Source organism: Jejudonia soesokkakensis (assembly GCF_042664795.1).
GTDB classification, from domain to species: Bacteria; Bacteroidota; Bacteroidia; order Flavobacteriales; family Flavobacteriaceae; genus Jejudonia; species Jejudonia soesokkakensis.
In genome coordinates this window covers 58,658-116,328 of record NZ_JBHTBN010000003.1, presented here as the reverse complement: position 1 = coordinate 116,328, position 57,671 = coordinate 58,658, and the positions used below count along the sequence as shown (strand labels likewise).

Sequence of the window (57,671 nt, the reverse complement as noted above, 5' to 3'; positions counted from 1 at the left end):
TGAAGAAAGAAAGGGTGAAACGAGTATTGCCATTCGAGAACGGGTTACCAATGCAAGGAAAATTCAGACAGCACGTTTTGCAGATAGCGAACACGTCCATTATAATGCTCAAATGGGGGTAAAGCAAATTCGAAAGTATTGTCAGCTTGACACCGCTTCATTAGAGTTGTTGAAAACTGCGATGGAGCGATTACAGCTTTCAGCGAGAGCTTATGATAGAATTCTGAAAGTTTCCCGTACTATTGCCGATCTGGAATCTTCCGAACAGATTACACAAATTCATATCTCTGAAGCCATACAATATCGAAGTTTGGATCGGGATGGTTGGTTTGGATGATGTGTTAGATAGTGCTCCATTCATTTTGCTAAGATTCAGTCCTTTCTATCCTACTTTCCGAAGTAATTTAACAATACTTTAAGATTGTAAAAGTAACACCTTAGTACATTTGATGACTTACTTTTAAATTTAATCCAATAACAAAAAAATGATACACAAAAATTTAGTCAAAGCAGTTGTTCTTTCACTAGTAATTGCGTTTACAGTCGTTTCTTGCGACAAAAAAGAAGGAGATGCTACATCTTCAGAAGAATCTGCTAAACTTTCAGTAGATTTTGAAAAATACGAACTTGAAAATGGTCTAGATGTGATTTTGCATCAAGATAAAAGTGATCCAGTAGTTTCCGTAGCCATACAATACAATGTTGGTTCAAACAGAGAAAAAACGGGACGTACTGGATTTGCACACTTGTTTGAGCATATGCTGTTTCAGGAGTCTGAAAATGTGCCACAGGACCAATTCTTTAAAAATATTCAGGATGCTGGGGGAACCTTAAATGGATTTACACAAAAGGATAGAACAGTGTATTATGAGATTGTTCCAAATAATGCCTTAGAAAAAGTTTTATGGATGGAAAGTGATCGTATGGGGTTCTTAATCAATACGGTAACCGAATCTGCATTTTATAACCAACAGGAAGTCGTTCAAAATGAAAAGAGACAACGGGTAGATAATAACCCATACGGACATACGGGTTGGGTACTGGATAAAAATTTGTACCCAGAAGGGCACCCGTATAGCTGGCAGGTAATTGGTGAATTAGAAGATTTGCAAAACGCCACGGTTGAAGACGTTAAAGAATTTTATGACAAATTCTATGGTCCTAATAATGCAACTTTAGTTATTGCAGGAGATTTTGAAACTTCAAAGGCAAAAGAGTTAGTAGAGAAATATTTTGGTGAAATCAAAAGACGCCAAGAAGTAGAACCATTAGAGCCACAACCGGCAAACCTAACAGAAACAAAAAGATTTTACCATGAAGATAACTTTGCAAATGCACCACAATTAAATATGGTTTGGCCAACGGTTCCTCAATATACAGAAGAAGCCTATGCATTGGATGTGTTTGCTGAAGTATTCTCCAGCGGAAAGAAAGCACCCCTTTACAAAGTGTTGGTAAAAGAAAAAGAACTGGCTTCAAGACCTTTTGCGTATAATAACTCTCAAGTCATTGCAGGTGAATTCCATATTGGAGTAACTGCGAATGACGGTGTAGATCTTGATGAAGTTGAGGCTGGAATAAACGAAGCATTTGCAATGTTCGAAGAAAACGGTATTACAGATCGTGATATAGAACGCGTAAAAGCAGGGCTTGAAACAGGTTTTTATAATGGTATTAGCAGTGTGTTAGGGAAATCTTTTCAACTAGCAAGTTATAATGTTTCTAAAGGAGATCCAGGTTTTATTGAGCAAGATATCGAGAATATCAAAGCCGTTACAAAGGAGCAAGTTATGGACGTCTATAACAAGTATATTAAAGGACAGCCTTATGTAATGACAAGTTTTGTCCCTAAAGGGCAAGTTGAGTTGATTGCAGAAAATAGTACGAAAGCAGAGATTGTTGAAGAAGAAATTAAAGAGAATGTTGCGAAAGTGGTTGAGGATGCAGCAACTGAAGTTGTAAAAACTCCTTCAAGCTTTGATCGTTCTATCACACCAGAAGAAGGTGAAACTCCTGCATTAAACATTCCAACAAGCTGGAAGGCTGAGCTTTCAAATGGATTGGAAGTGTATGGTATTGAACAAAATGAAATTCCAACGGTTAACTTCAGTCTTGTGATTGAAGGAGGACATTTGTTGGATGATAAAAATAAAAATGGAGTTGCTAATTTAATGTCAGATATCCTGATGGAAGGAACTGCTAACAAAACACCTGAACAATTGGAGGAAGAAATCGAATTATTGGGAGCTTCTATCAATATGTATACAACCAACGAATCAATAGTCGTTCGTGGAAATACATTGACGCGTAATTTCGATAAAACGATGGAGTTGGTTAAAGAAATTTTACTAGAACCACGTTGGGATGAAGAAGAGTTAGCACGAATTAAAACAGCAACAATTAACGGTATTAAGCGAAGTGCTGCAAACCCTAATGTGGTAGCAAATCAAGTCTATGATAAGCTTTTGTATGGTGAAGATCATATTTTCAGTTACCCAACCAGTGGTACAGTTGAGTCGGTTGAAGCCATCAACATGCAGGATTTAAAAGATTTTTATGCTAAAAATTTCTCTCCTTCGGTAAGTAGAATGCATGTAGTTGGTAAAATAAGTAAAAATGCTACCTTAGAAACATTAGAAGGTATTGAAGAAGGTTGGGCAGCTAAAGAAGTAACCATACCAGAATATCCGGTTGCAAATACTCGAGATAAAGCTAGCTTATACTTTGTGGATATTCCTAATGCTAAACAATCTGTTATTAATATTGGATATATTGCACTACCTAGGACAGATGCAGATTTTTACCCAGCAGAAGTAATGAATTATAAATTAGGAGGTTCTTTTTCTGGAAACGTAAACTTAATTCTACGTGAAGAAAAAGGATATACGTATGGAGCACGTTCAGGGTTTAGCGGAAGTAAAATTCCAGGAGCTTTTACTGCATCGTCTAGTGTTAGGACAAATACAACTGGAGAATCTGTTCAGATATTTAGAGATCAAATTTCAAAGTATAAAGAAGGAATTTCTCAAGAAGACCTTGAGTTTACTAAGAATGCTTTAATTAAATCGAACGCTCGTCGTTTCGAAACTCAAGGAGCCCTTTTAGGAATGCTTCAGGAGATGAGTAGCTATGACCTACCGGCAGATTATATCGAAAATGAAGAGGCTACTGTTAAGAACATGACTCTAGAGCAACATAAGCAATTAGCGAATAAATACCTTGACGAGTCTAAAATGGCGTATTTGGTCGTTGGGGACGCAGCTACACAATTCGCGCAGTTCAAAAATATGGGCTTTGACGAAGTGAAGCTGATTGATAAAGATGCGAACGAAGTAACTCTTACAGAGGTAAAGCAATAAGCTGAACTATTTCAGAAATAGATTTTATAGAAAGGGGCGCTGTGTTAGCGTCCCTTTTTTTATACCTTTAACTGAAAGTACAAGAGTAGGTTAATGAGAGAACAAAACGGAAGTGAATAATCCATTTAAAAATATAGGCCCTGGAACTTTAATTGCAGCAGCGTTTATAGGGCCTGGCACAGTAACTACTTGTACCCTTGCAGGAGTGCAGTATGGATTTACATTGTTGTGGGCAATGGTACTATCTATTGTAGCAACGATCGTTTTACAGGAAATGGCTGCTCGCTTAGGTATCGTCTACGGGGAAGGACTTGCTGAAACTGTAAAAAAACAAATTAAAAGCTCATTTATTCGAGCCATAGCGATCATCCTAATCTTATCTGCCATTCTTGTTGGAAATGCAGCCTATGAAGCAGGAAATATTAGTGGTGGTGTGCTTGGCTTACAAACTATTTTTTCTGAAAGTACAATCGCTATTGGAAGTTTTCAGCTTAGTCCCTTAAGCATACTTGTAGGAATTATTGCATTTGTCCTCCTTTTTATTGGTAATTATAAACTCATTGAGCGATTTTTAGTTGGCTTGGTCCTGCTTATGAGTGTTTCGTTTATAATTACCGCCATAGGGACACAGCCGAATATGGTTTCAGTTCTAAAAGGAATTTTTACACCTGTCATTCCAAAAGAAGGAATATTGACCATCATTGCGCTTGTAGGAACTACTGTTGTGCCTTACAACCTTTTCCTTCATGCGACTTTAGTGAAAGAAAAGTGGAAAGGGGAATCAATTTCTGCAAACCTGAAAGCGGCTAGAAAAGACCTGTATGTTTCTATTATCCTCGGCGGACTCGTTTCTATGGCGATCATTATTTCGGCTGCAGCGATCGAATCACAGCAAGTTGCTAATGCTTCAGATCTGGCATTAAGTTTAGCCCCTTTATATGGCTCATTTGCCACGTATTTCCTAAGTCTAGGGTTGTTTGCAGCGGGAATCACTTCAGCAATTACAGCGCCTTTAGCGGCTGCTTATGTAGCGAGAGGATGCTTTGGGTGGAAGAAAGATCTAAAATCAATTAAATTTAGAGCTGTTTGGATAGTGGTGTTGTTATTGGGTGTTGTTTTGTCTTCCGTAGGTGTGAACCCTATTGAGATTATTCAATTTGCACAGATTGCCAACGGACTGCTTTTACCAATCATTGCAGGTTTCTTACTATGGGTAGTAAATAAAAAGGAAGTGTTAGGGAGGTATAAAAATTCTGTAACACAAAATATCTTCGGAATCTTAATTCTTATCACAGCCTGTATTTTGGGAGCAAGAACACTTTTAAAAGTTTTTGGCTATATATAGATGGCATATACAATTGATATTAACGCAGATTTGGGTGAAGGCACTGGAAAGGATGTGGCAATCATGCCGCTCATTTCTTCCTGTAGTATTGCCTGTGGTGGCCATTATGGTACCGAGAAAACAATGCGAAAGGCTATTTTATTGGCTAAAAAACACAATGTAAAAGTAGGGGCACATCCTTCGTTTCCAGACACCAATAACTTCGGAAGGAAAATCGTTACCATGACAAAATCCGAACTAATCGAATCGATATTAAATCAGCTAACCGCCTTCTTTGACATCTGTACTTCGGAAAGTATTTCGGTACATCATGTAAAATGCCACGGAGCATTATACAACTACTCTGCTATTGATGCGCTTACCGCAGATGCTGTGGTGGAGGCAATACTTGCAACCAAACAACGTCCTAAGTTGTATGTTCAGCATGGAAGCATTCTACATAAAAAAGCAGAAAATTTATTACCCTTACAATTTGAAGCTTTTATTGATAGACGCTATACCCAACAGGGAACACTCGTACCGCGATCGCATGCTAAAGCAATTATTCATGCTCCTAAAAAGGCCTGGAAGCAATTATTACAAATGATTACAAACAATAAAGTAAAGACAATAGATAAGCAGATTATTTCAATAATCGCTACAACCTATTGTATTCATAGTGATCATAAAGACTCGGTTGCTATTTTAAACTACCTGCATTCTCAGTTTCAATCTCATAAAATTGACCTGATATGACGGGGAGTGTAAGGATTCAACCTTTTGGTGAGCATGCTGTTATAGTGCAATGGGAAGCTATTATTTCTGAACATATTCATGCTGAAGTTTTACAGTTTCAGAAATGGGTCGAACTACAGTTTGCTTCAGAGGTCCTTGAAACTGTTACTTCCTATCATGAATTAGCCATCTATCTCAAATCTGGAGTGAACCTTTCAGAATTTATACAACTACTGAAAACAAAAAAAAGCACTCCTTATTCTGAAGTTTCTGAATTAAAAAAGAGGATGCTAACAATACCTGTATGCTATGATGCCAGTTTTGCAGAGGATTTGTCTCGGGTTGCAACCATAAACAATCTAACCGAAGCTGAGGTCATTAATATCCATTCAGAAAAACTTTATACGGTTTATTTTATAGGCTTTCTCCCTGGTTTTCCCTACTTAGGCGGAATGGATAGTAGGTTGGCTACGCCCAGACTAGAAATACCGCGAGCAAAAGTAGCAAAAGGTGCTGTAGCTATAGGAGGGAGCCAGACGGGCATTTATCCACAAAGCTCCCCCGGGGGGTGGAATGTAATAGGAAGAACCCCAATTGAATTATTTTCGATGAAAAATGAATCCTCCGGAATCCTCAAAGCAGGAGATCTTGTAAGGTTTAAAGCTATTTCAATAGAAAAATTTCAACTTATTGAGACTGAAATTGCGAATACCACGTACCAACTTAAAGTGAACTTCCATGATTGAAGTGCTTTCGGCAGGCTTGGTAACGACCCTTCAGGATCGAGGACGCTTTGGATCAAGAAGCATGGGAGTCCCTGTAAGTGGTACTATGGATGGACATTCGGCAATGCTCGCAAATGCACTTGTTAGAAATGCTTCGGAAGCAGCAGTTCTCGAATGTGTCCTTATGGGACCTAAATTATTTTTTGACGAAAATGCTCTGATTGCAGTAACAGGAGCACACTTTCAGCCTACAATCGATGGAAAGCCTATCGCACTGAATAAAAGTATAAAAGTCTCACGAGGATCAACCTTAAATGTAGGTTCAGCTGTGAAGGGAATGTATGGCTATATTTCAATACAAGGAGGTTTTGTTTCTGAAATTGTTTTAGGGAGTCAGAGTTTTTACAAGGGAATTACCAAAAAAGCAGCACTTGAAAAAGGCGATGTATTAAAATTTAACTCATCCTCAATCTTTTCTGAAGCTTTAAAAACCAATTTGCAACCTCTCGATTTCAATCAGCATATTGTTGAAGTTATAGCGGGACCGGAATTTAATAAGCTATCAAAATTTCAACAACATTTAGTATTAAAAAGTGCTTATAAAATAGCTCCACAGAGTAACCGAATGGCGATTGTTTTTGAAGATAAAAGGGGAGTAGGGGTCAGCGAAATTTTAACAGCTCCAGTACAACCTGGAACAGTTCAAATTACACCTTCAGGAAAACTTATTATTTTAATGAGAGATGCTCAAACTACAGGAGGATATGGGAGAATTTTTCAGCTAACGGAAGCTGCAATACATTTACTTTCGCAGCAACGACCTGGATTTCTAATTTCATTGAAATTAATATAAAAATAGCTTTATTCTACTTTTTAGTCTTGTCTAAAATAATAAGTTATTTAGTTTTAAATCAATTTGTTATATTTTGTTATCTAAAGTGATAATTTTATAATTAAAATTTATATGCAAGCATCCCAAATAGCATCTTTTGGTGGGGGTGCAAGGATATGAATTAGCTCTTTTTTTACAGGATGTGAAAATTTTAATTCTCGTGCATGCAGGTGAATGCTTGCATCTTTATTGCTTCGGTCAAAGCCGTATTTTAGGTCTCCTTTTATGGGACAATTGATTGCCGATAACTGACTTCTAATTTGGTGGTGTCTACCGGTTTCAAGATCAATTTTCAGTAGATAATAATTATTTAATTCTTTGATAAGTTCGTAGCTTAAGATTGCTTTTTTGCTATCTGGAACTTCCTTGCTATTTGCATAGGATTTATTCTGTTTTGGATTGCGTTTCAGAAAGTGTACCAATCGGTCATTCTGTTTTGGAGGTACGTTTTTCACTACTGCCCAATATGTTTTTTCTGTAGTTCTTTCGGCAAACATTTTATTGAGTCGGGTAAGTGCTTTAGACGTTCGTGCAAAAAGTACGATCCCACTTGTAGGTCTGTCGAGTCGATGCACCACTCCCAGATAAACTGCACCTGGCTTATTATATTTTTCAGCGATATATGACTTTACAACTTCAGAAAGTGGTTTGTCACCCGTTTTGTCACCTTGAACAATATCGCCTGGACGTTTATTGACTATAATAAGGTGATTGTCCTCGTAGAGCACCTGAAGGTTGTCTTTGTTGCTATGTGGATATATATTTTGGATGGTTAGTGTATTCGTATTTTAGATGTTTAGTATTTTAGTTTGTTGGATTATGCTTTTAGAGTTGATTTCAACTTTGAGAGCATTTTGATTATTGTTATTATATCTACTGCAAGTGCCTTAGATTCTTCTTTAGAAATGAATTTTAAATCCTCGCAAATAAGTAATTGTGTTTCAATCTCATAAGCAGAACCTATCGCAATTTCAAGAAACCTTGAAAAATCTTTATTAGAATTTCTGGAAGCGCCTTCTGCAATATTGGATGGAATAGAAATTGTCGCCCTTCTCAGTTGTGATATTAGTCCAAATTTCTCTGAAGTAGGAAATGATCCAGTAATCATATAGATTTTTGAACAGAATTCTCTACTAAGTTGCCATACTTTTAAATCTTTATATCGATGCATACTAATAAATTCTTCTAAAATACTAAGAATCTAAAATACCAACCTACTAATATTGTTCCTCGTCCGTTGGGAAGTTGCCCTTCTTTACATCCATACTATATTGTTCAAACGCATTGGTCATTTCGGTATAAAGATCAAGGTAACGTCGTAAGAACCGCGGATTAAATTCGTGGGTCATTCCAACCATGTCATGGGTTACAAGTACCTGTCCGTCCACTCCGTTCCCGGCACCAATCCCAATAATAGGGATAGTCAAACTTTTTGCAACTTCTTCAGCTAACTTAGCAGGAACTTTTTCCAGTACAATTGCAAAACAGCCACATTTTTCCAATAATAAGGCATCTTGTTTTAATTTTTCGGCTTCTTCCTCTTCTTTCGCGCGAACGGTATAGGTTCCGAATTTATAAATAGATTGTGGTGTTAAACCTAAATGCCCCATAACTGGGATTCCAGCATTTAAAATACGTTTTACCGATTCTTTGATTTCTTTTCCGCCTTCTACTTTCACTGCATGTCCGCCACTTTCTTTCATGATTCGGATGGCAGAGCGAAGTGCTTCTTTAGGGTCACTTTGATAGCTTCCGAAGGGAATATCCACCACAACAAGACTTCTGGTAATCGCTCTCACAACCGATGAAGCGTGATAAATCATCTGATCTAAAGTAATGGGGAGTGTAGTTTCATGTCCGGCCATTACGTTAGAAGCAGAATCTCCTACCAAAATAACATCAATGCCAGCCCCATCTACAATCTTTGCCATGGTAAAGTCGTAAGCTGTAAGCATGGAGATCTTTTCTCCACGTTTTTTCATATCTACCAAGGTTTTTGTGGTGATACGTTTGTATTCTTTTTTCGCGACGCTCATAATTTTAGTACAAAATGAACTGTAAAAGTACTAAATTTGAAGAGCAACCTTAATATTCTCTATCATGAAGTTTTTATTTTCAATACTAATGCTTGGTTTTTCAGTAACAATAACCGCTCAAGATTTCTTTACAGAAGCTGATGCAAAAGGACTAATTGACACGTTTTTTGAGGGGTTTCACAAAGGAGACACCTTGTTGATGCAATCTGTTTTGGCTGAAAATGTAGTGCTTCAAAGTGCGTCGGTAAATAGAGAAGGAAAAAATGTATTGTCTGTCACTCCTATGTCCGGATTTTTAAAATCCATAGGGTCAAGACCAGAAGACCAAGTATGGAAGGAGAAACTGTTAGGATACGAAGTGCAGATCGATGGCAATCTTGCGCATGTTTGGACTCCCTATGAATTCTGGTATAACGGAACCTTCTCTCATTGTGGCGCCAATGCATTTACAATAGCTAAACTGGAAGAGGGGTGGAAAATTATTCATTTAATCGACTCTCGTCGAAGGGACGACTGCCAGCAGGAATAGATAATTAGATTGATTTAGCAATCACTCATATTTACTTGTACGGCAAGTCCGCCTTCACTGGTCTCCTTGTATTTACTAGTCATATCCTTAGCCGTCTCCCACATCGTTGCAATGACCTTGTCCAACGGAATCTTTACATCATTGGGATCACGGTCAAGTGCCATTTCACAGGCATTGATTGCTTTAATAGCGCCCATAGCATTACGCTCTATACACGGTATTTGAACCAGACCGCCTATAGGGTCACAAGTCATTCCCAGGTGATGTTCCATGGCAATTTCGGCAGCGATAAGTACTTGGGCAGGAGATCCGCCCATGAGTTCGGTAAGTGCTCCAGCAGCCATTGCCGATGACACACCAATCTCTGCTTGGCAGCCGCCCATTGCGGCACTAATGGTCGCATTCTTTTTGAACAAGCTTCCAATTTCGCCCGAAACAAGTAGGAATTTTTTAATATCTGCGAAGTTTCCGTCATGATTTTCAATCACCAGGTAATACATCAAAACAGCTGGGATTACGCCAGCACTTCCATTGGTAGGCGCTGTAACGACACGTCCCAATGATGCGTTTACTTCATTTACGGCCAATGCAAAACAAGACACCCATTTAAGAATCTGCCTAAATTTCACTTCGGTATCTCTAATAGAATGCAACCACTCGTATTTATCGTTGTAAGTTTTGTTGCCTTTAAGTTTTTCATGCGTTTCATAGGCACGCCGAATTACGTTTAATCCGCCCGGGAGTACTCCTTTAGTATGACATCCTATATACATGCTTTCTAGCATGACATCCCAAATGGCCTTTAGTTTAGTATCGATTCTGTCCGGATCCCGCAGCGATAGTTCATTTTTAAGAACAAGTTCGCTAATTGAAATATTTTCTGCGGTGCAATAGTCAAGAAGTTCGGTTGCTTTTGAAACAGGGTAGGGGAAACTAGCAAATTTCTCTCGTTGTCTTTTCGCACGGGCTCTTTCTTTCTGAACGACAAAGCCTCCGCCTATAGAATAATAGATGTCACGCGTTTTTTTACCATTGCGTAGCGTCGCTTCAAATTTAATTCCGTTGGGGTGAAAATCGAGAAATTTTCGGTTAAAAGTGATATTTTCTTTAAAGCTGAAAGCGATTTCTTTTTCATTGTTCAGTTTCAAAACATTGGTTTCTTTTAGCAAATCAATCGCTGGCTGAATGGAATCTATATCGACGGTTACAGGGTCTGTTCCCATCAATCCCATCACTACGGCGATATCTGTTGCATGACCTTTGCCTGTAAGTGATAAAGATCCGTAGAGATTTACCTGTACACTAGCAACTCCGGTAAATAGTTCACGGGCTTGTAACTTTTTGATCCATTGCTGTGCGGCACGCCAAGGGCCTAAGGTGTGTGAACTGGAAGGTCCAACTCCTATACTTAACATGTCGAAAACCGAAATACTTTCCATAGTTTATTCTGAACCTCAAACCTAGTGAAAATCTTGTAATCGTTTTAAAAATTGTTGATATTTTATATTGGAAATATTCCAAGTAATAGGAATTATTCCATACTTTTGAGGAATGGAAATACGTCTTTCAGGAAAAATAAAAAAAGTAGATAGCCGGCATGCTCCCGAAGTTTCAAAACAGACGGGTTTTCCCAGTGCTGCAACGCATTATACTGAAACTCCAATCGACCTGCATAAAGAACTTTCTATCAATAAAGACGCGACATTTTATATTCGGGTAGATGACAATGCCTGGGCAGATTATAATATTCTAAAAAACGATGTACTCATTATTGACAGAGCCATACGCTCTCGTTTTAATGATCTGGCATTGGTCGTACAGGAAGGGGAATTTAAAATACTACGCATTCCATTTGACAAAGAACAGGAAACGTTCACGCTTTGGGGTGTTATTAGCTATATAATTCATGCGGTACGATGATAGCAATGGTCGATTGTAATAGTTTTTATGCTTCCTGTGAACAGGTCTTTAGACCAGACTTAACAGGCAAGCCTGTCGTTGTATTAAGTAATAATGATGGGTGCATCATTGCTGCCAATAAAGAGGCAAAGGAACTGGCACACATTCCTATGTTCGAACCTGTTTTTAAAATCAAAGACATATTGATTAAAAATAAGGTGACCTTCTTTTCATCAAATTATACATTGTATGGAGAAATGTCCCAGCGGGTAATGAATATTTTACAAACTTTTGCCCCCGAAGTGGAGGTGTATAGTATTGATGAAGCTTTTGTTAACCTACATGGAATGAAGCATATCGAATTACAGGCCTACGGATTGCAGATGAAAGAAATGGTACTGCAATATACTGGGCTGCCTGTAGGTGTGGGAATTGCTCCTACTAAAGTGCTGGCAAAATTAGCCAACCGAATGGCTAAAAAAATACCTGGAAATGATCACGTCTATGTGATTGATACAGATGAAAAACGGATACAAGCATTGCTGTGGGCAAAGACCAAAGATGTGTGGGGACTGGGCAGAAAACACGTCGAACGTTTGGAAAAAGTGGGTGTGTTTAGTGCCTATCAGTTTACGCAACTTCCGTTACAATGGGTACGTAAAGAAATGACAGTAGTAGGAGAACGGCTTTGGCGGGAACTGAGAGGTGAATCGTGCATGGAGTTTACAACCATGCCTAAGACCAAAAAGGCAATTGGAACTGCTAAATCCTTCGGAAAGAGACTTACAGACATTGGGCTTATAGAAGAAGCTTGTGCCTATTACATTAGTGAAGTAGCCGAAGTGTTACGGGCTCAGAAATCCTGTGCAACCTATGTGCAGGTATTTGTAATCACCAACTATCACAGTAAAGTTGACAAGCAATATTCGAATAGCTGCACAGTGACGATGCCCATTCCCACAAATGATACATTTGCCTTAATTACGGAAGCACGTAAAGCACTTTATTCAATTTTCGAGCCTGGCTATCGCTATAAAAAAGTTGGGGTGAATTTATTGGGGATCATTCCGCAGGAATATGTACAAGGAAATTTATTTCTTTCTTCAAAACTGAATAATAAGGCATTGATTGAAACCTTTGACAGACTTAATAGTAAATTCGGAAAGTCTACCGTAGCATCTGCTGTAACAGGCACTAAGAAAAGTATGGAGGAGTGGGAGCTTATAAAAAAGGAGCGAAGCAAACGCTATACAACGCAATGGAACGAATTGCTTTCTATTTAATTTTCTTTGCCAGAGTATTAAAGATCAAAGAGGCAATGAGTCCTACTACCGAAAAACCTGCCAGAGCCCAGAATACGTATTGATGTCCGGTCTCTCCTTTCCAGCCATCCAGAAAATAACCTATCATAGGACCTGCAAAGATGTCTGGTGTATAACCCACAAAAGAAATCACACCTACCGCAGTACCTGTTAATAGCAGAGGGATTTTTCCTTCCTCCATCACCGCAAAGTACAATACACGAGCCGAGTAGACTCCAACTGCTGTGATACTAATTGTCGTAAAAAAGAATAGAGTAGTACTATTAGGTAGGATGCCTGATGCAAACAAAATAGCGCCCACAATCGTCAGTATAAATCCTAAACTTAAATAAATGGAGGCTCGAGAGCGGTCTGCCAAAAAGCCAATCACGACTCCTACGACAGGACGAATAAATAATAAGAAAGTTCCTGTTTGAGCAGCTTCGACTTCTGTGTAGTTCATGACTTCACGAGCGTAAAGCGAAAAAATATCGGTGATTTTATAGCCTACATAGGCACATAAGATAATAATCATTAATAACCAGACCGAGGGTAATTTTAAAACTGTTTTTATATTTTGAAAGGTGATTTTTTCCTTCTGAATAATTACTGATTCTTCATGCTTCAGTTTCAGAAAAAAGAAAACGAGTACTCCTATTGCAGCGACAATCATGGAAGAAGTGTACACTACCTGCTGAAACGCTTCGGCTCTGTTTAAAGTTTCTAAATTTTCCGAAGCATCGCCAACAAAGGTTGCAAAAATAAGCAGACCTAACAAACCGAATAACGCTCCAACCAATCCGCGACCTCCATCCAAAAACCCAAATGCTTTTCCTTGGTCATCGGTACCGCCCCAGACACGGGTAGCTTTTATCATGCCAGCCCAGAATAAAAATATGGTAGTAAAACCCCAATAGCCGTATAAAATTTTCAAAGTTAAAAACGATGGGTTGTTGACATACACGAGTCCGCCGGCAGCAGTTAAAAGCAAGGCGACACCCATTAGCTTTCGGGAAGGAAATCGATCGGCAAGAGGGCCGCCTACAAGGTACGAACCCAACGCAACCAATCCGTAAATAGAGAAACAGAGTCCGATTTCAGTATTATTAATTTCAAACACATCCAATACCGTTGCTCTAAATACCCTTGCGAGTACAAATGGCAGAATAAAAACTGCTTCACCTGCAAGAATAAGGAGTGCGATATAATGCCAGGACTTTTTTGTAGATTTTGAAGTACTCAAGGTTTGGTATTACTTACAGTATCAATATTACTGATTTTGAATTAAAAAGGGATGTTTTAAAAAATTATTTATTAAATCAAAAATTCAAAACACTGCAATTTACTGCCAACTGTATATTGTCTACTTTTCTAATTCTGCCACGATGTCAGTCAATTTCCCTTGGCACATTCCTTGACTTATAGAAAGTGTAAAATAAAATTCATAAAAATTTAAAACACATATAATGAGTAAAATAATTGGAATCGACTTAGGGACAACCAACTCATGCGTTTCAGTAATGGAAGGTAGTGAGCCAACGGTAATTCCTAATGCCGAAGGAAAAAGAACAACACCTTCTGTCATTGCTTTTGTTGAAGGAGGCGAAATTAAAGTAGGTGATCCTGCTAAAAGACAGGCGGTAACAAACCCAACAAAGACGGTTGCTTCGATCAAGCGTTTTATGGGTAATAAATTCTCTGAATCTAAAAAAGAGGCAGAAAGAGCAGCGTATAAAGTGGTAAAAGGCGATAATGATACACCTCGTGTGGATATCGATGGTCGTTTATATACACCACAGGAATTAAGCGCGATGATTCTTCAGAAAATGAAGAAAACTGCTGAAGACTATTTAGGACAGGATGTAACGCGTGCTGTAATTACAGTACCTGCATATTTTAATGACAGTCAGCGTCAAGCTACTAAAGAAGCGGGTGAGATTGCAGGTCTTAAAGTAGAGCGTATTATCAATGAACCTACAGCAGCTGCATTGGCATACGGATTGGATAAAAAATCGACAGATCAAAAGATTGTAGTATTTGACTTTGGAGGGGGTACACATGACGTTTCTATCCTTGAATTAGGAGATGGCGTTTTTGAAGTATTAGCAACCGATGGTGATACACACTTAGGTGGTGATGACGTAGATCAGAAAATAATTAACTGGTTAGCAGATGAGTTTCAGGCGGCAGAAGATATGGATTTGCGTAAAGATCCAATGGCATTGCAACGTTTAAAAGAAGCTGCAGAAAAAGCAAAGATTGAATTATCGTCTTCTGCACAAACTGAGATTAACTTGCCGTATGTAACTGCAACAGCAAGTGGACCAAAACACTTAGTGAAAACATTGACACGTGCTAAGTTTGAGCAATTGATTGATGATTTGGTGAAAAGAACAATCGCTCCTTGTGAGAAAGCATTAAAAGCTGCTGGATTAAGCAAGAGTGATATAGATGAAATTATCTTAGTAGGTGGATCTACACGTATTCCTGCAGTACAGGAAGCTGTAGAGAAATTCTTTGGGAAAGCACCTTCTAAAGGAGTAAACCCAGATGAGGTTGTAGCAGTAGGTGCAGCAATCCAAGGGGGTGTATTAACAGGTGATGTAAAAGATGTATTGTTACTAGATGTAACTCCATTATCACTTGGTATTGAAACCATGGGAAGTGTCATGACGAAGTTGATCGATGCAAACACTACGATTCCTACAAAGAAAAGTCAGGTGTTCTCCACAGCGGCAGATAATCAGCCTTCTGTAGAGATACATGTATTGCAAGGTGAACGTCCTATGGCAAATGATAATAAGACTATTGGTCGTTTTCACTTAGATGGAATTCCACCAGCACAGCGAGGTGTACCACAAATTGAGGTAACGTTTGATATTGATGCTAACGGAATTATCAAGGTAAGTGCCGAAGATAAAGCAACTGGTAAGAAGCAGGATATTAGAATTGAAGCTTCTTCTGGTTTAACTGAAGAAGAAATTGCAAAAATGAAGCAAGAAGCAGAAGCAAATGCAGATGCAGATAAAGCGGTAAAAGAAAAGGCAGATAAAATCAATGAAGCCGACGGGATGATTTTCCAGACAGAAAAGCAATTGAAAGAGTTTGGTGAAAAATTATCAGATGATAAGAAAAAGCCAATTGAAGATGCCTTGGAAGAACTGAAGAAAGCTTACGAAACGAAAGAAGTGGAGAATATTCAGCCAGCATTGGACAAGATCAATGAAGCATGGAAAACAGCTTCAGAAGAAATGTACAAAGCACAGGCAGAAGCTCAAGGTGGCGCTCCAGGACCGGATGTGGATCAAGAGCCTTCAGGAAAAACGTCAGATGAGAGTAGCGATGTTGAAGATGTCGATTTTGAAGAGGTGAAGTAAGTGAGCAAGCAAATCTTCGATTTGCATTAGCGAACTTATCCTGAACTTGCTTCAGGATCCCTTGATATGATGCGTAGCGAGGAATCTCACATATTATTTAAGAAGACCCTGTGAAAGCAGGGTCTTTTGTATTTTAAGAATTTTGCTTTTATTTTTCTAGTAATAAAAGTCGCGCTTTATCAAAAGATTTTTCATCTATAATAACACCATTCACTTCTGATGTATCAAAATCTTGGATGATCTTCCAGACATCATCAATTTTCTTAAGAACTACGTGAAATTGACCATAATAAGTACCTGGCGGATTTTCTTCACTTACAATGTTAACCCGATAGTAACCAACTTGATAGGCTATATTTTTTTGGAGATTAGAACTTTCCATAGCAAAATCAATAGTCATTGTTGTTCCTTTTGGTAGTTCTGTCCAATTACTTATAGTTGCTTTGTATTCTTCTCCTGTTTTAATGTCCGAGTCAGTGATTCGAAGCATATCGTCTGTATGAATACTCTTAAAAGTTTCAGCGTCTCTAGCTTCGTATGAAAATTTAAAAGGCTTCCATACTTGTTCGATAATTTCTTTTGCAATAGGATTATCAATCTCTTGAGCATTTGATGGAATACTAATTCCAAGAGTCAGACAAACGAGAAAAAGCGTTATAGGTGTTTTCATTGATTAAATTTTTAATTTATTCTACCACAAATTTTAATGTTTGAATTGCACCTTCCGTAGCTACTAAAACTGTATACATTCCACTTTTTAAGGCTAGGGGAATCGTGATTTCATTATTTTGAGGGCTGATTGTCTTCGTAAGTAGCTGTTGTCCTAGGGTATTATAAATAGCGATATTTACTTCGGAAAGTGATACAGCAGTATTGATCTTAATCTGTAAACTTTCAGAAATTGGATTTTTAATGAGTGAAAATGTAGTTGCTGAAGTTTCAGAAGTTCCTAAGGAACCATTTCTTATTTCATCAATGGCAAATTGAGCACTTTCAGCAGTCACCGAAACATGATTTTCATTTTCCGAAGGGATAAAGGTGTTTACAAAAGCAGAAGTGTGAGTGTTGCCTATGTCTGGCAGCGCATACCAATCATCTTCGTTTTCCAGCGCTAAGGCACTAATTACTGGGATAAATGAAAAATCATCCTGGTCTAAAGCTTCCACAAAATCTATGATTACTTGATTGCCATTGGCGTCACCTAAGGCATTCGAAATTTGTGATTTTCCACCTGGTGCGGCATCTATGCCATCAATAGTTGGTAAAGACATGGCATCTGCGGTAAAAGTATCGACGGAGGCTGATGCAACAAACGATTCGAAATATGTAACTTCAATAGTTTCGTTTGCTTCGGGAGTAAAATGTAGAATAACATCTGCGTTTAGGGGACCTGCAATTTGTAAATTAGTGTTTATGACTTCAATTCCCGGCATGCCAATTATGGTTCCATTTCCGCTTCCATTAACCATGGCTACATTACGTACATTTTGCGGAAAGCCTAATTCATCTAATTCTGACTGGAAAGCATCTCTAAAATCTGGGGCACCTTCGGGAAGAAGTGCCATAGGATTTTGTTCAAAGGTTGAGCCATCTGCTAGATGCGCTAGTAAATGGTCATACAACATTTCTTTGGCTGCAGCAGAGTTTAATACCTGAGCAACAATGGCCTGTGCTTGTTCATTGTCAAAAGATTCTGCCAGATAATTTATTAGATATTGTAAACTGATTGGAATATTGGCTCCCTTATGTGGGGAATCAAAAGAAATGTACAAACGGGTTTCATGTTCTAGGTTGTTTTGTTCCATATATGCCAAACCATATCGGGCTATCAAACCGCCCATACTGGGCCCTAATACCACAAGACCTGCGTCACTTTCTTTTAAGTCGTTAATGATGCTAATGAGTTCTACGAGCACCATCGCATTGCGTTGAATATAATCTGCGCCACCATCTATATCATTGCCGTCTGTAGTATATACAGTAGGATTTAGGATAACAATGTCATATCCTTCTTCCCTAAGCACATCTGCCAAATTCTGGTTGTCAAAGTTTAAACTATTATAGAGGCCATCAATATTACGCGAATCTCCAGGATCGAATCCATCGAGAATTAAGATTGGCTGATCTAATATACCATCTGCAGTATCCAGAAAGATTTCATATTCCCCTTGTCCAAAATATTCTTGGGTTTCATCATAGCCTTGATATCCGATACTCGCAGTAATTGGAATAGGAACATTAGTATTTGCAACAGGAGTATTATCTATAGGTTGCATAAAATTGAGTTGCGCAAAACATGGTGTCACAAATGCTGAAAGTAATAGGGTGTAGAGTAATTTCATAATTATGGATATCAATATACTAAAGTACTAAGGTACAAATTACCAAATAGTTTTATAACCTGTTTTACTTCGGAATATTCCAAAATTATAAAAATGGCTATCTTTCGGTTTTTTTACTGAAACTATGGACAATATTTCTACGCTAATTTTGGCAGGTGCCTTATTTATAATCATGCTTGGCATGGGACTTTCGCTTAAATCTGAAGATTTTAAACGTATTGCTTTATATCCTAAAGGGATCTTTGTAGGGCTTACCAATCAGTTAGTGCTTTTACCCATTGTTGGGTTGCTTATAGCTGTATTTTTAAACCTAGCTCCCGAGATTGCCATTGGAATTATGATTTTGTCTGCCTGTCCCGGCGGACCTACTTCAAATTTAATTTCGCATCTTGCCAAAGGAGATTTGGCATTATCGGTCACTCTTACGGCATTAAGCAGCTTAATTACAATACTTACCATTCCGTTTATCGTAAATTTTTCTTTAGAATATTTTCTGGGAGCAGGACAAATTATAGAACTCAATGTGTTGCAAACAATTGCTCAGATATTCGTGATTGTTGTAATCCCTATTGGTATAGGAATGCTTATTAGAAAGTACAAGGCAACATTTGCTTTAAAAATGGCTAAACCAGTTCGAATAGCTTCAGGAATTTTGTTAGCACTTATTATAGTTGCTTTGGTTGTAAAAGAGCGCGCTAATTTTGTATCCTACTTCGAACAAGCGGGATTAGCCACGCTGTTATTAAACCTTGTTACTATGGGCTTAGGGTTTATAAGTGCTAAAGCATTTAAATTAAGAAGACAATCTGCAGTTTCTATTGCTATCGAATCTGGAATACAGAATGGAACTTTAGCGATTACAATTGCAGTATTGTTACTACAAAATACTACCTATGCCATTGCACCTGCTGTATATAGCTTGCTAATGTTTATTACTGGATTTGGAGTGATTTATCTTTCTACTAAATCAGAAAAAAATAGTAAAGAGTCAGCTGCATAAAAAAAGCGACTTTTATAAAGCCGCTTTTTAGGTGAACTATTAACTAAAATTTCTAATTTTCATCGTCATTGGTTTCGATAGCAATGACTGTTTTAGAAACAGGGGTAATTACTGGTTTTTTAAATTGAGGATTTTTAGAACCTTCAAATAGCAGTATTCCTGCAAAAGCATCGGATTGTTCAATGTTATTTTCGGCAATGATAAGTTGCTTTAGATTTTGGTTAAAAACTAGATTTGCAGGGATAGCTCCTTTAAGATTATTGTCAAAAACATTTAAAACGGTCAAGTTTGTAAGATTCCCGATTGTTTGTGGGATTACACCCGTAAGTTGGTTGCTGCTTAAATGAAGTTCCTCAAGTGTTGCGATATTTCCTAAACTTTCAGGAATAAAACCCTCAAGATTATTTCCATTAAAGGCAAGTATTTTAAGACCGGTGATATTTCCTAACGAAGCTGGAATTTGTCCAGATAACTGATTAAATGATAATTCAAGTTTGGTAAGATGCGTTAGAGATCCCAGAGAAACAGGTAATTCTCCATGCATATTATTAAAGAGAAGACTAATTCCCGTAACCTTATCGTTAGTTACTGTGACTCCATGCCAAGTTGATACAGCTTCATTGAGATCCCAAGTGTTTGTCCAGTTCTCACCATTTGTTGCAATATATAAATCAACTAGAGCTTGTTTTTCGGAATTAGATACTTCAGCAAAAAGAGACAAAGTAACTAATAATAGTACGGGGGTTAAAAGAATTTTTTTCATCGGTTATATCAGTTTTTTCTTACAATACAGTGTAAATAAAATAAATTATTCTGTATAGTGCAAATATTTTCGATGAAATGCACTGCTAAAGTGCATTTTTTTTCGATAAACGGTAAATATAGTCTTTGTTTACTTCGTGAACCCCTTTAAAAACTGATATTTTCAGTCTTTCTCCAAAAAGGTTAGTTCCTTTCAAATGTTCTTCTGTTTTTCGTGCTTCGGTAATATAGGGATCATGGTCACCGTATAAGTAGGTCACAGATGTATTTTTGTCAAGATATTCGAAATCTTTAGGTGTCAATTCTACAGGAATGCCACCAGAATGTAGTACCAAATGGTCACATTGAATTTTTCTGCTCGCCAACCATCTCGTGGCTATTGATACTCCCTGCGAATATCCTAATACTATAAAGGTAAAGTCTTTTGCAGGTTTTTCGGTTTTCCAGATTTCATCTATATAGCGTAGAATGTTTTGAGTTTCAGAAATAGTATCTTCTTTTGTAAGCCAAGATGCTCCTACATGTTTAAAATTTGTACCCTGATAATATTTTGAGGGAGCCTGTGGGGCAATTATAAAATTTTCAGAAGCATCTATATCTGAAAAATACCTGATAAAATACCGACTCAGATAGCCCATTCCGTGGAAAACCAGCCATACATTCTTAGTATTTTCCGAAAAGGCATTTAACGTAGAGTAAGAATTGGTTGTATTATAGGTGACACTTTTTTCTGAAGACATTCGGGATCAATTTTGTATTTTTACAAATGTAAATATACCTTATGAAATTATCTAAAGAACAAATACTTGAAGCCTGCAACAAGATGTGTAAAAACACCTTGATGGAAACACTTCAAATTGAGTTTATTGATGTAACCGAAAATACAGTTGTTGCTAAAATGCCAGTAAACTCAAGAGTTCATCAGCCTGATGGTGTTTTACATGGTGGTGCTTCGGTAGCACTGGCCGAAAGTGTTGGAAGTGCAGGTGCTTTTATCTTTTTAAATGAAGAAGATGTAACTATTAGGGGAATTGAAATTTCAGCTAATCATATAAAGAGTATTAAGGAAGGAGAGGTGTTTGCACACGCATCTATTGTGCATAAAGGACGTACAACACAACTGTGGCAAATTAGAATTGAAAACCATCAAAAAGAATTAATTTCACTCGTAAAACTAACAACGCTCACGTTACGTAGATAAATCCATGGAGATAGATTTATTTTGCCAAAAAATTAAAGAACATTACGAAAGCAAATTACCATTTATGGTATTTGCACACCCCGAATCCAATGAGATAACGGCTTACCTATTCACTTCTAAAATCAATAGTAGGAATGATAATTTTGAGCAAGCAGGAGCGATATTAGCCCCTTTTGATTTTGCCGATAACGCTTATTTTCTACCGATAGACCAAACTACAACTATTACAACCCATGTAGATCTCAGTTCTATTCACCCAATGACTGAGGTACCCCTAAATGAAGATTTTTTAGAAAAACAAGCTTATGAGGCTTTGGTACAGAAATCTATTAAAACCATACAAAATACGCCACTAAAAAAAGTAGTGACTTCTAGGAAAAAAGAAATCGATCTTCCCTTCTTAGACTTGGAAAATGTATTGAAACGTTTATTTTCATTATACGCTAGTGTTTTTACATACTGTTGGTATCATCCTGAAACAGATATTTGGTGTGGTGCCACTCCAGAAATTTTGGTTAAGAAAAAAGACACTTCATTTGCCACTATGGCACTTGCAGGTACAAAAAAGCCTCAAAACGGAATGGTTGTAGATTGGGGACATAAAGAGAAAAATGAACAAAAATATGTTGTTGATGCTATCAGTAAAAATCTTGAAAAAATTACGTCAGTAATAAAAATTTCTAAAACATACTCACATCCAGCAGGAACCTTAGTACACTTACGTACAGATATTGAGGGAGTAATTAAAAAAAGTAGATCTTCGTTAAAAAGTATTGTAAATGCATTGCATCCTACACCCGCTATTTGTGGCACTCCTAAGGAAGTAGCAAAACAATTTATTGACAATAATGAGGGATACGACCGAGAGTTTTATACGGGTTTTGTAGGGATTATTCGACCTGAGTCTGAAACGACATCTCTCTATGTAAATCTTCGTTGTATGAGGCTGCAACCAAAGAAAGCAACCTTGTATGTTGGCGGTGGGATAACAGAGGATTCTAATCCAGAATTGGAGTTTATAGAAACCCAAAATAAAATGCAGACCATGCTACAAGTACTGCACCCTTTACTTTAAATATACACCCTTAGTTTGTACCTTTGTTGGGTATGAAATTCTCGTCGAAAGTGTTATCACAAACCGTTGTTCAGCTTTGTTATGCAAAAGACATAGTCCATATTGTTATTTCTCCTGGAAGTAGAAATGCACCGCTAACCATTGGCTTTAATGAGCATGGAAAATTTAAAAATTTTAGTATCGTTGACGAGCGTTGTGCTGCATTTTTTGCCTTAGGAATGGCACAACAGTTACAGAAACCTGTTGTATTGGTTTGCACGTCGGGTTCAGCGTTATTAAATTATTATCCAGCGATCGCAGAAGCATTTTATAGTGATATTCCGTTGGTAGTCCTGTCGGCAGACAGACCTCAAAACTTAGTGGATATTGGTGATGGCCAAACGATCAATCAGGAAAATGTATTTTCAAATCATATTTTGTATAATGCAAACTGCAAAGAAGGAGACGAACATCAGATCTTTAACGAAACTGAAATCAATGTAGCTCTCAATACAGCGATAGAATTAAAAGGTCCTGTACATATCAACCTGCCTTTTTCTGAACCCTTATACAATGTGGTAGACGATGTTCAAGTGCAGCCACAGCATGTTCCAGCGCGAAGTACTAATACGGCTTCTTCGGAAAGTTTTGTAAAAGAATTGAAGCCTTTTGTAGAAAAGTGGAATCAAAGTAAAAAGAAGATGATTCTAGTAGGGGTGCTTTCACCCGAAAGTGTAGAACAGCAGTATATCAATTCTTTGGCTAATGATCCTAGCGTACTTGTTTTAACCGAAACTACCTCCAATATACATCATGATCACTTCATTTCAGCTATTGATCAGTTAATTGCGCCTTTAAAGGAAGCCGATTTTGAAGCACTGCAACCTGATATTTTACTCACCTTTGGCGGAATGATAGTTTCAAAAAAGATAAAAGCATTTTTAAGAAACCACGCTCCTAAGGAACATTGGCATGTAGATGAGAAAAAAGCGTACGATACCTTTTTCAGTTTAAAAAAGCACTTTAAAGTTTGCCCGAATCAGTTTTTAAAATCATTTCTTTCAGAAGCAAAAAGTACTGAAAGTGAATATCACGAAGCTTGGAAACAAGTCAAGGATTGGCGCACTCAAAAACATGCCCAGTATTTAAAACAAATTCCTTTTTGTGATTTTAAGGTTCATGAGCATATTATTTCATCCCTATCAAACCCCATGGATATGCAGTTGAGTAATAGCACGGCTATTCGTTATTCACAATTATTCACTATCCCAGAAAAGGTACATGTATATTGCAATCGAGGTACGAGCGGGATTGACGGGAGTACCAGTACAGCTATTGGAGCAGCCTATGCTTCAGCCAGGCAAACGGTTTTGGTGACAGGAGATCTTGGCTTTCTTTACGATAGTAATGCATTATGGAATGATCACATTCCTAATAGTTTCAGGATTATTGTGATTAACAATGGTGGTGGCGGAATTTTTAGAATTCTTCCGAAAGCAAAAGATGCTAAGAATTTTGAGCATTTCTTTGAAACAAAACACACATTAACGTCAATGCATTTGTGTGCGATGTTTGGGTTGGAATATACTACAGCAGCTTCCGAAGAAACCCTTCAAAAAGAACTTAAAACATTTTATAATGCTTCTGAAAGTCCTAAACTGCTAGAGGTTTTTACACCATCTCAAATTAATGATCAGGTGCTCCTGGAGTATTTTCAGTTTATTGCTTAGGTTTCGAGTATTGACTTTGACCAAACCACTGCGTCTTCCATGCATGAAAATGCTTTGAAGGGCTTTTGAAAGAAATTCTTTTCTAATTCTGCATTCTTTTTACTGGTCTCGTTGTGGTAAACAATGGCAATTCCCTTTAGGGTAGGTATTTTTTGTAAATAAGTATAATCGTTTGGATCTACCGCATACGAATTAATTCTGTTTGAGATCAACACAAAAGGCTTTAAGCCCATGACAGAAATTCCTTTAGCCAGCAATGAAGCACCATTTTTATAACTAAGGGTAATTCCGCTGTTAATTTCTAACACGACCAACTTATCAAAAAAGTGTAGAGTGCCTAGTTCGGTTTGAAGCTTTTTCTTTAAGGGAGTTTCAATCGGAAAGTTGTGGGGGACGCTTTCTTTCATAGTTCACAAAATACGATTTAATTTTTACATCTCTACCTATTTTTTGTTCACATTTGGTAATCGGAAATTGTATCTTTGTCTTATGATTAAAATTGGTGAATATAACACTCTGGAAATCTTACGAGATACAGATCCAGGTCTTTATTTAGGCGATACCGAAGAGAATGTGGTATTACTTCCGCATAGATATAAACCAGAACATTGGGAAATTGGTGATATGCTGGAGGTTTTTGTATATCTGGATTATGAAGAACGTCCTGTTGCCACGACACTAACCCCTTATATATTTTTAAATGAGTTTGGGTATCTTCATTGCAGTGATGTAAATGAATATGGAGCCTATATGGACTGGGGTGTTCAAAAACAATTGTTTGTGCCTTTTAAAGAACAGGCTCGCCCAATGAAAGTAGGCAGTTGGTATATTGTTTATATGTATATGGACGAGCAAACCAACAGGTTAGTAGGTTCCAGTAAAACCAATAAATTTGTTTCTAACGATACCGTTTCCGTAGAAAAATTTGATGAAGTAGATATTCTGGTAACACATCTTACCGAAAAAGGCGCCAATGCAATCGTCAATGGAAAACACCACGGACTTATCTATATCGACGATATTTTTGAAGATATTAGAACAGGTGATCGAATTAAAGCTTTCGTTAAAAAAGTACGTGATGATAATAAAATAGATTTGGTTTTACAGGCGCCCGGTTACCGAAGCATCGAACCCAATGCTAATTTTATACTAGATGAGTTAAAGGCTGCAGGAGGCTTCTTACCACTTCACGACAAAAGTGCTCCAGAGGAGATTAAAAATCTGTTAGGACTAAGTAAAAAGAGCTTTAAAAAGGCAATTGGAAGTTTATATAAGGACAAGCAAATTGTACTTAAGGAAGATGGTATTGAATTAATATGATCTCACATAAATTCGAGGTCTCACTCTATAAGGCAGACAGCTTTCACAGACAAAATTATTCTGATAAGGTGAAAAAAGATCCAGCCCTCTGGATTCTCGATACACTCGATTATAGACTCTTGTTGTACCGTCAGGTTTGTATTGTGCTGTTCCGCCAAGGCCACTGTACTTTGAGTTAAGTGCTTCAACATCTATGTCTCGTGTTACAAATCGATCTTTATTAGCAATAGCAGTCATCATATCGACAGACTCTCGATAATTCTCTACATTCATTTTAAACGTTTTCAACGGTGTGTTAAAGAGGGAAGGAGCGCTATCTAAGCTAAAGGAGGCATCTGGTGAAAAAGACTCTACTACGGGTAAAGATTCAGAAGAAATTGAAAAAAAGCGTGACTCTAAATCGTATTGCGCTATTGCAAGCATTGGAAAAAGGATAAAAAGAAATACTATTTTTTTCATATGATCAAGTTAGCAAAAATTACGCCAACTATATATTAAGTTTTGAAGCTGTTGTCTTAGGCAGTGCATCTTTATGTACCATTACACTAATAGCTTTTAAACGCATATATGCCTCACTAAAGTACACATAGCCGCCATTGGCATTTCGCTTTTCATCGGTTCCCCAACTGTTTTTTACTGTATAATATTTGTTTCCGTTCTGGTCAATAACTGTGCCTGTAACATGCATTAAGTGGTCATCTGTGGTGGTAAAATTTTCGAATTCCTCCTGTCTGTACTGTTGTTCAATTTTCATTTCGGGATACAACCCTTGTAAAGCTTTGATATTATTTTCTGAAACAGCAGGAACCACAGCCACGCCATCTTTACTCGAGAAGGTAGCTTCACTTACATCACAATCCAATTCTACTGTAAATCCATTTTCGAGTGCCGTATCAATAACTAGCATCATTTCATCTAATGGGACATTATACATGCTTCCGTAACTCCAGTTATCTGGAATATTTAAAATAAAGGATTGATAATAGGGCGCATGAGAAAAAGAGGTCACCGTCACATAATCGTCTGGTACAATTTTAGTAATTGCCAAAAAACTTTGGGGTGTATATTGTTTTCCTTCAAAAGTAAAATTCTTTGGGTTTGAACCTAAATATGCGTCTAAAACAGCATTTAAGGCCGGACGCCATTTTTTACTGAGTTTTCTTCCAGGATTATCCACATAGGTTTTTACCATAGCTTCTAGTATTGCAACCAGTTCTGCATGGTTGTGATTTTCTTCGGAAACATCCAGACCTGTATACGCGCTATTTGGTACGAGTCCAAATTCCCGTACCGAATTCATCACGTCATGTGCTAATCCGCCTTCACTAAATTGTGCCTTTCCTTGCCGCATTACAAAATTTTCAGCTTTTTTTGGATAAGTATTTCTTACCGTATACATTTCAGAAAGATCTATCTCTTTCCCTGTTAGCCGAATAATTTCAGACTCCAGAAAAGAGGAAGTAGAAAAACTCCAGCAGGTTCCTGTTCGTCCCTGACTAATTACTGGTGTTGCTTCCAGATTTATCTGAGGAGTAAATCGATAAATTTCTTGAGCAAAAGAGGTCATTGCTATTAAAAAGCTTCCAAAGAAAATAAATAAGGTACGCATGGTATATAGAAATTGTTTGATGAGATTTCCGCCTTCGCGGGAATTAGTATCTTTGACGTAAAAATAAGAATTATGTTGCAACCCGATTGGAAAACCGCAAAAGAATATACAGATATCACCTATAAAAAGTCACACAATGTGGCACGTATCGCTTTTAACAGACCTGATGTGCGAAATGCGTTTAGACCTCAAACCACTTCAGAATTGTTGGACGCTTTACACGACGCGCAGGAAGATACGAGTATTGGTGTTGTATTGCTATCGGCCGAAGGACCTTCGACCAAAGACGGTGTTTGGAGTTTTTGTAGTGGAGGCGATCAAAAAGTTCGGGGTCACCAGGGCTATGTTGGGGAAGATGGGTATCATCGATTAAACATATTGGATGCCCAACGATTGATACGTTTTATGCCAAAAGCAGTAATCTGTGTTGTACCAGGATGGGCAGTGGGAGGAGGACATAGTCTGCATGTGGTTTGCGACATGACCTTAGCTAGTAGAGAGCATGCAATTTTTAAACAAACCGATGCGGATGTCACCAGTTTTGACGGCGGCTATGGAAGCGCCTATCTTGCCAAAATGGTAGGCCAGAAAAGAGCTCGTGAGATTTTTTTCCTCGGAAGGAATTACAATGCGCAAGAGGCTTTTGAGATGGGAATGGTCAATGCCGTTGTACCTCATAATGAGTTGGAGCAGACTGCTTTTGATTGGGCACAGGAAATCCTTGGAAAGTCACCTACCAGTATAAAGATGCTCAAGTTTGCCATGAACCTGACAGACGATGGTATGGTAGGTCAACAGGTCTTTGCCGGCGAAGCAACTCGTCTTGCCTACATGACAGACGAAGCAAAAGAAGGTCGTGACGCTTTTTTAGAAAAGCGTGCTCCTAATTTTGACAAGAAATGGTTGCCGTAATACGTTGAGAAATGCTGTAATTGCTTCACAATAAGCATTCAAAATATACCCGCTAATGGGTATATTTTTTTTTATAGGGATGTTGTTTATTTAGCATTAGCAATGATAAACACTATTTCCAATGAAAAAATCAGTTTTTTTACTACTTATTTTCCTATTTCCATGTACCATTTTTGGCCAGGACATTCCACGTATGGGATTGCTGCTAGATGATGAAGCCTATGAAGATGTTCCAATGAAAGCTAGAAATGTAGCTTTTCAGGATGTGGTGGGAGAACAGCCGCGTACTTCCCTTCGTAAATTCTTACCAACTATCCGAAACCAAAAGGGATATGGTACTTGTGTGGGTTGGTCTGCAGCCTATTATGGCCGTACCATTTTAAATGCGAGAAGGCGAAATATGACCGATAAAGTCGAAATTGACAAAAATGCTTATTCACCTGTGTTTACTTACCTCAATGCTAATGTTGATGATGATTACAACTGCCAGGGGGGCGCTTTTATAGGGAAGGCAATGGAGACCATGGTCGAAATGGGAACTCCTTTCTTTAATGAATATGATGTACTATGCGATACAGCTGTTCCAGATGCATTAGTAGAGTCGGCAAAGCAAAACAAGATCAAAGATTTTACACGCCTCTATGGAAGCGATGAAACCAATATTGTAAAAATTGAATCGGTAAAACGTTCGCTGTTAAATGGAAACCCTGTAATCATTGGTTTTATGGTTCAGAATTCGTTTTATTCAGCCAAAAATGTATTTGAACCGGACGGAGGAGATTTTACAGGTGGTCACGCCATGTGTGTTATAGGCTATGATGATGATAAGTATGGTGGTTCTTTCGAAATTGTAAACAGCTGGGGAACCAATTGGGGCAATGATGGTTTGATGTGGGTGCGTTATGACGACTTTGCCAACCATACTCGCTATGCGTTCGAGATGATTCCGCAGAAAAAAATCATTCAGGAAGATAAAAAAGAAAAGAAATTATTGGCGGGTCAGTTAGCCCTAAAGTTGTACGATGGAAGTAAGATGGATGTTTCTAAAGGGGCTGGAGATTATAAAAAAACAGTATTAGGATGGCAGGACGTTGTGATGGACGAAGAGGTACAAAGTATTGGTGATTATACCACAAAAACTGCCTATCCAATCAATACGCGCTACCGTATGTATGCTGAAGTTAGCAAACCCGCATACGTGTATGTGATAGGAGCCGATAGCAATGGTGACAGTGGAGTGTTGTTTCCACATCAGGAAGAAATAAGTCCATATATCGCGTATGAAAATACATCGGTTATCGTACCTGGAGAGCAATATTGGTTCCGATTAAATAGCGATGTAGCATCTGATTATTCTGTGGTTATTTTTTCTGAAAACAAAGTAGATGTCAATGAAGCCAAACAACGATTGGATGCTATGGACGGTGACTTGATGGACAAACTCTATATAATTTTTAAAGACGAATTGATTGCTAAGGATCAAGTAAAATTAAAAGACGGAAAAATGGGCTTTGAAGCCGAATATGAAAAAGGGACGATGGCATTGATGGTACTTGATATAAAACGCAGCTAGATGAACATTCAGAAAATTGCCATTTTATTTTGCATTAGTTGTAGCGTCATGAGTTGTAATTCGCAACGGGAGCTCCCTAAAACCGAAGTAGATTCCGTAGCCAATATCAATCAAGTTAAAAATATTGAAGGTTTTTTAATGGAAGACACTTATGATATGGTGACATATTTTTCGACTATTGAAGTGTTTGATATCGAAAAAAAACTTGTTGACAGTACCGCCAAGGAATATTCAAATCAACTTGTTTTTAGAAAGGGATTAAATAAGGAAGAAGGGGATGCATTTATTGTGCATTTGCTGGATGATTCCTCTTATAATTGGCAGGCATATACTGAAGACTCCTCGTATGAGCCAACCAAGCAATTAATCATAAAAATGGATAGCGAGCAATTGAGTTTGTTATACGATCCTGAAAGTAAAATACTTGGTTTTATTAATCTGGAAGGGCAACAAACGCTACCCGTATCTGAAAGATTTCATGAGATCCTACTTAATATGTAACTATGAAAACACAAGTACTCCTCACATTTATAACAGGAAGTCTATTGATAATCTCAAATACTACCTATGCACAAGAAAATTTTCAAAGGCTGGTAGATAAGATTATTGTATCCAATGGGACCTCGTTAAATGAACTAAATTTCTATCAGGCTTCAAGCTTTATGGAGATGCCCTATGAGAAGGAGTATCCCGAAGCTGTTGTGTATAATGGAGAAAAAATACTTTTACTTGCTGAAGATTTTAAAACAAGATTAGATTCATATCTCATTACAGACTGGGCAGCATTGCTACAACTATCCCATGAGGTGGCACACCACCTTAAAAATCATGAATTTCCGCTTTCAAAACAGCATGAAATGAAAGCAGATGAATTTGCCGGAAAAGTTTTAAATGATTTTGGTGCAAACCGAAAGCAGTTAACCGAAGCTCTGGAAACTATTGCTGAGAGCAACCACGCAATCAATTCAAAAACAACAGTAACAGATCGACTCGAATCTCTTATAAATGGTTGGCAATCTGCTTCAGTCATTGATATTGGAGTTTCCGTAAGTGAAGAAAACGTAAGAGATCGTGATGATACAAATATTGATGAAGATGAAATGAATGCGGAAAAAATTTTGCGTAAAAGCCTTGAAGCGTTGGGAGGTGTTGATAAAATTAAACGGATAGATAAATTATACCAACACCAAAAAAATGAAATGAAAATGAAGGTAAGTGGAACCGATGTAGCAGTCACTACTAGTTTAGAAATGCATTACTTAGATTCCTCAACCCTTCTTAATAAGATTACAACGGTTTCCTCATTAACACCAGGAACTTCTACCTATGTTGAAACTTTGGTAAAAGACGAAAAAGTATACACAAGAACTACAAGTAATGTTCCTTGGGTAGTTGCTCCAGGACAAACTATGAATATGATAAGCAACAGCTCTAATTATATTCAGGAATATAAACTGCTCGAGAAAGCCTATACTGTAAATTATCTGGGAGTAGAAGAGTTTAATGGCAAAAAATATTATGTACTGGAGACTCCTGAAGAAACCATCATGGAAAACACTCAAAGTAAAACCACCGAAAAGAAGAAATATTACTACAGTGTAAATACAGGATTACTTACGTATGTTGATTGGGATTCCAAAATGGGTGGTATGGTTTCAAAAAACTGGATACATTACTTTGATTACCGAAGTGTAAGTGGAATTCTTTATTCTTTTAGGCAGGAAATGACAAGTACAATTGATATGAGTGGCACAGAAGTAAATGTGACTACCATAACGACTTATCCAGTAATAGAAATTAATCCAGACTTTGACGAAACGATGTTTAAGGTAAATTGATATTTTGGCTACTTTAAAAAACATCATCACCAACATCAACTCCAAGAACGGGAGACGTTTTGATATCTTTATACAGATACTCATCATCCTTTCACTGGTGGCGTTTTCTATTGAAACGTTGCCTCATCTTAAAGACAGCACGAGAAGTTTGTTGTATTGGTTTGAAGTGTTTTGTGTGTCTATCTTTACGGTAGAATATATCCTTCGCATTATATACTCAAAAAAACCGTGGAAGTATATTTTAAGCTTTTATGGAATGATCGATTTTCTAGCGATTCTACCTTTTTATTTATCTTTTGGGCTAGACCTACGATCCTTACGGATATTCAGAATATTTAGAGTGTTTCGAATCTTAAAGCTGGTAAGGTATAACAAGGCATTAAGACGCTTCAAGCAGGCTGCTGTCGATGCTCGTGAAGAAATTATTTTGTTTCTCATTATTACCGGAATCCTTTTATACCTGTCGGCTATCGGGATTTATTACTTCGAAAATGAAGCGCAACCCGAAAAATTTTCATCAGTATTTACGAGCCTTTGGTGGTCGATTTCTACCTTAACAACAGTTGGCTACGGCGATATTTACCCAATAACTATCGGAGGAAAAATCTTTACCTTTTTTATACTCATCATTGGCTTAGGAATCATTACAGTGCCAGCAGGACTGGTCGCTTCTGCTTTGTCAAATACTGTTAAGCTTAAAAAAAAGAAACATGGGGAATAGAAAACTACTCTTTCGGGAAGCTTTTTACTGCATGCTGTTTTCGTTTGTGGTGTTAGGTATTGCTTCTTTTATTTTAGTCAATCTTTCTATTTTTAATCCTTTTGCCAATGCATTCAAGGATTTCAGTTTTCTGGATCTTTTTTATACCGAAAAGATGGGGGAGGAGTATCCTGTCAACCAGGAAATCATTTTGGTCAATATAGAACATCGGGACCGTTTTGAACTGGCCGAATTACTAGATCATATTCAGCAGCAGCAACCCAAAGTAATTGGAGTCGATCTTATCTTTAGAGAAGAGCGGGAAGCTTTTTCAGATTCGTTGCTGAAGCTTCAGTTACAAAAACCGAATGTGGTCAATTCTTTTGCTTTTGTGGGAGATGGAATTGTATCCAATGATGAGTTTTTCAGAAATAAAACGACTACCGAAGGTTATTCGAACATTAATTTTGATGCTGAAAATGGAGTCATTCGGGAGTTTGAAGGCGTTTCAGAAATACAGAATAAAAAAGTATATTCCTTTCCCGTCAAAGTCGCACAGCAGGTACTTTCTACTAAAGAATTTTCAGCAATTGAAAAAAAACTTCAGCAATCAAACACGATTAAATATTATGGCGGACAGCCTCATTTTTTAACCTTTGGATTTGATGAGGTAATGGAAGATGAAGCACTCCCTATTTTAAAAGATAAAATTATTCTGCTGGGATATCTTGGAGTTCCGTTAGGGAATCCTTTTGATGTAGAGGACAAACATTTTACACCCCTCAATGCAAAGGCCGTTGGAAAAAGTATTCCAGACATGAACGGAATTGTGATTCATGCCAACACGTTGCAAATGCTGCTTACCAATGACTTTATTTATAAAGTTCCTAATTGGATTCTTATCCTTATTACGGTGCTGTTAACCTATATAAGTTTGGTCTATTTTATTCAGTTAAATAAAAAAGCCAAAGCACGCTATACATTTACCAAAAAATTAGTACAGTTGTTTTTTACCGTAGTTTTTCTATATATCGCACTGTATTTATTGACAGCCGATATTTATTTAAAATCCACAGGAATAATAGCTGTTTGTTTGCTAAGTGTCGAATGTATTGGCATTTATCTTATTCTAATTAAATACTTAAAAACAAAATACGCATGGAAAAGTTATATCTATCAATAGCGCTTATCGCTACGTTATTTTTTTCTGAAACGCTTGTTGCTCAGACAAATTATTGTGTTTTCAAAGTGACGGGAGAACCAGCGTTGGCTAATGGAAATAAATTGAAGAAAGGAAGTTTGATCACTTCTGAAAATACAATTAAAGTAGGGGCTTCAGAAAATGTATTGCTGGTCGATGAAAGCGGACAATTATACGATATAGGAGAAAACAAAGAAGCAGGTTTTGATGCTATTCCCAATTTTAAACGTGTTGCTGAAACGGCATCGTTTTCAGAAAAATATCTGTCGTATGTCTGGAAAAAATTTACCAAGCAAAAAGCAGCAGGAGAACATCTGGGAGTTACCTATCGCAATGATAGAGTGTATTTACAACTGGCACCAAACGACAGCATTAAAATTTATATTCCAGAAATACATTTTTTATGGATCACCGATGAGCCGGATGATAAAAGTTATTTTCTGATTAAGAAAGCAGATAGCGACCATATGACCAAAGTAGGAGTGACCGGAAATAAATTACACCTTTTTGTGGATAATAATTTATTAAAGCCTGGAGAAGAGTATCAATGGGCCGTGAGTAAAGAGAAGTTTCCGGATTTAACTTCGATAAAATTGCAAAATTTCACACTGCTAACTGCAAAACAATTTAAAGAATTGAAACCAGAAATAGAGGCTTTAAAAGCAGATATGATTTCTTTAGGTTTTTCTGAAGATGAGATCAAAGAAATGTTATGTACTGATTATAAGTTATGTTACTAAATAAAAACGCCAGACATTGTCTGGCGTTTTTTAAATATTTGCTTAGCACTTCTTATATCTGAAATGCCTGTACAGCTTCTTCAATTTGCTGTTCTCCTTTTAAAATTTCGAAAGCCTGATTTTTAGCCACTTCAGTATCTAAACTTTTTACTAACGTTCTGGCTACATCCCAACGTGGAATTTCACCTTGTTCATTTAGTTTCTTTTGAAGCTTAATTTTTCCAAGTCCTTCATCATTAGTAAGACTTCCTGGGCGTACGATTGTAAAGGTCAATCCGCTAATGTCCAAATACTGATCGGCATTTTGTTTTGCATCTAGGTATTCCTTAAGCTCTCCTTGCGGATTATCGGCTCCCATAGAACTCAACATCACAAATTTCTTTATGTGTTCCTTTTTGGAAGCGTCAATCAGTCTTTTTGCACCTTCTTGGTCAACATTTACAACATCTTTTCCACCAGAACCTGCTGCAAAGATCACTTTATCAATACCTTTGGTTGTTGCTGAAACATCCTGAGACAAATCACCCATCACAGTTTCAATCTTGTCTGATTCGAATTGCTGTTTTTGATCCGCCTTCCGAATCATGGCTACGGGTTGATAGTGCTCTGAGTCTTTTAATAGTTGTACAACTTTTTTTCCTGTGGTGCCAGTGGCACCGGCTACTAATATCTTTTCCATACTTAAAGATAAGCACACTATCATAGTATCCAATGACCTTTAACCCTTATTGGCACTGATTTATAATGGAATTAACAGTAATAAAAAAATGAGCCACAAACTTCAAAAATTATGGCTCATTCAATATCTTTTTTATACCTATTTATTTTGAGTAGGCATCATCATGAACTTTTGCAACCGCTCTACCACTCGGGTCATTCATGTTCTTAAAGCTCTCATCCCAATCTAATGCCACCTGACTGCTACACGCCACGCTAGGTACAGAAGGTACAGTTAAAGCAGCTGCATCTCCAGGAAAGTGTTCTTCAAAAATGGTACGGTAGTAAAACTCTTCTTTACTGGTGGGTGTCTGAATAGGAAAACGGTATTTCGCATTTGCCATTTGATCATCACTTATTTCCTTGTTAACCATCTCCTTTAGCGTATCGATCCAGCTATATCCTACACCATCGCTAAACTGTTCTTTTTGCCTCCAGGCTACTTCGGCAGGAAGCATATCGGCAAATGCTTCACGTAATACCCACTTTTCCATGGCTTGTCTGTCGGTAGGTTTTCCTTGCCCTGCTATGATCATCTTATCTTTCGGGTTTAAACGCATGGCGACATCCATAAATTCTTTATCGAGAAATGGTACACGACCTTCAATTCCCCAGGAAGCCAACGATTTGTTCGCACGTAAACAGTCATACATATGAAGCTTGTCCAGTTTCCGAACATTTTCTTCGTGAAATTCTTTTGCGGAAGGTGCTTTATGAAAGTATAAATATCCGCCAAAGATCTCATCGGCACCTTCGCCAGATAGCACCATCTTAATTCCCATTGCTTTGATTGCTCGTGCCAATAAAAACATAGGTGTTGAAGCACGAATGGTTGTAATATCATAAGTTTCTACATGATAAATCACGTCTCGTAATGCATCGATTCCTTCCTGTATCGTAAAATGAACTTCATGATGAACCGTATCCAAATGCTCTGCAACTTTTTTAGCTGCGGAAAGATCTGGCGAACCTTCCAATCCAATGGCAAACGAGTGTAATCTTGGATACCAGGCACCTTCAGTGTCACCACTTTCGACACGTTTGTCTGAATATTTTTTTGCCAAAGCCGAAGTTATCGAGGAATCCAATCCGCCAGAGAGAAGAACCCCATAAGGAACATCACTCATTAATTGTCTGTGTACAGCTGCATCAAGAGCTTTCCGAAGGTCCTCTATATTGGTTTCATTATCTTTTACTGCATCATATTCCATCCAGTCACGCTTCCACCAGCGCACCAGTTTTCCGTCGCTGCTATGTAAATAATGTCCCGGAGGAAATAACTCTATCTTTGTACAGAAACCTTCCAGTGCTTTTAATTCTGAAGCCACATAAAAAGTTCCATCTTTATCCCAACCCATATATAACGGAATGATCCCCATATGATCGCGAGCAATTAAATATTCATTGGTTTTAACATCATACAATGCAAATCCGAAAATCCCATTTAGATCATCCAAAAAGGACACACCTTTTTCTTTATACAACGCGAGAATAACCTCACAATCACTTTTTGTCTGAAACGCATAGTTTTCTTTTAACTGTTCCCGTATTTCCATATGGTTATAAATTTCACCATTGGCTGCGAGTACCAGTTTTTTGTCTTCAGAAAAAAGCGGTTGCTTGCCTGAGGTTGGATCTACAATTGCAAGACGCTCGTGCGCCATAATTGCTTTTTTGGAGTCGTAAATTCCGCTCCAGTCGGGTCCTCGGTGTCTTAAACACTTTGACATGGTTAATAATTGTGGTCTCAGCTCTTCGGCTGGCCTTTTAAGATCGAACGCACATACAATTCCGCACATAAATTAAAGTTTTTTCATTTCCGCACATCGATTATCATTCAAGATAAACTTAGGCAGAAATCTGTTGGTTATCGGTTTTATTCTAATTTTTACTTTCAAGGTATTACAAAAAAAAACCGCCAAGTGTAAAAACTTGACGGTTCAATATCGTGTACAAGTTTCTGTTACGTCCTGGCGTTATTTGTATTCAAATTATTAGTTGCAATACGTAACATCTACTTTTTTATTAAATGTTTAGAATTCAAATATTAGATAAATATTGATAGTATCCAAATTTATTTTGTACGCAATCCATTATTTTTCAAATAAACGTATTTCTAAGGGCAATGATTCTTCTGGAATTTCCCTTCCATCTGTAGTGTAATAAACATACCGCACTCTATTTTCATCAAGTAAATCAATTCTGTATAGTTCTTGCTTCGGGGAAGGAATCGTTATAAAATAACCGTTTTGAATTTTAAAGTCATCATATTCGTTTCGAATCTTCAGAATAGCTGTTTCAGGCAGGGCAGTATCTGGTAGAAATTTCGAATGATAAACTAAGATTCCATTACTGGTGTACGTTGCACTAAAACCACTTTCTGTACTTTCTTTAAATTTACAGATATAAAGATTAGGTCCCGAAAGATTATCTGAAATAACCTGCCAGCCTTCGACATATTTTTGTGGAAAAAGTAATTCTTGCTTTTTAGTTACCTCTACAGGAACCTGTGAAGTAGGGATGTATGCTGTTTCTGCATTTTGAGCACTTAAGGTAAGACCAATTATAAGGAATAGCGTACGTAACATGTATTTCTGTTTCATAATAAAAGTGTTTTCCACTAAATATACAATGAAACTTCTAGAACAGTACGCTCTTTATGAGTATGTTAACTCATAACTCTTTTTCTATCGTAACTTCGGAAAGTTAGCAGGATCACTCTCATGCATCATCGCATAGACTTTTTCAAATATATCTTCTGCTGAAGGTTTTGAAAAGTAATCACCATCGGTCCCATATGCGGGCCTGTGTGGTTTCGCAGCCAACGCTTGTGGTTTGCTGTCTAGATACTGATATCCATTTTGTTCATCTACAATTCGCTGTAAAATAAAAGCCGAAGCTCCTCCAGGGACATCTTCATCAATTACCAGTAACCTGCTGGTTTTCTTTACACTTTCCACCAAATCTTCATTAATATCCAAAGGTAACAGTGATTGTACATCGATTACTTCGGCATCGATACCCACCTGCTGCAATTCTTTGGCAGCTTCTTCAACAATTCGTAAGGTGCTTCCGTAGGAAACCAAAGTGATATCAGTTCCTTCCTTAACCGTTTCAACGACTCCAATTGGAGTTCTAAATTCACCTAAATTGGTAGGAAGTTTTTCTTTTAAACGGTAACCATTGAGGCATTCTATAATCAAGGCAGGTTCGTCTGTTTCCAGCAATGTATTGTAAAATCCTGCCGCTTTAGTCATATTTCGAGGCACGAGTATATACATTCCTCGAAGCAGGTGAATTAATCCGCCCATTTGCGAACCACTATGCCAGATCCCTTCCAGTCTGTGACCTCTGGTACGGACGATCAATGGTGCTTTTTGAGTTCCGTTGGTTCTGTATCGCACCGTGACAAGATCGTCACTCATAATTTGTAAGCAATATAATACATAATCGAGATACTGAATTTCTGCAATAGGGCGTAGGCCTCGCATCGCCATCCCAATACCTTGTCCCAGAATAGTTGCTTCTCGAATTCCGGCATCACTAACGCGCAATTCGCCATACTTTTCCTGCATGCCTTCCAATCCTTGATTGACATCTCCAATTTCACCAGCATCTTCTCCAAAAATGAGTACTTCAGGATGTTTGCTGAAAATAGCGTCAAAATTATCACGTAATACAACGCGACCATCGACTTCCTCTGCACCATCTTTATATGTAGGTTGTATTTCGGAAACGGTTGTTGCATTTTCGGAAGCTTCAGAATATAAATGAGCCGAATATTTTGGCTGAATGGTTTCAAAATAGTTATCAATCCAGTCGATTAATTGTCTTTTTTCTGAAGATTTTTCAGTGACAACATACCGCAATGCTTTCCGAACTGAAGCAGCTATTGTACGACGTAACGGCTCTTTTTCAGCAGCTAAGTCATTTTTAATTTTTTCTATAAAATTCTTATTAGAAGAACTTTCAGCCAGATTACTTAACAATGTAATTGCTTCCTGAAGCTCCTTTTTTTGCGGAGCCAAAAACGCTTCCCAGGCAGCTTTCTTACCCTCACGGACTTCCTTTTTAATTGACTTTTCCATTTCGGTAAGTTCTTCTTCCGAAGCAAAATTATTTTCAATGATCCACTCCCGCATTTTAACATTACAATCGAATTCACGTTCCCATTCCAAACGCTCCTCACTTTTATAGCGTTCGTGTGAACCAGAAGTAGAGTGTCCTTGTGGTTGTGTTAATTGTAATACATGGATAAGGACAGGAACATGTTCTTCACGAGCAATTTTTCCTGCTTTTTCGTATGCTTCGATCAAGGCTGGATAATCCCAACCATTGACACGAATGATCTCGTAGCCTTTTTCAGTTTCGGTACGTTGAAATCCTTTTAAAATTTCACTAATATTCTCTTTGGTGGTCTGGTGTCTCGCATGTACCGAAATTCCATATTCATCATCCCAAACATTGATCACCATAGGTACTTGCAATACGCCGGCAGCATTAATAGTTTCCCAAAACAATCCTTCACTGGTACTTGCATTTCCAATCGTTCCCCACGCAACTTCATTTCCGTTGATAGAAAAGTTGGTTTTATTTTCAATGCCTTTTACATTTCTAAAGATCTTTGAAGCCTGTGCCAATCCTAACAAACGTGGCATTTGTCCAGCAGTAGGAGAGATGTCTGGACTACTATTTTTCTGAGTTGTTAAATTTTTCCAGCTTCCATCTTCATGCAAACTATGCGTGGCAAAGTGGCCACCCATCTGGCGTCCGGCACTCATTGGGTCTGCCTCAATATCGGTATGCGCATACAATCCAGCAAAAAATTGCTGAATGGTTAGTTTTCCAATCGCCATCATAAACGTCTGGTCTCGGTAATATCCGCTTCGCCAGTCTCCATTTTTAAATGCTTTTGCCCATGCAAGTTGTGGAACTTCCTTTCCGTCGCCAAAAATTCCGAATTTTGCTTTTCCAGTCAAAACTTCGCGACGCCCTAACAAACTACACTCACGGCTGGTTACAGCAATCTTGTAATCGTTCATGACTTCAGATGTAAAATCTTCAAAAGAGATGTCTTTGTTGGTTTCCGGATTTGTTTGCATAGTATCTTAAAATTGGAGTACAAAAATACAGAAAAGTAAGTTTACATTTAGAATTTCTGTAAAGTGAATATTTACGGTAATGTTTGAAGCAGGAAGCAGGAAGCAGGAAGCAGGAAGCAGGAAGCAGGAAGTTAGATCATCAAGTCTAATACCACTCTCTAGTAAACAATCGCAACAGTGTGCTAGGACTCAAGGTAACAATAAAACGAATTCTCTCTTCGTAATTGGGTAGTCCCGGTTCAAAGCCAAGATTCGAATACATCGGGAAGTACAATTCAAAATAATCGGCAACAAGGCTTAAACGTACTCCAGAATCATATACTGTCTTGACCGCGTTCCCTTTATTATGTACAAGTCCTATATCTCCATAGGCGTATATCCATTTCCAGATATTGGTACTTGCATTAATTGTTGTGATAAAGCTATTCGCAAAGGCGGGTTCCAATTGTGATTTAAAACCACCTTCGGCTACAATGAGTTGCTGACTAAATAATCCCTGGTCTTCACTTCTTCCGTAGTAGTTATATTCAAATAAATAATCGGTGGGTCTGTCTAAAGCAAAGCTAAAAAAATCATTATCCTCTCGTGTATCATTAAATAAAAATACACCTGCAAACGCACGAACATTGAGTTGGCGATTATTTAAGAATAGTTTACGATAGGTGAATTCTACCGAAAGCTTGCTAAATTTTGATGAAAGCTCATAATCAACTTCTCCTCTAAAATAGTTGATCAAATTAGGGTTAGAATACACATATTGCATATTAAAAACACTGTAATTTGGATCCTGATTTGGGTCATTAGGATTTTCATCCCTAAACACATTAATATTTCTCACATTAATAAATTGCTTTTCATTATCTCTTAGATCATCGTTATTTCTAAAAGCAAACGTCATGAACGGACTAATCCGCTTATAAAATAAACCATCATTATAAGAATATCTGTTCCCTGAAATTCCTATTCGAGTAGCATAAAGAGACTCCGTGTCAAATTGCTCTGTGTAAGAAATAGATCCACTACCTATAATAGTCTTAGATCGAAATCCAAACTGTGGTTCTAACTTGTAATCAAGCTCTTTATTTAAAAAAGTTTTATTGTAAAGCTTAACACCAGTCGTTAGTCCGTCGTATAAATTATACTCAAAAATGGGCATAAAAAATAATTGATTATACGTTGGGTCTTCTACATCTTGAAACAACCTAAACTGTACAGGACGATTTAGTATTCCTTTGAGATTCTTGTAGTTATTCCGCTGATTGATCTCTGGAATGCGTGCATCGTAATTAAGCGTCAGTTTTCTAATATTTTGAGCAGGAACAGTAACGGTAATTAAACTATCGACAGGTTTTGTCCAGGTTTTATAAACCACCTCATCTTTGTTGAGCCCATACAAAGAAACTGGCATTACATTGTTCTCTTTATTTTTTATCGTCACGACAAGCGAGTCGTCTTTTTTTTCTACGTTCTTAATCTTAAAATCCAGCACGGTCCTTTTACCTACATACTCTTCAAAAAACCAGTTGACAGGTAAGGTAGTATTGTCTTCTAATATCTTCTGAAAGTCTTTAGAAGTTACTTCTTGTAATGATTTTTCAGAAAAAAGCTGTTTGATGCTTTTCTCCAGAGTTTCCTTACCTAGATAATCTGAAAGATAGATGAAGCCGTCACCTGCATAATAATCACTCGCAATATTCTTATTAAATTTAACAAGCGAATCCTTAGGCGTTACTAGTGATTGGTGCAAATTTCTTCGCGCCATGTTCCTATACAAAAATGGATATTGATCATTAAACTCTAGCTCTGAAGCATGTGACCAACGTATAATCCAAAAGTTACTTAGGTTTCCAATAATTTTCATTTTTGGATAATACGCATTTACATATTCCATCATCAAATAGATCTGGATGGCACCCGTCAACCAATAATCTTCCCGAGGGTGTAGCAATAAAGTTTGCTCGATATAATTTCTCGTGATGGTTTTAAGGTGCTGCATGTCATATTCAAATCCGTCGGGGAACGGACTTAAAAAATCGGGTAATTGATTTAACCCATAGACTGGACTACTCTTATAATCAGATTCACTTATAAGCATGCTATCAAATGGATACGGACCTAATTTATCGTCGAGAAAGTGTACAATTCTGTCTGTAAGTAAGGCTCTTACAGGATTCGCAACATCTTTATCAATAAGATTTGAAACAACAGTTAGCTTGTCGGTCTCTATGCTCTCAAAAGAATTAATCTGCTCAAAGTGAAGGATTGCTTTGGTTCTTTTTTCTGCTGAAAGTTTTGTACGTGTATTTTCTAAAAGTTCTTCGGAAGCAACCGAACTAAATTCAGATGTCAGCTTAAAATTTGAAGGATAGGTAAAAGTAATCTCAAAATCGGTAGGTTTGGTGTAAAGATCGTCTATATTTTTATTGCTATATACCTGCCATTCTGAATCGTATACAGCTGGGGATAGATACCAGTATTTTAATTTGAAATCACCGTTTTTTGCTGCCCCATAGCGTGTAAATTTTGCTTTGGGTAACGTCACTGTGTACATAGCTGTAAAGTTCACACTTTCGTTAGGTGCAAGAGGATTTTCAAGTATAACCTTAAGAATATCAATGGCATCTCCGCGCTCCCAAGTTAAAGGAGCATTTGTTTGCGATGTAATAGAATGGATACGTGTGTTTCCACGTTCTTTATTCTTTTCAAAATGAAAAGCACTGCTGTAATTTTCGGCAAAACGTTTGGCTAAAGGGGTGGTTTTGGTAGCAAAACTGTTGGCCCAATCATGCAGATAAATTTCTGAAAGGATAGTTGAAGAGGTATTTGTAAAGGTAATTTCTTGACGTATTTCAATCGTATTTTGTTCAGGCACTAGAGTTGCCTCAATACGCGTTGACTGCTGAGCAGACAGAGTCACACAGCCTATAAAAAAGAAAACTATATACTTCCAACCTGGTCTCAAGAAATTTTTAAAAATTTGATTGTTTGTGTCGTATTCAGGTTGGTTTTTAGGTAATATACTCCTTCAGCAAGTGAAGATACATTTATAAAGACAGAAGTTTGATTTTGCGAAGTTTCTATCAGTACTTTTTGCCCTAACGTATTATATATTTCAATAGTTACAGCTGTATCGGGGGTTTGCGCAAAAGTAAGCTCTAGCGCTTCTGAAACTATTGTTTTTTCCAATTGAAAGACCGCTTCAGTTACCTCAAATTCTTCCGTAGCTAAAATGATCTGTTTATTAGTTTCTAGTTCCATTACGACAGGTAAGTGGTCGCTCATACTGTAGATATTATTCCGAAGCTCTTGTGAAAACTCTCCAGTACAACCTGGATCACGAACATCTAGGTTATAACAATTCCCGTTATTTCCGTAGGATTTATAGGTGTCAGGTACATATCTCATTACTGGATTTGTAAGCATATTTTCAGAAATTAATATAAAATCAAATCGGTCATCCATTCCGCCACCCGCTCCTGCTCCAAAACCTCCAGAACTTATACGTGTGCTTTGGGTATGTATTGCCTGAAAGGCTTCATTGTTATTCCAGTCACCAGGCATGTCAATAGGATCTACCAACCTAATCGCATTCGTATCATCTAATAATTCAATATATCCAGGTTCACCAGCATCATAAAAATTAAGATCGCCTGCAAAGAATACAAAAGAATTTGGATCTAAATTGGATAATGTATTTGTAAATTCTGTCACCATGTCAAGTCGTTGCGCTTCATTAGAGCTTCCTTGACTAGATTTTAAATGAGCGACATAAAAGTCTAACAAAACAGGGTCTGTGGCTCCGTCTGCCGTATTTAGTTTTAATTGATATCGATTGATATCACGCACATCTGTAGCAATAATTTCTGAAGTTTCAACGGTAAACATATTGCTTCTGTAAAACAACAATTGTTGTAAATCTGCTTCCCCAGATGTGTTTTCTATAAATGGAAAAGCTGTATAATTAGCACCTTCATCATTAAGAGAAACATTTAAAATGAGATCGGCTCCTTGCTGACTTTCCAATTCACAGACCATAAAAATATCTGGTTCATAGGTGTCAATAATACTTTGCAATGTTTGATCTCTGTTGACAGAAGATGCAGATGGGTATTCAAGCAAATTGTAAAACATAGTTTTTATGGTTTCCTGAGCTGAAGCCTGAAATCCAACGAATACTATACTTATTACTAGTATATTTTTTAACATGTGAGGGGGAGTTATTTAAAAGTTAGGGCTCATATTTCTATTGTCATAGAATTCATCCAAAATAGTAAGTACTTCGTCTTCGGTATCTACTATATGAACTAAATCAAGATCTTCTTTACTTATGTTATTATTTTGCTCAAGAAGTGTGTCTTTTACCCAATCCATTAAACCTTTCCAAAAATGTGTGCCTACCAAAATTAGCGGAAACTTGTCAATTTTATGAGTCTGGATTAATGTGAATGCTTCAAAGAATTCGTCTAAAGTTCCAAATCCGCCAGGCATTACTACAAATCCTTGCGAATATTTTACAAACATCACCTTTCGAACAAAAAAGTAATCAAAATCAATACTTTTATCACTATCAATGTATGGATTGTCATGCTGCTCAAAAGGCAAAGTAATATTTAAGCCGACCGAGGTTCCTCCTGCAAGATGTGCTCCTTTGTTACCTGCTTCCATAATACCTGGGCCACCTCCTGTAATAACGCCGTAGCCACTTTCGGTAATACGTTTGGCAATACTTTCTGCTAATTTGTAATATTTATGGTCTGGTTTAGTTCGGGCAGATCCAAATATGGAAACGCAAGGTCCAATCTTGCTCATTTTTTCATACCCGTTAACAAACTCTCCCATGATTTTAAAAATTGCCCAAGAGTCATTTGTTTTTACTTGATTCCAATTTTTATGATGTGTTTCACTTCTCATTATACTACTATTTCATGATTCATTTTGGCAAAGCGACTAAAGTAACTCTTTTTTAAGGAACCGAGCGGTATGGCTCTTTTTATCTTTGCTAATTTCCTCTGGAGTACCTATAGCCATTACTTTACCTCCTTTTTTTCCGCCTTCGGGACCTATGTCTATAATATAGTCAACGGTTTTTATTACCTCAAGATTATGTTCAATAATTAAAACGGTATTTCCTTTATTTGCCAATTTATTAAGCACTAACATAAGTACTCTTATGTCTTCAAAATGAAGGCCAGTGGTAGGTTCGTCGAGTATATAAAATGTATTGCCAGTGTCTCTTTTACTTAATTCTGTGGCTAGTTTAATTCGTTGTGCTTCTCCACCCGAAAGCGTGGTGCTTTGTTGTCCTAATGTGATATATCCTAATCCTACATCACGAATGGTTTTTAACTTTCTAAAAATTTTAGGGATACTTTCAAAAAAGTCACAAGCTTCATCTATGGTCATTTCAAGAACGTCATAGATCGACTTTGTCTTATACCGTATTTCGAGTGTTTCTCTGTTAAAACGTTTTCCTTGGCAGGTTTCACATTCTACATAGACATCTGGCAAGAAATTCATTTCGATAACCCGTAAACCACCACCTCTACAGGTTTCACAGCGCCCGCCTTTCACATTAAAACTAAAGCGACCAGGTTTGTAGCCACGTATCATTGCTTCAGGAACCTTAGCAAAAAGACTCCTTATTTCTGAAAATACTCCAGTATAGGTTGCAGGGTTACTGCGAGGGGTTCTTCCTATGGGCGACTGGTTGATGTCTATCACTTTATCAAGGTGTTCGAGTCCTTCAATCTTTTTATACGGCATCGGTTTTTTGACACCGTTAAAGAAATGTGCATTTAAAATAGGGTAGAGGGTTTCGTTGATCAAGGTTGATTTTCCACTTCCTGAAACTCCTGTCACTCCAATCATTTTCCCTAATGGAAATTCGACAGTGATATTCTTGAGGTTGTTTCCGCTGGCTCCCGTAAGAGTCAGCGTTTTTCCATTTCCTTCCCGACGTTTTTTTGGAACCTCGATTTCTTTTTTTCCGTTAAGATATTCCGAAGTTAACGTGTTGTGTTTTAAAATTTCCTTGGGAGTACCTTGACTTACAATTTCTCCACCGTGTTTTCCGGCAGCTGGACCAATATCAATGACATAGTCGGCATGCTCTATCATATCTTTATCGTGCTCAACAACGATTACAGAATTGCCAATATCACGTAAAGAAATCAGCGATTGGATTAATTTTTCATTGTCCCGCTGGTGCAAGCCAATACTGGGTTCGTCCAAAATGTAAAGGACTCCAACGAGTTGTGAGCCAATCTGAGTGGCAAGCCGAATTCGTTGCGCCTCTCCACCCGAAAGTGATTTCGAACTTCGGTCGAGCGCGAGATACGTAAGTCCAACATCTACTAAGAACTGTAATCGAGTGCGTACTTCTTTAATGATTTCTGAAGCGATCTTTAGTTGTGTATCACTCAATTCTTTTTCCAGGCCTTTAAACCATGCTGCAAGTTCGACAACATCCATTTGTGCCAACTCTGCGATGTTTTTGCCATTTACTTTAAAATAAAGTGACTCTTTCCGAAGTCTACTTCCTTGACATTCTGGACAATGTACTTTGTCCATATATTCTTTTGCCCAACGCTTCAGTGATTTAGATTCGTTGGCTTCATAGGTATTCTGAAGAAAATTTGCGACTCCTTCAAAATCAATTTTATAGTTTCTTGTGATCCCTAGAGTTTTTGATTCTACATCAAAAGCATCGTTTCCGCCGTAAAAAATAAGCTGTTTTGCTTCTTTAGGAACCTTATTAAACGGGTCTGTTAGTTTAAAAGAGAATTTTTCGGCAATTAACTCTAACTGCTTAAAGATCCAGTTATTCTTTTGTGGGCCGTGTGGTGCCAACGCTCCTTGTTTGATAGAAAGTGAAGGATCTGGGACAATCTTATCAAGATTTACTTCATACAACTGTCCAAGGCCTTTGCAATGCGGACACATTCCTTTTGGAGAGTTAAATGAAAAGTTATTGGGTTCCGGATTTGGATAAGAAATTCCGCTTGTAGGACACATTAAGGATCTGCTAAAGAACCGCACCTCATTGGTTTCATTATCCAGAATCATTAAGACATCATCTCCATGATACATGGCCGTGATAATGCTTTCAGAAAGGCGTTTATGATCTTCTTCGCTTTCAGAAATTTTTAGGCGGTCAATAACCGTTTCGATATCATGCGTTTTGTATCGGTCAACTTTCATCCCTTTCACAATATCCTTTACTTCCCCATCAACACGAACCTTTAAAAACCCTTGCTTTGCAATTTGCTCAAACAATTCACGATAATGCCCTTTTCTAGAACGAACGACAGGAGCGAGGATACTGATTTTCTTTCCTTTGAAATCATTGATAATTAATTCTTTGATTTGTTCGTCGCTATAACTCACCATTTTTAGACCTGTATTATAGCTGTAAGCATCACTGGCTCTCGCAAAAAATAGTCGTAGGAAATCGTAAATTTCGGTGATGGTTCCCACGGTAGATCGCGGACTTTTACTCGTGGTCTTTTGTTCTATAGCAATTACAGGAGAGAGTCCCTCAATTTTGTCAACATCGGGTCGCTCCAAAGAACCAAGAAACTGACGCGCATACGCAGAAAAAGTTTCAATGTATCGACGCTGGCCTTCTGCATAGATCGTATCAAAGGCAAGAGATGATTTTCCACTACCCGAAAGCCCGGTAATTACTACCAATTGCTCTCGCGGGATGGTAACATCGATATTCTTGAGATTATGAACTCGAGCCCCTAAAACTTCGATAAAATCGTCATTTTTTGCCATAGTTTGCAAAGGTACTTATTTGCAGACAAATTTCAGGTCTTGTATCACGGCATTTATTGACAGTTTTGGTCAACTATTCAGTAAGTTTTTTTTCTGAAAGTACTTCGGAAAGAAACGAAGATTTTTTAGCTATTTGCTTCTTTCTGAAGAAATGGATAGAGCGATGTTGCAATTAAAAAAGTACAACTTATCACGACCGAAAAACTGCAGATCAAAACCAATGCAGGCCATGTAAATAGCAACGTCCCTATAGGTAACAAAATGCCTCCAAAGACTAAAACAAGAAAAATTCCGTAAAGGAATTTGGTAATTGGTGGTAGCATGCTGCTTGTCTGACTCTGAAACTGAAACAATTTTGGAATTACTTCTTTGCTCATATACTCTCCCAGTTTTGACAGGAATACCTCATTAAAAGATGAGTCTTCAAATGCTTCGCTATCAATACCGTTTGCAAGGGTCATGATCTTATCTTGATGTCTCTCAAAAACAGAATCTATCTTTAACGCCTCTTTGAAGCTTCCGTACTTATATCCGAAAAAATACCAAAGTCCTGAGCCTGCTTTGTGTTGTAACCATTTTTCTACAATTTCTTGCGGATATACTTTTGGATACTGAATGTTTTCAGAAATACGTTTCTCTTTTGGATTTGTCATCAAAAGTGACTTAAGTTCTAAATACAGGTTTTCGGTTTCCTGATAATTATTATTCTCTTGAAGGAATTCAATAGCTAATTTAGATTTTCCTTTATAAAATTCTTTAACATCAAAAAAGGTAAGCCCTTCAAATTCATCATCAATATATTCTTTTAAGCCTGGCAACCACATTTTTGAACGGTAGAGCAATTCTACAATTTGTCTAAAATCGTGCATTTTTTGAGTGATCTTGCTCAAATGGTCAATGGCTGCATTTCTATTTGCTTTTAAATTAACCGAAGAGAAAAGCAAATAGAGTACGATTACTGTGGCAAGGAATCCGCTAATTCCAATAAATAAGGTGGTGAGACCTTTGAGCGTTTCTATAAAATCTGGGGATACTGTTACTTTTGAATTGAGTAGAAAAATGAGCGCGATACAAAGAAGCCCACTAAAAAATAGCGGGATAAGGGCATATAAATCCTTTAAGAAAGATTTTTTTTGCATACAATTGTAGGGGAAAGGTATGTTCTATTTTTTAAGAACATCAGATTTTGGTTTCGTCTTGCAAGTACGTATTTTTTACTATAAGCCCCTATCTTTATGGTACCAACAATTAACTCATTTACTACTTCAAAAATACAGTTTTATCTTACAGAATGTAGTATTTTACTTACAATTCGACATACTGTGATAAAACACCGACGAAACGCACTTTTTGAATGTTTTGAAGGGTTTAAAAGCCTATAGCAGTGTCATCTCCTCGTCTGTCTGCACCTCCCTCGAGAGCTCCATTAGGAAGAACTAGAATCGCATCTACTTTACCAATGACAGGAGCATTTACTTCATCAATAGTATACCCTTTTTTAGCAAGCTTTTCTAACGTATTTCTATTGAAACTGTCGGGTTCAAACTGTACAATGTCTGGCAACCATTGATGATGAAATCTGGGAGCATTGACAGCATCCTGCATGCTCATATCAAATTCGTATACATTTAAAATCGTTTGTAATACTGAGGTAATAATAGTAGATCCTCCAGGTGTGCCTAAACTCATCCAGAGTTTACCATCTTTTTCAATAAGAGTTGGGGTCATCGAACTCAGCATTCTCTTTTGAGGTTCAATAGCGTTTGCTTCACCTCCTATAAGTCCAAACATATTGGGCTCACCGGGCTTAGCGCTAAAGTCATCCATTTCGTTATTTAAAAAAAATCCTAATTCTTTTACATAAAGTTTGGATCCGAATGCGGCATTTAATGTAGTAGTCGCTGCGATGGCATTGCCAAATTGATCTACAATGGAGTAATGTGTAGTTTCGGTACTTTCTTGCAGCATTTTTACATATCCTTCGATGTTTCCGTAGCTCATTTCGGTTGAGATAGTAGCTTTTTCTTCGGAAAAGTTTTCCATCCTGTTCTTAAGATAGCGGTCAGAAATCAGCGAATCAACAGGAATACTCACGAAGTCTGGATCACCAAGGTAATAGCTACGATCTGCATAGGCACGGCGTTCTGCTTCTGTAATCACTTGAATGGTTTTTTCGCTATTATGACCGTACTCCTTAAGTGGGTAGGGTTCGATCATTTTTAAGATCTGTGCCAAACATATTCCGCCGCTGGACGGAGGTGCCATCGAAATGACAGTAAGATCTTTGTATTTGAATGTAACAGGTTCCCGCCATTCGGCTTCGTAGGCTTTAAGGTCTTCTAAGGTCATAATGCCCTTGTGTTTTTTTAGAAAAGCAATTAGTTTTTTTCCTGTTTCTCCGCCGTAGAATTCAGATCGACCATTCATGGCAATTCGTTCTAGAGTTTGAGCTAGCGCTTCATTTTTGAACAGTAGTTTCGGTTTAAATTTTGCAGTATAAATAGAGGGTTCTCCATTTACATTTTCAAATTCGGGACCGTATACATTATAGCGATCAGCTTGGCTTTCAGTTAACAAATACCCTTTTCGAGCCAGATCGATCACAGGCTGTAAAATCACTTCTATGGGTAATGAACCTAGTTTTTCATGCACTGCAAAAATTCCTGCTACCGTTCCTGGAACTCCTACTGCGAGTCCTCCAACTTTACTTTTGTCGCTTATAAAATTCCCTTCTTCGTCCAGATACATATCTCGTGATGCAGCCATAGGAGCTTTTTCTCTATAGTCAAAACTTCCCAGTTCGCCGTATTGTGTTCTATAGACTATGAATCCACCACCGCCAAGATTACCTGCATACGGATAACAAACTGCCAATGCCATTTCTGTAGCGATCATGGCGTCGAAAGCATTGCCTCCTTTTTCTAAAATATCGCTTCCAATACGGGAAGCCTCCTCACGTGCCGAAACCACCATCGCATTTTGGGTAATAAGCCCAATTTCTGGCTCTTTATCTTTTATAGCAGTTTCAGGAGTGGCAGTTTGATTCTTGCACGAAAGCAATAAAAAACTAACTAAAAAATAGGGGAGAAGTTTCATAATTGTTTTAGTTTATTTTCAGCATACGCTTTTAATTCTTCAAAAAAATCTGTGAATTCTTCTTCAAATTCATCATAATATTCTTCCAGTTCTAAAACAGCAAAATTCATTTTACTAATGCCTTTGGTGCGTACATTCATTTGTTGAAGTATTTTACTAATACCTGGCACTGTTGCATAACTCAAAAGCCAATTATCTGCCATCATGTAGGGCATCATACGCTGGATTCTTCCTGGTAATATCTCAAAATTACTGCGTAACATTCCGTAGAAATCGTCCACGTAGCTTTCAAGATCCTGCTCATGGTAGTCTTTCCAATTCTTTGCTAAAAAATGATCGTATAAAATATCGACAATTACACCACTGTAATGACCATAATTTTTATGCAATCTCTTGGTGCTTTGTTTTACGATGTGATGATGGTCTGTGTAACTGTCAATGGCCCTATGTAGTAATATTCCCTGCTGAATCTTGGGAGGATATTTTAAATACTTCTTTCCCTTGATACCATCGGCTATAAAATTACCAATGGTAACACCTTCGTCTTCTCCTGAAAGATAGATATGTGCCAGAAAATTCATGCCGTACAATTTACAAAATCAGAATTTAGAAATGCGATTTTAAAAAGTATCTTTGTGCAAAATTTTAAGCATGACATTGATCAAATCTATTTCAGGAATTCGAGGGACTATTGGAGGATTACAAGGAGATAATTTAACTCCTCTGGACGCTGTAAAATATGCAGCTGCTTATGGAAGTTGGGTACGCCAGCAACGCAATAAGGAGAACTATAAAATTGTAGTGGGACGTGATGCTCGAATTTCGGGAAATATGGTACAGCAATTAGTTATGAACACGCTTGTTGGGATGGGAATTGATATTGTAGATCTCAATCTGTCAACAACTCCAACCGTAGAAATGGCAGTAACCATGGAGCATGCAGATGGCGGAATTATTTTAACAGCGAGTCATAATCCGAAGCAATGGAATGCCCTTAAATTATTAAATAATAAAGGAGAATTTCTGAATGCAACTGCCGGACAGGAAATTCTTGACCTGGCCGAAGGAGGAACTATAGAGTTTGCCGAAGTGGATCAGCTCGGGAAGATTACAAATAACGATGCGTATATTGATCTGCATATTGACGAAATACTGGATTTGCCATTGGTCAATGTTAATGCAATAAAAAAAGCCAACTTTAAAGTGGTGGTTGATGGTGTGAATTCGACAGGCGGAATTGCAATTCCGTTGCTTTTGGAAGCTTTGGGAGTGCATCCTGTAAAATTATATTGTACACCCAATGGGGAGTTTCCGCACAATCCAGAACCGCTTAGGGAGCATTTAGGAGATTTGATGAAATTGGTAAAAGAAGAGCGTGCCGATTTTGGTATTGTGGTAGATCCTGATGTAGACAGGCTTGCATTTGTCGATGAAAATGGAGAGATGTTTGGTGAAGAATACACTTTAGTTGCCGTTGCAGATTATGTGTTAAGAAACAATCCAGGAAATACGGTTTCTAATATGAGCTCATCCAGAGCATTGCGAGATGTGACCGAAAAGTACGGGGGAACTTATACAGCAAGTGCTGTAGGAGAAGTAAATGTAGTTGCGATGATGAAGGAGAAAAATGCTGTGATTGGAGGGGAAGGAAATGGTGGTATTATTTATCCAGAATTGCACTACGGAAGGGATAGTCTGGTTGGTGTGGCTTTGTTTTTAAGTCATCTGGCCGAAGAAAAAATCTCTGTGAGCGAACTTCGAAGTACGTATACCTCTTATTTTATGAGTAAAAAGAAAATTGAGTTAACGCCAGAATTGGATGTAGATGGCATTCTTGAAAAAATAGCTTCTAAGTATGCTTCTGAAGAAATAACTACTATTGATGGTGTAAAAATTGATTTTGCTGAAAACTGGGTACATTTACGCAAATCGAATACCGAACCTATTATTAGAATTTACACAGAAGCGAAATCACAGGAGGAAGCAGACGCTTTGGCAGATCGGTTTATACAAGAAATCGAAATTTTAAAATGATTAATTTTTCTCACGATATTTCCACCGTTTATGCGACCATAAGTAATATGCTGGTTCGTCTGCAATTTGTTTCTCAATTTCGTTTAAAAAGGCACGTGTAATCTTGTAATCTGGGACTTCATTTGATTCTTTAGCTAGAGGAACTACTGTAGCTACAAAATAACCTCTTCGTATTTTTTTTACACTTAAATATACTACCGAGAAATCAAGTCTTTTAGCGAGTTCTTCGGCACCAGTAAACACTGGTACATTGACCCCCATAAAACTTCCCATAGCATTTTGTTTGATAGCACTTCTTTTTGGCGACTGGTCTGCCAAGATCAATGTTGCGGTTTGTTCACCTTTTCGTACACTTCGGTATAATGCAGTCACCATTCTTTTGTTGGTAACGATAGTGCCTCCAAATCGTCCACGGATTCGCCGAATGATTTTGTCGAAATGTTCAATCTTTAACGTTTTATAGACACCATATCCCTTAAAAGGAATTTTTGTGCTTAAAATGTTACTCCATTCCCAGTTGGCATAATGACTACAAAATACCAAGACGCTCTTTCCGTCTTTATAATATTCGTTAGAGATATCCAGATTATCTATAATGTAACGTTTGTTGAGTTCAGCTTCAGAAATGGTTAGACTTTTAATGGTTTCAACGACAAGATCGCATAAGTGAAGATAGTATTGTGAGGCGATCTTTTTTCTTTCAGCTTCCGTCTTTTCAGGAAAGACCAATAAAAGATTGTCGTGAATAACTTGCTTTCGATACCCGATCACATATTGCGCAACATATCGCAAACAGCTTGAGAGAAAGTAGAGTACAGGCATGGGAAGCAGTGAAATGCTCCAAAGGATACCGTAAAAAATTTTATAAATCAGGGCCTGCATAGCAAAATTTACTGCAAAACTAACTAAATTTATCCCACGAAACTACAAAAAGCAACACGTACTCCTATGCAAGACCTCCATATTGTTACCATCGTTATTATTGCTGCAAATGTCCTTATTTCATTGAAGGGATTTAACGATTTTAATTTTTTCGAAAAATATAAATTCAATATCGCTGGCATCCGAAAAGGGGAACAGATACGGATTTTTAGTTCAGGTTTTTTGCATGTTGACGTTACACATTTGTTGTTTAATATGTTGACACTATACTTTTTTGCAAACACAGTCATCACAGCCTTGGGTACGGTTCATTTTGTCATCATTTACTTGGCTGCTTTGATCTTAGGAAATTTACTTTCTTATTATTTTCATAAAGACGAATATCATTATAGTGCTGTAGGCGCCAGTGGGGCGGTTACAGGAATTTTATATGCTTCGATTCTTTTTTACCCGGACATGGGGTTGTACTTATTTTTTATTCCTATAGCTATTCCAGCCTGGATTTTTGGGTTATTATACTTGCTTTATTCTATCTACGGAATGAAATCACGTCGTGGAAATATTGGTCATGATGCTCATTTTGGTGGAGCAATAGCGGGTTATGCACTCACTTTATTATTTGTCCCGTCTTTGGTATTTGATAGTTTATGGATCGTTTTAGTACTTGCGGCACCCATTTTGCTATTATTCATATTACATAAACTCGGAAAAATTTAAAAATTAAAATTATGAAAACCTTATTTTCAGTATTAATACTTACAATCACACTCTCTATGACCGCTCAAAACCATGTGCAACCTACTGTCGATGTGACCGGAAAAGGAATCGTAACTATTGTTCCCGACGAAGCTACCATTAGCGTTCGTGTGGAAAACACAGGAACAGATGCTTCCGAAGTAAAACGACAGAATGATGCTACTATCAACAATGTTTTTGCTTTTTTAAAAAAAATGAAGATTGCCGATAAATATGTAACGTCTGAATACGTCCGGTTAAGTAAAAATTATGAGTACAATACCAAGACGTACAAGTATAATGCTAACCAGTCAATTTCAATTCAGTTAAAGGATTTGTCACGATATGAAGAGATCATGAATGGGTTATTGCAAACAGGGATTAACCGTATAGATGGTGTTTCATTCTCATCCTCAAAGCAAGAAGAGCTAGAATCTCAAGCTCGAAAAAAAGCCATTGAAAATGCTAAGATGAAAGCTACAGAATATGCAGGAGTTTTAAATCAGACCATCGGAGCTGCGGTTCGTATTTCCGAATTTCAAATGAATACTAATGGGCCTCAGCCCATGTATAAAATGATGGCAATGGACTCAGGTTCTTCAGATTCACAACAAACTATCTCGCCAGGTGAACTAGAGATTAATGTAACTGTAAATGTAAGTTTTATATTAAATTAAATCTTTCCAATTATAGCAATTAGAAAAAGGCTTCAGAATCTCTGAAGCCTTTTTTTTGCAAATTAATTTTTGATAGTAACCTTCCTATTCATTTATTGTCCAAGAAGGGAAGCAATCTTATTTTCAAGCGCTGCGCCTCGTAAATTTTTATCGATGATCTTTCCGTTCTCATCTAAAAGAAAAGTAGCCGGAATTGAGCGAACACTGTAGTCTCTTGCAATTGGATCCTGCCAGAACTCAAGGTTTGAAACATGGTACCAATCCATTTCATCCTGTTCGATTGCCTGTAGCCATCGGTCTTTTTGTCCTTTACGATCCAGAGAGACACTAATAATGTTTAATCCTTTATCGTGATATTTTTCATACACACGTACTACGTTTGGGTTTTCCATTCGGCAAGGCTTACACCAAGATGCCCAAAAATCTACGATGGTATATTTTCCTAACGTTTCTTTTAATGAAAGCATATTTCCATCTGGATCTGGTGCAGTAAAATCGGGTGCTTGTCCGCCAATTTCAGTAGCTTTTAAACTAGACAAGGCAGCTGAAAGATCTTTTGCGATTTGAGTAGAAGCTATTTTAGGACTTAAATTATCGAGATACTCGCTAGCTTCGGCAGGGGATAGTTGTTTGTTGTTGGTCATTTCAGAAAGAAGCATCACCCCAAAAATTGAATTATTTTCTTCGGCAACAAAATTCTTTTTATAGATGATTTCTTCATTGTTAATATCAATGTTTTCTTGTTGGATCTGACTCGCTAAAAGGTTATCTCCCTGTTTACGGGCCTCTCTAAAACGTTCTGAAAGTTCCATTTTTTGATTATTGAATCCAATCATCTTATTTAAATAAGATCTATAAGCATCATTTTGAGGTGACCCAGTCACATAGGATGCATTAATACTATCTTTATAAATAGTCGCTTTTAGGTCTGTATTTCCAGGGAAAAAAATTATGTTTTTATTGATATTACCAACTTTCATATAGTATAGGGCTGGTTGGTCGTTAACCTGGAGGTTTGCAGAAAACTTTCCATTTTTAACAGTAATAGTATCTGTTACATTATTTGAAGTTCCTTCAACTTCATAGACATAAATAGTCGTTCCGTCTTCAAATCCTTGTGCGGTTCCGCTAAAATTATAAGTGCCTTCTGATTTAGAATCACAAGCTGTAAAAAGAAGACCAATGATAAGTAATGGGAGTAGTAGTTTCATTTTCAGTAAATTTTGAACAAAAATAATAGCTTTTTTTTCTGAAAAAAAATACCACTCTCAAATATTTGTTAATATTCATCAAATAAGTCTTTAAAGCTCTAATTTTGTGTATATTCTTATTGCAAAAGATTGAAAATGAAGCTAAATAAAGGTGAATTCCCACTACAGACCAAGATAAGTTTTGAAAAGCTTGTCGATACGTATCGCAGCCAACTGGGTTCTAAAGATAAAATGACCAGAATGCACGCAGAAGAAGTACTTCGTGTTGTGGAAGAACACCCTGTTTTGATCAAAGGGATGACTTCTGAAAAAGAATTGAAAAAGTATAAACCCCAAATTGATTTTATATTAAAAGATCTCTTTAGTGAAGTACTTACAAAAAATGAGATAAAGATTGCTACAATACCCTTTAATGACATTACTTATAAAACTTCAAAACGATACGACTCAATTATTGAAAATGCGGGATCTGATTTTACTTTAGAAATAATAAATTTTGATGAAGATCAATATTACATCATGGGATGTAGCATTATTTTAAATCAGTTTTATGGGTACAGCTTGGATTTTAGACGCCCGTTTTATTATAACATTCCAGATGCAAAAGGAATGACACGCAGTTATAAGATTTTATACAATGCAGATTATGTAGAGATTGAAAAAACAGAAAAGTCTAAAGATATTAGTCACGAAGATGTGGCAGAATTAATGGATAATGTAGATAATCTTGCGCTGTGGAAAGAAAAGTTTCCTCCCGAATCGTGGATATTAAAAGGATTTGCAATTGCAAATTTATTTGACATGACTACAGATGTCGCAATATCTGAATTTAAATCAAAATTACTTCAAGATAAAGATGATACTGGAAAATTAAGTCAGGATTTTGAACGAATATTTAAAACAATTTTTAATGTAGAGGATCTAAAAATTGGTTTTGCAGATCACAATGAAGAAGATGAAACTTTTGAACGATTGCTTTTTAAAGACATAAAGAGCTATGTGTTAAAAGATAAGAAAACACAGAAATGCACTACGGCACTTTGTAGTGCGTCCTTTTATACTTTATTCAAGCAAAATGATTTTTATACGATTAGCAATACGCTACGATATCATGAAAAATATCCTGAAAATATTCTATATAAAAAACTAATTGATCAAAATATTAATAGCGCAATTTTGGCAGCGATTGTTCATGATGGAAAAGTATTAGGAATATTAGAATTGGTGTCGTCTAAAGTGAACGCATTAAATTCTATAAATGCCAATAAGTTAAAAGATA

General features: G+C 37.3%; 51 protein-coding genes (2 of these 51 running past the window's edge). 26 read left to right on the top strand and 25 right to left on the bottom strand.

The window, feature by feature from the left end; translation table 11 throughout:
• From ACFQO1_RS07220 to ACFQO1_RS07195, 6 genes are all read left to right on the top strand, one after another.
• Positions 1–337: the 3' portion of a YifB family Mg chelatase-like AAA ATPase gene (locus ACFQO1_RS07220; RefSeq protein ID WP_380217319.1), read on the top strand. 1,205 nt of this gene lie to the left of the window's left edge; only the last 337 of its 1,542 coding nucleotides appear in the window; the start codon falls outside the window, past its left edge; it ends in the stop codon at positions 335–337.
• A 148-nt stretch (positions 338–485) separates the two neighbouring features.
• A complete protein-coding gene (locus ACFQO1_RS07215) occupies positions 486–3,359 on the top strand; it encodes a M16 family metallopeptidase (protein WP_380217318.1) in 2,874 nt (957 codons plus the stop codon).
• A gap of 112 nt (positions 3,360–3,471) precedes the next feature.
• Positions 3,472–4,704, top strand: a complete 1,233-nt coding sequence (locus ACFQO1_RS07210; RefSeq protein WP_380217317.1) for an Nramp family divalent metal transporter — start codon at positions 3,472–3,474, stop codon at positions 4,702–4,704.
• Positions 4,705–5,439: a 5-oxoprolinase subunit PxpA gene (pxpA, locus tag ACFQO1_RS07205; RefSeq protein WP_380217316.1), complete on the top strand. Its 735-nt coding sequence runs from the start codon at positions 4,705–4,707 to the stop codon at positions 5,437–5,439. It begins immediately after the preceding gene.
• A complete protein-coding gene (pxpB, locus tag ACFQO1_RS07200) occupies positions 5,436–6,164 on the top strand; it encodes a 5-oxoprolinase subunit PxpB (protein WP_380217315.1) in 729 nt (242 codons plus the stop codon). Before pxpA ends, pxpB begins: the two co-directional genes overlap by 4 nt.
• A complete protein-coding gene (locus tag ACFQO1_RS07195; protein ID WP_380217314.1) occupies positions 6,157–6,996 on the top strand; it encodes a 5-oxoprolinase subunit C family protein in 840 nt (279 codons plus the stop codon). The genes pxpB and ACFQO1_RS07195 overlap by 8 nt, the downstream gene beginning before the upstream one ends.
• A 107-nt stretch (positions 6,997–7,103) precedes the next feature.
• On the opposite strand, the gene ACFQO1_RS07190 is transcribed toward ACFQO1_RS07195, so the two are convergent.
• The 3 genes from ACFQO1_RS07190 to panB all read right to left on the bottom strand — a co-directional run bounded on the left by ACFQO1_RS07190 (position 7,104) and on the right by panB (position 9,071).
• Positions 7,104–7,763, bottom strand: coding sequence for an RluA family pseudouridine synthase (locus ACFQO1_RS07190; protein ID WP_380217313.1), 660 nt, complete (start codon positions 7,761–7,763; stop codon positions 7,104–7,106).
• 89 nt (positions 7,764–7,852) lie between these two features.
• Positions 7,853–8,206 carry a four helix bundle protein gene (locus ACFQO1_RS07185; protein WP_380217312.1) on the bottom strand — a complete coding sequence of 118 codons (354 nt, stop codon included), beginning with the start codon at positions 8,204–8,206 and terminating at the stop codon, positions 7,853–7,855.
• 46 nt (positions 8,207–8,252) lie between these two features.
• Positions 8,253–9,071 carry a 3-methyl-2-oxobutanoate hydroxymethyltransferase gene (gene panB, locus ACFQO1_RS07180; protein WP_380217311.1) on the bottom strand — a complete coding sequence of 273 codons (819 nt, stop codon included), beginning with the start codon at positions 9,069–9,071 and terminating at the stop codon, positions 8,253–8,255.
• Between the two features lie 64 nt (positions 9,072–9,135).
• On the opposite strand from panB, the gene ACFQO1_RS07175 reads away from it, so the two are divergent.
• Positions 9,136–9,600: a nuclear transport factor 2 family protein gene (locus ACFQO1_RS07175; RefSeq protein WP_380217310.1), complete on the top strand. Its 465-nt coding sequence runs from the start codon at positions 9,136–9,138 to the stop codon at positions 9,598–9,600.
• Between the two features lie 14 nt (positions 9,601–9,614).
• On the opposite strand, the gene ACFQO1_RS07170 is transcribed toward ACFQO1_RS07175, so the two are convergent.
• Positions 9,615–11,039: an L-serine ammonia-lyase gene (locus ACFQO1_RS07170; protein WP_380217309.1), complete on the bottom strand. Its 1,425-nt coding sequence runs from the start codon at positions 11,037–11,039 to the stop codon at positions 9,615–9,617.
• Positions 11,040–11,151: 112 nt separating this feature from the next.
• On the opposite strand from ACFQO1_RS07170, the gene ACFQO1_RS07165 reads away from it, so the two are divergent.
• Both ACFQO1_RS07165 and ACFQO1_RS07160 read left to right on the top strand, forming a co-directional pair.
• Positions 11,152–11,520, top strand: a complete 369-nt coding sequence (locus ACFQO1_RS07165) for a S24 family peptidase (RefSeq protein ID WP_380217308.1) — start codon at positions 11,152–11,154, stop codon at positions 11,518–11,520.
• Positions 11,517–12,782: a Y-family DNA polymerase gene (locus ACFQO1_RS07160; protein ID WP_380217307.1), complete on the top strand. Its 1,266-nt coding sequence runs from the start codon at positions 11,517–11,519 to the stop codon at positions 12,780–12,782. Before ACFQO1_RS07165 ends, ACFQO1_RS07160 begins: the two co-directional genes overlap by 4 nt.
• Here the strand turns inward: ACFQO1_RS07160 and ACFQO1_RS07155 are convergent.
• Positions 12,775–14,043, bottom strand: coding sequence for an MFS transporter (locus tag ACFQO1_RS07155; RefSeq protein ID WP_380217306.1), 1,269 nt, complete (start codon positions 14,041–14,043; stop codon positions 12,775–12,777). The two genes, ACFQO1_RS07160 and ACFQO1_RS07155, sit on opposite strands and share 8 nt — an antisense overlap.
• Positions 14,044–14,266: 223 nt before the next feature.
• Between ACFQO1_RS07155 and dnaK the strand changes: the two genes are divergently transcribed.
• On the top strand, positions 14,267–16,177 hold the full coding sequence (gene dnaK, locus ACFQO1_RS07150) for a molecular chaperone DnaK (RefSeq protein ID WP_380217305.1): 1,911 nt from the start codon (positions 14,267–14,269) through the stop codon (positions 16,175–16,177).
• A gap of 148 nt (positions 16,178–16,325) precedes the next feature.
• On the opposite strand, the gene ACFQO1_RS07145 is transcribed toward dnaK, so the two are convergent.
• Positions 16,326–16,847: a YybH family protein gene (locus tag ACFQO1_RS07145; protein WP_380217304.1), complete on the bottom strand. Its 522-nt coding sequence runs from the start codon at positions 16,845–16,847 to the stop codon at positions 16,326–16,328.
• 16 nt (positions 16,848–16,863) lie between these two features.
• On the bottom strand, positions 16,864–18,519 hold the full coding sequence (locus ACFQO1_RS07140) for a T9SS type A sorting domain-containing protein (protein ID WP_380217303.1): 1,656 nt from the start codon (positions 18,517–18,519) through the stop codon (positions 16,864–16,866).
• Between the two features lie 124 nt (positions 18,520–18,643).
• On the opposite strand from ACFQO1_RS07140, the gene ACFQO1_RS07135 reads away from it, so the two are divergent.
• Positions 18,644–19,519 carry a bile acid:sodium symporter family protein gene (locus tag ACFQO1_RS07135; protein WP_380217302.1) on the top strand — a complete coding sequence of 292 codons (876 nt, stop codon included), beginning with the start codon at positions 18,644–18,646 and terminating at the stop codon, positions 19,517–19,519.
• 52 nt (positions 19,520–19,571) lie between these two features.
• Here ACFQO1_RS07135 and ACFQO1_RS07130 read toward each other — a convergent pair whose 3' ends face one another.
• On the bottom strand, positions 19,572–20,282 hold the full coding sequence (locus ACFQO1_RS07130) for a leucine-rich repeat domain-containing protein (RefSeq protein WP_380217301.1): 711 nt from the start codon (positions 20,280–20,282) through the stop codon (positions 19,572–19,574).
• An 85-nt stretch (positions 20,283–20,367) separates the two neighbouring features.
• A complete protein-coding gene (locus ACFQO1_RS07125) occupies positions 20,368–21,021 on the bottom strand; it encodes an alpha/beta hydrolase (protein WP_380217300.1) in 654 nt (217 codons plus the stop codon).
• Between the two features lie 41 nt (positions 21,022–21,062).
• Between ACFQO1_RS07125 and ACFQO1_RS07120 the strand changes: the two genes are divergently transcribed.
• Genes ACFQO1_RS07120 through menD form a run of 3 tightly spaced genes read left to right on the top strand, consistent with a single transcriptional unit; the run spans position 21,063 to position 24,266 of the window.
• On the top strand, positions 21,063–21,482 hold the full coding sequence (locus tag ACFQO1_RS07120) for a PaaI family thioesterase (protein WP_380217299.1): 420 nt from the start codon (positions 21,063–21,065) through the stop codon (positions 21,480–21,482).
• A gap of 4 nt (positions 21,483–21,486) precedes the next feature.
• Entirely contained in the window at positions 21,487–22,557 is a 1,071-nt protein-coding gene (locus ACFQO1_RS07115; RefSeq protein WP_380217298.1) for an isochorismate synthase, read from the top strand.
• Between the two features lie 32 nt (positions 22,558–22,589).
• A complete protein-coding gene (menD, locus tag ACFQO1_RS07110; RefSeq protein WP_380217297.1) occupies positions 22,590–24,266 on the top strand; it encodes a 2-succinyl-5-enolpyruvyl-6-hydroxy-3-cyclohexene-1-carboxylic-acid synthase in 1,677 nt (558 codons plus the stop codon).
• On the opposite strand, the gene ACFQO1_RS07105 is transcribed toward menD, so the two are convergent.
• Positions 24,263–24,673: a hypothetical protein gene (locus ACFQO1_RS07105; protein ID WP_380217296.1), complete on the bottom strand. Its 411-nt coding sequence runs from the start codon at positions 24,671–24,673 to the stop codon at positions 24,263–24,265. The genes menD and ACFQO1_RS07105 overlap by 4 nt on opposite strands.
• A gap of 82 nt (positions 24,674–24,755) precedes the next feature.
• On the opposite strand from ACFQO1_RS07105, the gene ACFQO1_RS07100 reads away from it, so the two are divergent.
• Positions 24,756–25,586, top strand: coding sequence for a CvfB family protein (locus tag ACFQO1_RS07100; protein ID WP_380217295.1), 831 nt, complete (start codon positions 24,756–24,758; stop codon positions 25,584–25,586).
• On the opposite strand, the gene ACFQO1_RS07095 is transcribed toward ACFQO1_RS07100, so the two are convergent.
• Together ACFQO1_RS07095 and ACFQO1_RS07090 are read right to left on the bottom strand one after the other, a co-directional pair.
• Positions 25,578–26,045: a hypothetical protein gene (locus tag ACFQO1_RS07095; RefSeq protein WP_380217294.1), complete on the bottom strand. Its 468-nt coding sequence runs from the start codon at positions 26,043–26,045 to the stop codon at positions 25,578–25,580. The genes ACFQO1_RS07100 and ACFQO1_RS07095 overlap by 9 nt on opposite strands.
• 28 nt (positions 26,046–26,073) lie before the next feature.
• Complete coding sequence (locus ACFQO1_RS07090; RefSeq protein ID WP_380217293.1) at positions 26,074–27,195, bottom strand: C1 family peptidase; 1,122 nt, start codon at positions 27,193–27,195, stop codon at positions 26,074–26,076.
• Between the two features lie 72 nt (positions 27,196–27,267).
• Between ACFQO1_RS07090 and ACFQO1_RS07085 the strand changes: the two genes are divergently transcribed.
• From ACFQO1_RS07085 to ACFQO1_RS07055, 7 genes are all read left to right on the top strand, one after another.
• Positions 27,268–28,107: a 1,4-dihydroxy-2-naphthoyl-CoA synthase gene (locus ACFQO1_RS07085; protein WP_380217292.1), complete on the top strand. Its 840-nt coding sequence runs from the start codon at positions 27,268–27,270 to the stop codon at positions 28,105–28,107.
• 121 nt (positions 28,108–28,228) lie between these two features.
• On the top strand, positions 28,229–29,680 hold the full coding sequence (locus ACFQO1_RS07080) for a C1 family peptidase (RefSeq protein ID WP_380217291.1): 1,452 nt from the start codon (positions 28,229–28,231) through the stop codon (positions 29,678–29,680).
• Entirely contained in the window at positions 29,681–30,181 is a 501-nt protein-coding gene (locus ACFQO1_RS07075) for a hypothetical protein (protein ID WP_380217290.1), read from the top strand. It begins immediately after the preceding gene.
• Positions 30,182–30,183: 2 nt separating this feature from the next.
• Entirely contained in the window at positions 30,184–31,518 is a 1,335-nt protein-coding gene (locus tag ACFQO1_RS07070; protein WP_380217289.1) for a LolA-like protein, read from the top strand.
• Positions 31,519–31,522: 4 nt separating this feature from the next.
• Positions 31,523–32,239 (top strand): ion transporter, encoded by a 717-nt coding sequence (locus tag ACFQO1_RS07065; protein ID WP_380217288.1) that lies wholly within the window; start codon positions 31,523–31,525, stop codon positions 32,237–32,239.
• A complete protein-coding gene (locus ACFQO1_RS07060; protein WP_380217287.1) occupies positions 32,229–33,401 on the top strand; it encodes a CHASE2 domain-containing protein in 1,173 nt (390 codons plus the stop codon). Before ACFQO1_RS07065 ends, ACFQO1_RS07060 begins: the two co-directional genes overlap by 11 nt.
• A complete protein-coding gene (locus ACFQO1_RS07055) occupies positions 33,377–34,159 on the top strand; it encodes a hypothetical protein (protein WP_380217286.1) in 783 nt (260 codons plus the stop codon). Before ACFQO1_RS07060 ends, ACFQO1_RS07055 begins: the two co-directional genes overlap by 25 nt.
• 52 nt (positions 34,160–34,211) lie before the next feature.
• On the opposite strand, the gene ACFQO1_RS07050 is transcribed toward ACFQO1_RS07055, so the two are convergent.
• From ACFQO1_RS07050 to ACFQO1_RS07000, 11 genes are all read right to left on the bottom strand, one after another.
• Positions 34,212–34,838 carry an SDR family oxidoreductase gene (locus ACFQO1_RS07050; RefSeq protein ID WP_380217285.1) on the bottom strand — a complete coding sequence of 209 codons (627 nt, stop codon included), beginning with the start codon at positions 34,836–34,838 and terminating at the stop codon, positions 34,212–34,214.
• Between the two features lie 142 nt (positions 34,839–34,980).
• Positions 34,981–36,675 carry an asparagine synthase B gene (gene asnB, locus ACFQO1_RS07045; protein WP_380217284.1) on the bottom strand — a complete coding sequence of 565 codons (1,695 nt, stop codon included), beginning with the start codon at positions 36,673–36,675 and terminating at the stop codon, positions 34,981–34,983.
• A gap of 294 nt (positions 36,676–36,969) precedes the next feature.
• Entirely contained in the window at positions 36,970–37,479 is a 510-nt protein-coding gene (locus tag ACFQO1_RS07040; RefSeq protein WP_380217283.1) for a hypothetical protein, read from the bottom strand.
• Between the two features lie 84 nt (positions 37,480–37,563).
• On the bottom strand, positions 37,564–39,978 hold the full coding sequence (locus ACFQO1_RS07035; protein WP_380217282.1) for an alpha-ketoacid dehydrogenase subunit alpha/beta: 2,415 nt from the start codon (positions 39,976–39,978) through the stop codon (positions 37,564–37,566).
• Positions 39,979–40,123: 145 nt separating this feature from the next.
• The gene (locus ACFQO1_RS07030; RefSeq protein ID WP_380217281.1) at positions 40,124–42,940 is read right to left on the bottom strand and encodes a gluzincin family metallopeptidase; all 2,817 of its coding nucleotides are present in this window, start codon (positions 42,938–42,940) and stop codon (positions 40,124–40,126) included.
• Positions 42,937–44,184 (bottom strand): T9SS type A sorting domain-containing protein, encoded by a 1,248-nt coding sequence (locus tag ACFQO1_RS07025; RefSeq protein ID WP_380217280.1) that lies wholly within the window; start codon positions 44,182–44,184, stop codon positions 42,937–42,939. Before ACFQO1_RS07025 ends, ACFQO1_RS07030 begins: the two co-directional genes overlap by 4 nt.
• A gap of 15 nt (positions 44,185–44,199) precedes the next feature.
• Positions 44,200–44,889, bottom strand: a complete 690-nt coding sequence (locus ACFQO1_RS07020; protein ID WP_380217279.1) for an LOG family protein — start codon at positions 44,887–44,889, stop codon at positions 44,200–44,202.
• 36 nt (positions 44,890–44,925) lie between these two features.
• Positions 44,926–47,757 (bottom strand): excinuclease ABC subunit UvrA, encoded by a 2,832-nt coding sequence (uvrA, locus tag ACFQO1_RS07015; RefSeq protein WP_380217278.1) that lies wholly within the window; start codon positions 47,755–47,757, stop codon positions 44,926–44,928.
• Between the two features lie 125 nt (positions 47,758–47,882).
• Positions 47,883–48,896 (bottom strand): hypothetical protein, encoded by a 1,014-nt coding sequence (locus ACFQO1_RS07010; protein ID WP_380217277.1) that lies wholly within the window; start codon positions 48,894–48,896, stop codon positions 47,883–47,885.
• A 229-nt stretch (positions 48,897–49,125) separates the two neighbouring features.
• On the bottom strand, positions 49,126–50,853 hold the full coding sequence (ggt, locus tag ACFQO1_RS07005) for a gamma-glutamyltransferase (RefSeq protein WP_380217276.1): 1,728 nt from the start codon (positions 50,851–50,853) through the stop codon (positions 49,126–49,128).
• Positions 50,850–51,434, bottom strand: a complete 585-nt coding sequence (locus ACFQO1_RS07000; RefSeq protein WP_380217275.1) for an acyl carrier protein phosphodiesterase — start codon at positions 51,432–51,434, stop codon at positions 50,850–50,852. The genes ggt and ACFQO1_RS07000 overlap by 4 nt, the downstream gene beginning before the upstream one ends.
• 70 nt (positions 51,435–51,504) lie before the next feature.
• Between ACFQO1_RS07000 and glmM the strand changes: the two genes are divergently transcribed.
• Positions 51,505–52,887 (top strand): phosphoglucosamine mutase, encoded by a 1,383-nt coding sequence (glmM, locus tag ACFQO1_RS06995; RefSeq protein ID WP_380217274.1) that lies wholly within the window; start codon positions 51,505–51,507, stop codon positions 52,885–52,887.
• On the opposite strand, the gene ACFQO1_RS06990 is transcribed toward glmM, so the two are convergent.
• On the bottom strand, positions 52,888–53,769 hold the full coding sequence (locus ACFQO1_RS06990; RefSeq protein WP_380217273.1) for a lysophospholipid acyltransferase family protein: 882 nt from the start codon (positions 53,767–53,769) through the stop codon (positions 52,888–52,890).
• A 66-nt stretch (positions 53,770–53,835) separates the two neighbouring features.
• Here ACFQO1_RS06990 and ACFQO1_RS06985 point away from each other — a divergent pair, with 66 nt between their 5' ends.
• Both ACFQO1_RS06985 and ACFQO1_RS06980 read left to right on the top strand, forming a co-directional pair.
• The gene (locus tag ACFQO1_RS06985) at positions 53,836–54,486 is read left to right on the top strand and encodes a rhomboid family intramembrane serine protease (protein ID WP_380217272.1); all 651 of its coding nucleotides are present in this window, start codon (positions 53,836–53,838) and stop codon (positions 54,484–54,486) included.
• Positions 54,487–54,497: 11 nt separating this feature from the next.
• Entirely contained in the window at positions 54,498–55,181 is a 684-nt protein-coding gene (locus ACFQO1_RS06980; protein ID WP_380217271.1) for an SIMPL domain-containing protein, read from the top strand.
• A gap of 92 nt (positions 55,182–55,273) precedes the next feature.
• Here the strand turns inward: ACFQO1_RS06980 and ACFQO1_RS06975 are convergent, their stop codons facing one another.
• Positions 55,274–56,392 (bottom strand): redoxin domain-containing protein, encoded by a 1,119-nt coding sequence (locus ACFQO1_RS06975; protein ID WP_380217270.1) that lies wholly within the window; start codon positions 56,390–56,392, stop codon positions 55,274–55,276.
• A gap of 135 nt (positions 56,393–56,527) precedes the next feature.
• Here ACFQO1_RS06975 and ACFQO1_RS06970 point away from each other — a divergent pair, with 135 nt between their 5' ends.
• Positions 56,528–57,671 carry the 5' portion of a GAF domain-containing protein gene (locus ACFQO1_RS06970; protein WP_380217269.1) on the top strand. It continues 1,226 nt past the right edge of the window, so 1,144 of the gene's 2,370 nt are visible here — the first part of the coding sequence; its start codon is at positions 56,528–56,530; the stop codon falls past the right edge of the window.

Coding starts and splice junctions, on each gene's coding strand:
- ACFQO1_RS07215 (WP_380217318.1), top strand. CDS start 486: ATGATACACAAAAATTTAGTCAAAGCAGTTGTTCTTTCACTAGTAATT.
- pxpA (WP_380217316.1), top strand. CDS start 4,705: ATGGCATATACAATTGATATTAACGCAGATTTGGGTGAAGGCACTGGA.
- pxpB (WP_380217315.1), top strand. CDS start 5,436: ATGACGGGGAGTGTAAGGATTCAACCTTTTGGTGAGCATGCTGTTATA.
- ACFQO1_RS07195 (WP_380217314.1), top strand. CDS start 6,157: ATGATTGAAGTGCTTTCGGCAGGCTTGGTAACGACCCTTCAGGATCGA.
- ACFQO1_RS07185 (WP_380217312.1), bottom strand. CDS start 8,206: ATGCATCGATATAAAGATTTAAAAGTATGGCAACTTAGTAGAGAATTC.
- panB (WP_380217311.1), bottom strand. CDS start 9,071: ATGAGCGTCGCGAAAAAAGAATACAAACGTATCACCACAAAAACCTTG.
- ACFQO1_RS07175 (WP_380217310.1), top strand. CDS start 9,136: ATGAAGTTTTTATTTTCAATACTAATGCTTGGTTTTTCAGTAACAATA.
- ACFQO1_RS07170 (WP_380217309.1), bottom strand. CDS start 11,039: ATGGAAAGTATTTCGGTTTTCGACATGTTAAGTATAGGAGTTGGACCT.
- ACFQO1_RS07165 (WP_380217308.1), top strand. CDS start 11,152: ATGGAAATACGTCTTTCAGGAAAAATAAAAAAAGTAGATAGCCGGCAT.
- ACFQO1_RS07160 (WP_380217307.1), top strand. CDS start 11,517: ATGATAGCAATGGTCGATTGTAATAGTTTTTATGCTTCCTGTGAACAG.
- dnaK (WP_380217305.1), top strand. CDS start 14,267: ATGAGTAAAATAATTGGAATCGACTTAGGGACAACCAACTCATGCGTT.
- ACFQO1_RS07145 (WP_380217304.1), bottom strand. CDS start 16,847: ATGAAAACACCTATAACGCTTTTTCTCGTTTGTCTGACTCTTGGAATT.
- ACFQO1_RS07140 (WP_380217303.1), bottom strand. CDS start 18,519: ATGAAATTACTCTACACCCTATTACTTTCAGCATTTGTGACACCATGT.
- ACFQO1_RS07135 (WP_380217302.1), top strand. CDS start 18,644: ATGGACAATATTTCTACGCTAATTTTGGCAGGTGCCTTATTTATAATC.
- ACFQO1_RS07130 (WP_380217301.1), bottom strand. CDS start 20,282: ATGAAAAAAATTCTTTTAACCCCCGTACTATTATTAGTTACTTTGTCT.
- ACFQO1_RS07125 (WP_380217300.1), bottom strand. CDS start 21,021: ATGTCTTCAGAAAAAAGTGTCACCTATAATACAACCAATTCTTACTCT.
- ACFQO1_RS07120 (WP_380217299.1), top strand. CDS start 21,063: ATGAAATTATCTAAAGAACAAATACTTGAAGCCTGCAACAAGATGTGT.
- ACFQO1_RS07115 (WP_380217298.1), top strand. CDS start 21,487: ATGGAGATAGATTTATTTTGCCAAAAAATTAAAGAACATTACGAAAGC.
- menD (WP_380217297.1), top strand. CDS start 22,590: ATGAAATTCTCGTCGAAAGTGTTATCACAAACCGTTGTTCAGCTTTGT.
- ACFQO1_RS07105 (WP_380217296.1), bottom strand. CDS start 24,673: ATGAAAGAAAGCGTCCCCCACAACTTTCCGATTGAAACTCCCTTAAAG.
- ACFQO1_RS07100 (WP_380217295.1), top strand. CDS start 24,756: ATGATTAAAATTGGTGAATATAACACTCTGGAAATCTTACGAGATACA.
- ACFQO1_RS07095 (WP_380217294.1), bottom strand. CDS start 26,045: ATGAAAAAAATAGTATTTCTTTTTATCCTTTTTCCAATGCTTGCAATA.
- ACFQO1_RS07090 (WP_380217293.1), bottom strand. CDS start 27,195: ATGCGTACCTTATTTATTTTCTTTGGAAGCTTTTTAATAGCAATGACC.
- ACFQO1_RS07085 (WP_380217292.1), top strand. CDS start 27,268: ATGTTGCAACCCGATTGGAAAACCGCAAAAGAATATACAGATATCACC.
- ACFQO1_RS07080 (WP_380217291.1), top strand. CDS start 28,229: ATGAAAAAATCAGTTTTTTTACTACTTATTTTCCTATTTCCATGTACC.
- ACFQO1_RS07075 (WP_380217290.1), top strand. CDS start 29,681: ATGAACATTCAGAAAATTGCCATTTTATTTTGCATTAGTTGTAGCGTC.
- ACFQO1_RS07070 (WP_380217289.1), top strand. CDS start 30,184: ATGAAAACACAAGTACTCCTCACATTTATAACAGGAAGTCTATTGATA.
- ACFQO1_RS07060 (WP_380217287.1), top strand. CDS start 32,229: ATGGGGAATAGAAAACTACTCTTTCGGGAAGCTTTTTACTGCATGCTG.
- ACFQO1_RS07055 (WP_380217286.1), top strand. CDS start 33,377: ATGGAAAAGTTATATCTATCAATAGCGCTTATCGCTACGTTATTTTTT.
- ACFQO1_RS07050 (WP_380217285.1), bottom strand. CDS start 34,838: ATGGAAAAGATATTAGTAGCCGGTGCCACTGGCACCACAGGAAAAAAA.
- asnB (WP_380217284.1), bottom strand. CDS start 36,675: ATGTGCGGAATTGTATGTGCGTTCGATCTTAAAAGGCCAGCCGAAGAG.
- ACFQO1_RS07040 (WP_380217283.1), bottom strand. CDS start 37,479: ATGAAACAGAAATACATGTTACGTACGCTATTCCTTATAATTGGTCTT.
- ACFQO1_RS07035 (WP_380217282.1), bottom strand. CDS start 39,978: ATGCAAACAAATCCGGAAACCAACAAAGACATCTCTTTTGAAGATTTT.
- ACFQO1_RS07025 (WP_380217280.1), bottom strand. CDS start 44,184: ATGTTAAAAAATATACTAGTAATAAGTATAGTATTCGTTGGATTTCAG.
- ACFQO1_RS07020 (WP_380217279.1), bottom strand. CDS start 44,889: ATGAGAAGTGAAACACATCATAAAAATTGGAATCAAGTAAAAACAAAT.
- uvrA (WP_380217278.1), bottom strand. CDS start 47,757: ATGGCAAAAAATGACGATTTTATCGAAGTTTTAGGGGCTCGAGTTCAT.
- ACFQO1_RS07010 (WP_380217277.1), bottom strand. CDS start 48,896: ATGCAAAAAAAATCTTTCTTAAAGGATTTATATGCCCTTATCCCGCTA.
- ggt (WP_380217276.1), bottom strand. CDS start 50,853: ATGAAACTTCTCCCCTATTTTTTAGTTAGTTTTTTATTGCTTTCGTGC.
- ACFQO1_RS07000 (WP_380217275.1), bottom strand. CDS start 51,434: ATGAATTTTCTGGCACATATCTATCTTTCAGGAGAAGACGAAGGTGTT.
- glmM (WP_380217274.1), top strand. CDS start 51,505: ATGACATTGATCAAATCTATTTCAGGAATTCGAGGGACTATTGGAGGA.
- ACFQO1_RS06990 (WP_380217273.1), bottom strand. CDS start 53,769: ATGCAGGCCCTGATTTATAAAATTTTTTACGGTATCCTTTGGAGCATT.
- ACFQO1_RS06985 (WP_380217272.1), top strand. CDS start 53,836: ATGCAAGACCTCCATATTGTTACCATCGTTATTATTGCTGCAAATGTC.
- ACFQO1_RS06980 (WP_380217271.1), top strand. CDS start 54,498: ATGAAAACCTTATTTTCAGTATTAATACTTACAATCACACTCTCTATG.
- ACFQO1_RS06975 (WP_380217270.1), bottom strand. CDS start 56,392: ATGAAACTACTACTCCCATTACTTATCATTGGTCTTCTTTTTACAGCT.